The 40411-nt window shown below is 67.3% G+C and carries 32 protein-coding genes and 1 pseudogene (1 of these 33 running past the window's edge); 16 read left to right on the plus strand and 17 right to left on the minus strand.

Going from position 1 to position 40411, the window contains the following annotated elements; translation table 11 throughout:
• Both J7I85_RS10645 and J7I85_RS10650 read left to right on the plus strand, forming a co-directional pair.
• On the plus strand, positions 1-401 hold the 3' end of the coding sequence (locus J7I85_RS10645; RefSeq protein ID WP_214851516.1) for a helix-turn-helix transcriptional regulator. 1240 nt of this gene lie to the left of the window's left edge; only the last 401 of its 1641 coding nucleotides appear in the window; its start codon lies off the left edge, out of view; its stop codon occupies positions 399-401.
• 143 nt (positions 402-544) lie between these two features.
• Positions 545-1645, plus strand: coding sequence for a class I SAM-dependent methyltransferase (locus J7I85_RS10650; RefSeq protein WP_214851518.1), 1101 nt, complete (start codon positions 545-547; stop codon positions 1643-1645).
• Here J7I85_RS10650 and J7I85_RS10655 read toward each other — a convergent pair.
• From J7I85_RS10655 to J7I85_RS10665, 3 genes are all read right to left on the minus strand, one after another.
• On the minus strand, positions 1614-2045 hold the full coding sequence (locus J7I85_RS10655) for a VOC family protein (protein WP_214851520.1): 432 nt from the start codon (positions 2043-2045) through the stop codon (positions 1614-1616). The two genes, J7I85_RS10650 and J7I85_RS10655, sit on opposite strands and share 32 nt — an antisense overlap.
• Positions 2046-2152: 107 nt before the next feature.
• On the minus strand, positions 2153-2827 hold the full coding sequence (locus tag J7I85_RS10660; protein ID WP_214851521.1) for a response regulator: 675 nt from the start codon (positions 2825-2827) through the stop codon (positions 2153-2155).
• The gene (locus J7I85_RS10665) at positions 2824-4764 is read right to left on the minus strand and encodes an ATP-binding protein (protein WP_214851532.1); all 1941 of its coding nucleotides are present in this window, start codon (positions 4762-4764) and stop codon (positions 2824-2826) included. The genes J7I85_RS10660 and J7I85_RS10665 overlap by 4 nt, the downstream gene beginning before the upstream one ends.
• Positions 4765-4986: 222 nt before the next feature.
• On the opposite strand from J7I85_RS10665, the gene J7I85_RS10670 reads away from it, so the two are divergent.
• Both J7I85_RS10670 and J7I85_RS10675 read left to right on the plus strand, forming a co-directional pair.
• Entirely contained in the window at positions 4987-6963 is a 1977-nt protein-coding gene (locus tag J7I85_RS10670; protein WP_214851534.1) for an amino acid transporter, read from the plus strand.
• Between the two features lie 82 nt (positions 6964-7045).
• Positions 7046-7666, plus strand: a complete 621-nt coding sequence (locus J7I85_RS10675) for an L-threonylcarbamoyladenylate synthase (protein ID WP_214851547.1) — start codon at positions 7046-7048, stop codon at positions 7664-7666.
• Between the two features lie 44 nt (positions 7667-7710).
• On the opposite strand, the gene ligD is transcribed toward J7I85_RS10675, so the two are convergent.
• Entirely contained in the window at positions 7711-8733 is a 1023-nt protein-coding gene (gene ligD, locus J7I85_RS10680) for a non-homologous end-joining DNA ligase (RefSeq protein ID WP_214851549.1), read from the minus strand.
• Positions 8734-8945: 212 nt separating this feature from the next.
• Here ligD and J7I85_RS10685 point away from each other — a divergent pair, with 212 nt between their 5' ends.
• On the plus strand, positions 8946-10919 hold the full coding sequence (locus J7I85_RS10685; protein ID WP_214851552.1) for an alpha-amylase family protein: 1974 nt from the start codon (positions 8946-8948) through the stop codon (positions 10917-10919).
• Between the two features lie 10 nt (positions 10920-10929).
• Here the strand turns inward: J7I85_RS10685 and J7I85_RS10690 are convergent, their stop codons facing one another.
• The gene (locus tag J7I85_RS10690) at positions 10930-11085 is read right to left on the minus strand and encodes a hypothetical protein (protein WP_214851554.1); all 156 of its coding nucleotides are present in this window, start codon (positions 11083-11085) and stop codon (positions 10930-10932) included.
• A complete protein-coding gene (locus J7I85_RS10695; protein WP_214851556.1) occupies positions 11082-11237 on the minus strand; it encodes a hypothetical protein in 156 nt (51 codons plus the stop codon). Before J7I85_RS10695 ends, J7I85_RS10690 begins: the two co-directional genes overlap by 4 nt.
• 175 nt (positions 11238-11412) lie before the next feature.
• On the opposite strand from J7I85_RS10695, the gene J7I85_RS10700 reads away from it, so the two are divergent.
• Complete coding sequence (locus J7I85_RS10700) at positions 11413-12099, plus strand: alpha/beta family hydrolase (RefSeq protein WP_214851565.1); 687 nt, start codon at positions 11413-11415, stop codon at positions 12097-12099.
• Between the two features lie 5 nt (positions 12100-12104).
• Here the strand turns inward: J7I85_RS10700 and J7I85_RS10705 are convergent, their stop codons facing one another.
• On the minus strand, positions 12105-14285 hold the full coding sequence (locus J7I85_RS10705; RefSeq protein ID WP_214851572.1) for an elongation factor G-like protein EF-G2: 2181 nt from the start codon (positions 14283-14285) through the stop codon (positions 12105-12107).
• A 241-nt stretch (positions 14286-14526) separates the two neighbouring features.
• Here J7I85_RS10705 and J7I85_RS10710 point away from each other — a divergent pair, with 241 nt between their 5' ends.
• A complete protein-coding gene (locus J7I85_RS10710) occupies positions 14527-16656 on the plus strand; it encodes a glycogen debranching N-terminal domain-containing protein (RefSeq protein WP_214851574.1) in 2130 nt (709 codons plus the stop codon).
• Positions 16657-16744: 88 nt separating this feature from the next.
• Positions 16745-17776, plus strand: coding sequence for a glycosyltransferase family 4 protein (locus J7I85_RS10715; protein ID WP_214851576.1), 1032 nt, complete (start codon positions 16745-16747; stop codon positions 17774-17776).
• 34 nt (positions 17777-17810) lie between these two features.
• Here the strand turns inward: J7I85_RS10715 and hrpB are convergent, their stop codons facing one another.
• A complete protein-coding gene (gene hrpB / locus J7I85_RS10720; RefSeq protein ID WP_214851578.1) occupies positions 17811-20540 on the minus strand; it encodes an ATP-dependent helicase HrpB in 2730 nt (909 codons plus the stop codon).
• A gap of 52 nt (positions 20541-20592) precedes the next feature.
• Positions 20593-22343 (minus strand): annotated as a pseudogene (locus J7I85_RS10725) (DUF222 domain-containing protein).
• 166 nt (positions 22344-22509) lie between these two features.
• Between J7I85_RS10725 and J7I85_RS10730 the strand changes: the two are divergent.
• A complete protein-coding gene (locus tag J7I85_RS10730; RefSeq protein ID WP_214851580.1) occupies positions 22510-23133 on the plus strand; it encodes a hypothetical protein in 624 nt (207 codons plus the stop codon).
• 65 nt (positions 23134-23198) lie between these two features.
• On the opposite strand, the gene ggt is transcribed toward J7I85_RS10730, so the two are convergent.
• Both ggt and J7I85_RS10740 read right to left on the minus strand, forming a co-directional pair.
• Positions 23199-25025 carry a gamma-glutamyltransferase gene (gene ggt / locus J7I85_RS10735; RefSeq protein WP_214851588.1) on the minus strand — a complete coding sequence of 609 codons (1827 nt, stop codon included), beginning with the start codon at positions 25023-25025 and terminating at the stop codon, positions 23199-23201.
• Positions 25026-25143: 118 nt separating this feature from the next.
• Positions 25144-26385, minus strand: a complete 1242-nt coding sequence (locus tag J7I85_RS10740) for an MFS transporter (protein ID WP_214851642.1) — start codon at positions 26383-26385, stop codon at positions 25144-25146.
• A 196-nt stretch (positions 26386-26581) separates the two neighbouring features.
• On the opposite strand from J7I85_RS10740, the gene J7I85_RS10745 reads away from it, so the two are divergent.
• Entirely contained in the window at positions 26582-28738 is a 2157-nt protein-coding gene (locus J7I85_RS10745) for a glycogen debranching N-terminal domain-containing protein (RefSeq protein ID WP_214851590.1), read from the plus strand.
• A 68-nt stretch (positions 28739-28806) separates the two neighbouring features.
• On the opposite strand, the gene J7I85_RS10750 is transcribed toward J7I85_RS10745, so the two are convergent.
• Positions 28807-29745 (minus strand): 5'-3' exonuclease, encoded by a 939-nt coding sequence (locus tag J7I85_RS10750; RefSeq protein WP_214851592.1) that lies wholly within the window; start codon positions 29743-29745, stop codon positions 28807-28809.
• Between the two features lie 67 nt (positions 29746-29812).
• Here J7I85_RS10750 and J7I85_RS10755 point away from each other — a divergent pair, with 67 nt between their 5' ends.
• Positions 29813-30400, plus strand: a complete 588-nt coding sequence (locus tag J7I85_RS10755) for an HhH-GPD-type base excision DNA repair protein (protein ID WP_214851644.1) — start codon at positions 29813-29815, stop codon at positions 30398-30400.
• A gap of 41 nt (positions 30401-30441) precedes the next feature.
• Here J7I85_RS10755 and J7I85_RS10760 read toward each other — a convergent pair whose 3' ends face one another.
• The 4 genes from J7I85_RS10760 to J7I85_RS10775 all read right to left on the minus strand — a co-directional run bounded on the left by J7I85_RS10760 (position 30442) and on the right by J7I85_RS10775 (position 34247).
• Positions 30442-30906 (minus strand): phage tail protein, encoded by a 465-nt coding sequence (locus J7I85_RS10760; protein WP_214851595.1) that lies wholly within the window; start codon positions 30904-30906, stop codon positions 30442-30444.
• Between the two features lie 84 nt (positions 30907-30990).
• Positions 30991-32337, minus strand: a complete 1347-nt coding sequence (locus tag J7I85_RS10765; RefSeq protein ID WP_214851596.1) for a glutamine synthetase family protein — start codon at positions 32335-32337, stop codon at positions 30991-30993.
• A gap of 38 nt (positions 32338-32375) precedes the next feature.
• Complete coding sequence (locus J7I85_RS10770) at positions 32376-33512, minus strand: amidohydrolase family protein (protein WP_214851604.1); 1137 nt, start codon at positions 33510-33512, stop codon at positions 32376-32378.
• Positions 33513-33662: 150 nt separating this feature from the next.
• Positions 33663-34247 carry a TetR/AcrR family transcriptional regulator gene (locus tag J7I85_RS10775; RefSeq protein ID WP_251024207.1) on the minus strand — a complete coding sequence of 195 codons (585 nt, stop codon included), beginning with the start codon at positions 34245-34247 and terminating at the stop codon, positions 33663-33665.
• A gap of 117 nt (positions 34248-34364) precedes the next feature.
• On the opposite strand from J7I85_RS10775, the gene J7I85_RS10780 reads away from it, so the two are divergent.
• Both J7I85_RS10780 and J7I85_RS10785 read left to right on the plus strand, forming a co-directional pair.
• Positions 34365-34718, plus strand: a complete 354-nt coding sequence (locus tag J7I85_RS10780; RefSeq protein WP_214851607.1) for a cupin domain-containing protein — start codon at positions 34365-34367, stop codon at positions 34716-34718.
• Positions 34719-34753: 35 nt separating this feature from the next.
• Positions 34754-36058: an NAD(P)/FAD-dependent oxidoreductase gene (locus tag J7I85_RS10785; RefSeq protein WP_214851609.1), complete on the plus strand. Its 1305-nt coding sequence runs from the start codon at positions 34754-34756 to the stop codon at positions 36056-36058.
• 12 nt (positions 36059-36070) lie between these two features.
• Here J7I85_RS10785 and J7I85_RS10790 read toward each other — a convergent pair whose 3' ends face one another.
• Positions 36071-36679: a TetR/AcrR family transcriptional regulator gene (locus J7I85_RS10790; protein WP_214851611.1), complete on the minus strand. Its 609-nt coding sequence runs from the start codon at positions 36677-36679 to the stop codon at positions 36071-36073.
• 215 nt (positions 36680-36894) lie between these two features.
• Here J7I85_RS10790 and J7I85_RS10795 point away from each other — a divergent pair, with 215 nt between their 5' ends.
• The 3 genes from J7I85_RS10795 to J7I85_RS10805 form a co-directional block, all read left to right on the plus strand.
• A complete protein-coding gene (locus J7I85_RS10795; protein WP_214851613.1) occupies positions 36895-38331 on the plus strand; it encodes an APC family permease in 1437 nt (478 codons plus the stop codon).
• 58 nt (positions 38332-38389) lie between these two features.
• Complete coding sequence (locus J7I85_RS10800) at positions 38390-39190, plus strand: MoaF C-terminal domain-containing protein (RefSeq protein WP_214851615.1); 801 nt, start codon at positions 38390-38392, stop codon at positions 39188-39190.
• A gap of 30 nt (positions 39191-39220) precedes the next feature.
• On the plus strand, positions 39221-40411 hold a 1191-nt coding region (locus J7I85_RS10805; protein WP_214851623.1), incomplete at its 3' end, for an aldehyde dehydrogenase family protein.

Below are 40411 nucleotides of genomic sequence, written 5' to 3' on the forward strand. Positions count from 1 at the left end.
GCCGGATCTACCGCGACCAGCGGGCCCGCTACAGCACGGCTGTCATCCATGAACTGGAATCGTCCTGCCGGAGGTCACTAGGCAATCCGGAAGCAGCCGAGGCGGACCTGGCCACAGCGGCGGCCATCTACCGGCAGCTTGGCGCTGAGCCCGACCTCCAGCGGATCCAGGCTTACCTGCAACGGAATCATGAGTCTGCGCCGGGCGGGCTCACCGCCCGCGAGGCCGAAATCCTGGCGCTGGTCAGCGGCGGCGCGAGCAACCGCCAGGTGGCCGATGCCCTGGTCATCAGCGAAAAAACCGTGGGCCGCCACCTGGCCAACATCTTCGGCAAGATCGGCGTCTCCTCGCGCACCGGCGCCGCGGCGTGGGCGCATGAGCACGGCCGCCCCGGATCCTAAGCGGCGCATACATCATCTGCCCCATCCCCGCGCGGAAAAGATGTATCGTCCGCCCGACGCGGGGCGGTCCTCCGCGGGCCTACCTTCGGAAGTAGCGGTCCGCAGTCCCCAAAAAGGTCCGCACTTACCGAAAGGCACAAACAATGAGCACCTTCCAAAGCCAGGCAGTCGCCGCCCCCGAGGCAGCCGTCGAGGCTGCTGCCGGGAGGCTGGTGGGGATCCTCAACGACAGTTCCGCGGCCATCCTGGCCAGCATCGGCTACCAGACCGGCCTCTTCGAGGCGATGGCGGACCTGCCGGCCGCCACCAGCGAGCAGATCGCCGACGCCGCGGGGCTCAATGAACGCTACGTCCGCGAATGGCTGGGCGGGATGGCCACCGCCAGGTTCGTCGACTACAACCCCGCGGCACGGACCTACCTGCTGCGCCCCGACATCGCCCCGTCCGTCACCGGCCCCGGGGTGGACAACCTGGCCCGAACGCTGATGTACATCACGCTGATGGGAGAAGTGGCGGGCAAGATCGCCGGCAAGTTCCGGACCGGTGGCGGCCTGGACTACGCCGACTACCCGGGCTTCGTGGAGATCCAGGCAGCGGACAGCGGCTCCGTGCACGACGCGTCCCTCATCGACGCCATCCTTCCGCTCTGCGGACGCGTGGACGCGCTGCGGACGGGCATCGACGTCGCAGATATCGGCTGCGGCGCCGGGCACGCGGTGAACCTGATGGCAGCAGCTTTCCCGGCCAGCAGGTTCACCGGTTATGACTTCCTCGAGGAAGCCCTGACCGCCGGCCGGGCCGAGGCTGAACGCCTTGGCCTCACCAACGTGCGTTTCGTCCAGCGCGACGCCGCCGGCCTGGACATCGACGAAGAGTTGGACCTGATCACCGTCTTCGATGCCATCCACGACCAGGCACACCCGGCCACCGTCCTGCGGAACATTCACCAGGCCCTGCGGCCCGGCGGAACGTTCCTGATGGTGGACATGAAGGCGTCCAGCAAACTCGAGGAAAACCTCAACCTGCCATGGGCGACGTTCCTCTACGCCATCTCCACCACGCACTGCATGTCGGTGTCGCTCGCCCAGGACGGCGATGCACTGGGCACGGTGTGGGGTGTCCAGCTGGCCGAGTCCATGGTGCGGGAGGCCGGCTTCGAACAGGTTGACGTCAAGGAATTGGACGAGGATCCCTTCAATGCGTACTTCGTCGCTAGGAAGCAGGAGCTGCCGCGGCCCCGTTGACGTTCACCAGCCATGCGATGCCGAACTTGTCGGTGCACATGCCGAAGATGTCGCCCCACGGAGCCTTCTCCATCGGGACGGTGACGGTGCCGCCGTCGCCGGACAGCTTGTCGTAGTAGCCGCGCAGTTCGGCCTCGTCGTCCCCGCTGAGCGACACGGAAATGTTGTTGCCCGGCGAGTAGTCCATGGAGTTGGGGGTGTCGGCCCCCATGAGCACAAGCCCCTTCTCGGCGGTCAGCATCCCGTGCATGATCTTGTCAGCCTCGGCCGGGTCTTCGCTCGCGTGGAACTCCCCGAAGGTGCTGAGCGCCAGGTCGCCGCCGAACACTGACTGGTAAAAGGTCATGGCGTCGCGGGCGTTGTCACGGAAGCTGATGTACGGGTTGAGCAGGGTGGACACGGTCGGTTCTCCTTCGGCTATGCGTGTGGCGCCTTATGTGCGCGACGCCCGGCACTACACATGTTGCCCGAATCCGGCTCCCCTTCATAGGGGTTCGGCGGCGGCGGTCAGGGCCGGAAGCGGTAACCGATGCCGGCCTCGGTCAGCAGATGGCGCGGGTTGCCTGTGTCCGCCTCCAGCTTGCGCCGGAGCTGGGCCATGTACACCCGCAGGTAGTTGGCTTCCTTCTCATAGGCTGGCCCCCAGACGGTGGCCAGGATCTGTTGCTGGGTGATGAGCTTCCCCGGGTTCCGCACCAGCAGTTCAAGGATGCTCCACTCCGTGGGAGTGAGCCGGACAGGCTCACCATTCCGGGTGACCATCCGCCGCCCCAGGTCAACACTGAACTCCGCGGTGTCCACGGTGGACGGCTCGGCGGTTTCCGGCGCGCGGCGCAGGAGCGCGCGAAGCCGGGCCAGGAGTTCCTCCAGCCCGAAGGGCTTGGTGATGTAATCGTCCGCGCCGGCGTCGAGGGCGTCCACTTTGTCCGATGAACCGTGCCGGGCCGAGAGCACCAGAACCGGGGCGGAGCTCCAGCGGCGGAGTTCCCTGAGGACCGCCGCACCGTCCATGTCCGGCAGTCCCAGGTCCAGGACAACAAGCCCGGGCGGATTGCGCGAGGCAGCAATCAGCGCGGCCTCGCCGTCCGCGGCCGTCTCCACGGCGTAGCCGTGCGCCTGCAACGTGATCCGCAGCGCCTTCAGCAGATGCTGGTCATCATCCACAACGAGGACGCCCGTCACTGGGCAGTCTCCTGTGGAGATACGGCAGGTGAAACGCCAGGAGCGACGGCGGATGCCCCGCCGTCGGCAATGGTTGTGTCATGTCCCGTTGACAGGGGAAGCCGGATGACCATGGTGAGCCCCCCGCCGGGCGTCTCCTCTGCCGCCAGGCTGCCGCCCATGGCCGAGACGAACCCCCTTGCGACCGCCAGTCCAAGGCCCACGCCGCTCGACTGGGACACATCGTCCAGTCGCTGGAACGGCCGGAACATCGCGGGCACGTTCCGGCCCGGCACACCGCGTCCGTGGTCGATGATCCTCAGTTCACCTGCCGGGTGCCCGTTAAGGACGGTGCCGCTGAGCCCGCCCGTCGCCGCCGTCACTTTTACGTCAGAGGCCGGGGCGTACTTGACCGCGTTTTCCGCGATATTGGCGATGACGCGCTCCAGCAGGACTGCGTCGGCGTCGACGGCGGGAAGGTTCGGCGGCAGTTCCACTCGCACACTCCCCGCCGGAAGGCCACGCAGCGCGGGAGGCACAACATCGAGCCACCGAACGGGCTTCAGCAGGGGACGGACTGAGTCGGCGGTGATCCTGGACATGTCGAGGAGGTTGCCCACCAGGGCGTCCAGCCGGTCCGAGCATTCGTCGATGGTTTCCAACAGCTCCTGTTTCTCCTCGGGGGGATACGTGACGGCGGTCTGCAGGAGGCCGCCGACGGCGAGCTTGATTCCGGCGAGCGGCGTGCGGAGGTCGTGGGAGACGGCACGCAGGATGGCGGTGCGCATGGTGTTTCCCTCGGCAAGCCGCAGCACCTCGAGGCGGCTGGCGGCCAGCTGCTGGCGCTCCAGCTGGGCCAGCACGTGCGCGGCGAAGGCGCCCAGCAGGCTGCTGTCGGCAGCCGGCACGGTCCTGCCGAACAGCACCAGCCAGGTGCCGTCGTCGACCGGTTCCACGGTGTGCCCGGCGAATTCCGTGCCTTCCCGTTCATGCTCCGTCAGCTCGCCCGCACTCGCGAGCAGCCGCGCGCCGGGATCGGCGCCGGATGCGGGTTCGAAGGCGGACCCGCTGAAGAGAGCCGCGCCGCGTACCCCGAAGACGTCCAGCGCCTGTGCCAGCAGGCTGCCCACCGTATCTTCCGCGCGGGTGGCGCCGCGGGCCAGCTCACCGAGCGTGGCCGCCTCGGCGCGCGCGCGGGCGGCCTCCTTGGAACGGCGTGCGGACCTGTCCACGACGCCGGCCACGGCCACCGAGACGCCGACGAAAACGCCGAGGGAAAGCAGGTCCTGCGGATCGCCGATGGCCAGCTCACCCACCGGCGGCGTCGAGAAGTAGTTGACCAGCTGGCTGCTCCAGAGTGCACCGGCGACGGCAGGCCAGAGCCCGCCCACGAGCGCCACGGCCACGGCCCCGGCCAGCTGGACCAGGACGGCGGTGGCCACGCTGTGCTCGATGACGGCGAGCGCCAGCTGCATCAGGATGGGGACGGCGGCCGCCAGTACGAAGCCGACGGCGACGCGCACGCGGCCAAGGTCCCGCTGCCGACGCCGGCCCGTGCCGCGCCCGGCCAGGGGATGCGGCACCACCTGCACGTCAAGGTCGCCGGCACGGCGGATGATCCGCGTCTCTGTGCCGCCCGACAGGAGCCTGGTCAGAGGGTGCGCGCGCGACTGGCCGATGACCAGCCTGGTTGCGCCCACATGGGACGCGAACCCCAGGAGTGCTTCGACGGGGTCATGGGCGGCGACGGTGTGGTAGCTTCCGCCCAGCTCCACCACCAGACGGCGCTGCGATTCCAGGGCGCTGGTGGATTCGCGCGACGCGCCCTCCGCGGAACGGATGTGCACGGCGAGCAGCTCACCGCCACCGGCGCCGTCCAGGACTTTGACGGCACGGCGGATCAGGATCTCCCCCTCAAGGCCTCCCGACAAGCCAATGACGATCCGTTCCCCTGCCATGACGCCATTCTTCCACCAGTCCGCCGGCCCGGGCGGCACGCGCGGTGGGGTGCCTCAGACCGGCGTTAAGGATCCGTCAAGATTCCGCTGCGGGCGGTTCCGGCGCTCCGGCGCGGTGCTACGTTCGGCTGTGCCCGCACGAAAATGCCGCGGCGGCAGTAACTGGCCGCGGCGGCAGTCACATAGCGCGGTCGCGGGGCACCAGCACAGATGGAAGGCACCATGACAACCATGAGCCGCCCGCCGGCGGACCCCTCGGAGCTGCGCCACACCCGCAGGCAGCGGCTGCACAGCTGGCTGCTGCTCGGCCTTCAGGACAGCAAGGGTTCCCATCAAGGGCCGGGCGGGCGGACCCTGGCGCACGAGCGGAAGCATGCGTGGTGGCAGGTCATGTGTTTGACCGGCGTGGACTACTTCTCCACCCTGGGCTACCAGCCCGCCATCGCCGCGCTCGCGGCCGGCGTCATTTCCCCGCTGGCCACGCTGGTCCTCGTGGCCGTCACGCTGTTCGGGGCGCTGCCGGTGTACCGCCGGGTGGCAGGCGAAAGCTCCCACGGGGAGGGCTCCATCGCCATGCTGGAGCGGCTGCTCCCCCGCTGGGGCGGCAAGCTGTTCGTCCTGGTGCTGCTCGGCTTCGCGGCAACGGACTTTATGATTACCATGACCCTCTCCGCCGCGGACGCCACGGCACACCTCATCCAGAACCCGTTTGCCCCGGCGTGGCTGCAGGGGCAGGAGGTGACGGTGACCCTCGTTCTCCTGGCCTTGCTTGCTGCCGTCTTCCTGCGCGGATTCAAGGAGGCGATCGGGATCGCCGTCGTCCTGGTGGCGGTCTATCTGGCGCTGAACGTCGTGGTGGTGGCGAGGGCCGCCGCCGAAACGCTGGGGCACCCAACCGCCGTCGGCGACTGGTGGCAGGCGCTGGGGACATCTCACGGAAACCCTGCGCTCGCCGTCGCCATAGCCCTGCTGGTGTTCCCCAAATTGGCGCTGGGCCTGTCCGGCTTCGAAACAGGCGTGGCCGTCATGCCGCAGGTCCGCGGCCGGGACACGGACACGGAGGAGAACCCGGCGGGCCGCGTCGAAGGGACCCGCCGCATGCTGACCACCGCCGCGCTGATCATGAGCGCGTTCCTCATTGCCAGCAGCCTCACCACGGTGATCCTCATCCCGGCAGCCGAATTCGAGCCTGGCGGCCAGGCCAACGGCCGCGCCCTTGCCTTCCTGGCCCATGAATACCTGGGAAACGGGTTCGGCACCGTCTACGACCTCAGCACCATCGCCATCCTGTGGTTCGCCGGGGCGTCGGCGATGGCCGGGCTGCTGAACCTGGTGCCGAGGTACCTTCCCCGGTACGGGATGGCACCGGAGTGGGCCAAGGCCGTCCGGCCGCTGGTGCTGGTCTTTGCCTGCATTGCCTTCCTGGTCACCATTCTTTTTAGGGCCGACGTCGACGCCCAGGGCGGTGCGTACGCCACCGGCGTGCTGGTGCTGATGACCTCCGCCGCGGTCGCCGTCGCACTGTCCGCCCGGCGTCACCGGCAGCGGAAACGCACCGCGGGCTTTGGGCTGATCGCCTTCGTGTTCATCTACACGATGGTCGCAAACATTGTTGAGCGGCCCGAGGGCATCCGCATTGCCGCGTTCTTCATCACCGGCATCATCGTCATTTCGCTGCTGTCCAGGATCGGGCGGTCCTTCGAGCTGCACGCCACCCACGTCCGCCTCGACCGGACGGCCCTGGAATTCGTCGCCGAGGACGAGAGCGGCCCCATCGGCATCATTGCGCACGAACCGCGCAGGCTGACCGCGGAGGCGTACCGGCAAAAACTGACATCCGCCATCGAGGTCAGCCACCTGCCGGTCCATTACGAGGCGCTGTTCCTGGAGGTGATCGTGGACGACTCGTCCGACTTCGAGACCGAACTGCAGGTACACGGCGTGGTGCGGCACGGGTACCGGGTGCTGGAGGTGCACGGGCCCGTGGTGCCGAACACCATCGCCTCCGTGCTCCTGCACATCCGGGACGTCACCGGGCTCATGCCGCACATCTATTTCCGCTGGACCGAGGGCAATCCGGTGGTGAACCTGTTGCGCTTCCTGTTCCTCGGCGAGGGCGAGATCGCCCCGGTCACCCGGGAGGTGCTGCGGGAAGCCGAGCCGGATGTCACCAAGCGTCCGTGGGTGCATGTGGGGTGAGCACTTCCCCGGACCCCGGTGAACATGCGCGGCGCGTTGCGTGTTGCGTGCGCGGACGGACGCCGGGCCGTAGGCTCAGCGCATGGCGAAATTCTTTGATGTCCACCCCGAGGATCCCCAGCCCCGCGCGATCTCGCAGATCGTGCAGCTCCTGCGATCGGGCGGGCTGATCGCCTACCCCACGGACTCCTGCTACGCCCTCGGCGCCCAGCTGGGGAACAAGGAGGCGTTGGACCGCATCCGTTCCATCCGCCAACTGGACAGCAAGCACCATTTCACGCTGGTGTGCCAGGACTTCGCGCAGCTGGGGCAGTTCGTGAACATCGGCAACGACGTGTTCCGCAGCATCAAGTCCGTCACTCCGGGCAGCTACACCTTCATCCTGCCGGCCACCAAGGAGGTCCCGCGCCGGCTGTTGCACCCCAAGAAGAAGACCGTGGGTGTGCGCATCCCGCGGCACAACTTCGTGCAGGCGCTGCTGGCCGAACTCGGCGAGCCGCTGCTGTCCAGCACGCTGCTGCTGCCGGACGAGGAGGACCCGCTGACCCAGGGCTGGGAAATCAAGGAACGGCTTGACCATGTGGTGGACGCCGTGGTCGAGGCCGGCGACTGCGGCTCCGAGCCGACCACCGTCGTCGACTTCTCCGGCGGCACCGCTGAGGTGGTGCGCCGCGGCACGGGCGACCCTTCCAGGTTTGAGTAGGGGCGGGTTGGCGTAGCCGCGTGGCCCCGGGCGGGCGGCGCGGGCTACTCCGGCTTCTTCGCCCTGCTGGGCTGGACGCGGGGTGGTTCGCCCGGCATCTTGGGGTAGTCCGGCGGGAACGGCAGCTCACCCAGCCCGTCCTTGACGTCGCGCTCCCACCACTCCAGCAGCGTGTCGATGGTCCCCGGCTTCGCATGCATGTCAGCCCACGGGTCCCCCACCGTTTTCAGCCTGTCCGGGACGGTGAGGATGGTGAAGTCCTTGGGCCTGACGTCCGCCAGCTCGTCCCAGGTGATGGGGCAGGACACGGAAGCGTGCGGGAGGGCCCGCGGGCTGTACGCGCCGGCGATGGTGCGGTCGCGGTTGGCCTGGTTGAAGTCAACGAAGATGCGCTCGCCGCGTTCCTCCTTCCACCAGTTCGTGGTGACCTTGTCCGGCATGCGCCGCTCGACCTCCCTGGCGGCAGCGATTACAGCGTGGCGGACGTCCAGGAACTCGCGGGTCGGCTCAATGGGAGCATAGACGTGCAGCCCACGGTTGCCAGAGGTTTTCAGGAAGGCGTCGAGGCCCGCCTCGCCGAGTACCTTCCGCAGTTCCAGGGCGGCGGGGATGGCATCGTCGTAGTCGGTACCCGGCTGGGGATCCAGATCGATGCGCAGCTGGTCGGGATTGTCCGAGTTGTCGGCACGCGACGGCCAGGGGTGAAAAACCACGGTGTTCATCTGTGCGGCCCAGACAGCGGCGGCCGGCTCGTCCAGGACCAGCATGGGATGCGAGCGCGCGCTGGGAAAGGTGACCTTGACCGTGCGGATGAAGTCCGGCGTACCCTTCGGGGGGTTCTTGGAGAAGAACTGCTCGCCGTCCACGGTGTCTGAAAACCGCTGCAGTGCCACCGGCCGGTCGCCGTTCGCCCGGATGAAGGCCTCCCCCACGTCCACGAAGTAGCGCGCCAGGTCCAGCTTGGTCAGTCCCAGTTCGGGCCACAGCACCCGGCTTGGACTGGAGACGCGCATTTCCCGGGGGCCGTCGGGCCCGTCGACACTGATGGTGGTCTGTTCACTGGCCATGGGGACAACCTACCCCGCGCGGCCCGCGGCGTCAGCAGTCCGCCCGCCGCGATTCCTGCCACGATCGAAGGCGGTCGTATCCCTCAGGCGAGTCCCGCCGTCGGGCACTGAGAAACATCTGCCCGCTCTCTGGGCACCGGCGGGGCCATCTGTAAGGATGAAACACACCGGGCGCCGCCAGGCGCAGAGCATCCTCGAAGGAGACCCGTTCCATGGTTGAATCCCCGAGTCTGGACCAGGCTGCCGAGGAGTCCGGTGAGTCCCAGCCTTCAGGGGCATCCCAGTCAGGCAACCGCCGCCTGCTCAGCAGGGTGGCCGCGCAGGCTGGCCTGGAGCCGGGCAGCCGGGACTGGACCGCGCTGGAGCAGCGCTTCGAGCGCCACTTCCCCGATCTGTCGAGGCTGTTCCGTTCGCTGTACGGATCACGGCCTGACATTGAGGAACAGCTGACTGCCCTGGCGCTGGAGATCGCGCGTTCCTGGCAGGAGCGGCCCGCCGACCTGAAAAAGCTGGACGCCGGCCGCGGAGGCCATACCGAATGGTTCCAGTCCAACCGCATGCTCGGCGGCGTCTGCTACGTGGACCGGTATGCGGCAGACCTGGAGGGGGTCCGCGCCCGCATCCCCTATTTCAAGGAACTCGGCCTCACCTACCTGCACCTGATGCCGCTGTTCCTGGCCCCTGAGCCCCTGTCCGACGGCGGCTATGCCGTGTCCAGCTACCGCGAGGTCAACCCGAAGCTCGGCACCATGGACCAGCTGCGCGCGCTCGCCGCCGAGCTGCGGGCCAACGGCATCAGCCTGGTGGTCGACTTCATCTTCAACCACACCTCCAACGAGCACGAGTGGGCGCAGCGGGCCGCCGCGGGCGATCCGCGCTACAGCGACTACTACTGGATCTTCCCGGACCGCGGCATGCCGGACGCGTTCGAACAGAACGCGCGCGAAATCTTCCCGGAGGACCACCCCGGCTCCTTCGTGCAACTGCCGGACGGCCGGTGGGTCTGGGCCACCTTCCACACGTTCCAGTGGGACCTGAACTACTCCAACCCCGAAGTGTTCCGGGCCATGGCCGGAGAAATGCTGTTCCTGGCCAACCTCGGAGTGGACATCCTGCGAATGGACGCGGTGGCCTTCATCTGGAAGCAGCTGGGGACACCGTGCGAGAGCCTGCCCGAGGCGCACACCCTACTGCAGGCCTTCAACGCCGTCTGCCGGCTGGCGGCGCCGTCGCTGCTGTTCAAGTCCGAGGCGATCGTGCACCCGGATGAGGTGGCCCTATACATCGATCCGGCCGAATGCCAGCTCTCCTACAACCCGCTGCAGATGGCGCTGACCTGGGAAGCCCTGGCCACGCGCAACGTATCGCTGCTGGCCCAGGCCCTTGAGCGGCGGCACAAGATCGCGCCGGGAACCTCCTGGGTGAACTACGTGCGGAGCCACGACGACATCGGCTGGACGTTTGCCGACGAGGACGCCGCCGAGTTCGGCATCAACGGGTTCGAACACCGCCGGTTCCTGAACTCGTTCTACGTCAACCGGTTCCCGGGCAGCTTCGCCCACGGCGTGCCGTTCCAGGACAACCCGCGGACAGGCGACTGCCGCATCTCCGGTACCACGGCGTCGTTGTGCGGCCTGGAGGACGGTTCGGCTGAGGCCATCCGCCGCGTCCTGCTGGCCCACTCGGTAGCCTTCAGCACCGGCGGCATCCCGCTGCTCTACCTGGGCGACGAGGTGGGGCAGCTCAATGACTACGAGTACTCCCGGGAGGACGGCCACGAGGCGGACAGCCGGTGGGTGCACCGGCCGCAGTTCCCCGCCGAACGCTACGCGAGGCGCCTGGACCCGGCGACGCCAGAAGGTGCAGTTTTTGCGGGGCTGCGGCGGCTGGCGGAGGTCCGCGCGGCGACCCCAGAACTGGCCGGCACCCGCCTGGTGCCGTTCACCACGAACAACGCAGCAGTGCTCGGGTATCAGCGGCCCGGCGAGGGAACGGTGGTGCTGGCCCTGGCCAACTTCAGTGACGGGCCGCAGGTGGTGTCAGGGGACACGCTGTCCGGGTTCGCGGCAGAAGCTTTGGACCTGTTTTCCGAGGAGTCGGTAAGGATCGACGAGGGGCTGGTGCTGCGGCCGCAGGATTACGCCTGGCTCAGGGTGGTCCCGGCGGGCCGGGCAACCGTCGGCTAGGTCAAAACAGCTAGGCATCCACTTTGTTGCGCGCCTTCCTGAGCTTTCCTGCGACGAACAGACTGGCCAGAACGGCGCACCCGGCTAACTCCATCAGGTTGACGACCCAGACGGCGATCCCGTCGAGGCCTGCGGCGTCGTTGGAGGTTGAGGCCAGGACCGTCATCGCGCCGCCTGGTGTGCCTGTGAGCTCCCGCCGGCTTCGTCCAGGCTGAAGGCCGCCGTGCCGCAGAACGCCACCACGACCATCGCAACAAGGGCTGCGCCGAGCCTCCCGCTGCCGATGGTCAGGGCTGCAATCGGTCTGTAGACCATCATGGTGGTTCCTCCTGCGGGTGATGGGCTGTGTCCGGTGAATCCGGCTTCTGCATTAACTGTCCGGCCCGGAGCTGGCTGGAGACTTTCACCTGTCTGTGCCCGGGCTGTGCATTACGACGCCGGCATCCCGGCTTTGCGTCCGAACCCGTCAGCCCGGATCAGGCATGATGGACTCATGCCCACCGCTGACTCGCCCATCACCATTGCCGTCGGCGACGGCCACGTCTCCGGCGCCTACGCGCGGCCGGCCAACCCGTTCGCAACGCTGGTGCTGGCCCACGGCGCCGGCGCGGGCATGGAGCATCCGTTCATGCGCGGGTTCACGGGCGCATTGAACGACGACGGCGTGGCCACCTTGCGCTTCAACTTCCCCTACCGCGAGGCGGGCCGGAAGTTCCCCGACCGGCCGCCGGCAGCGATTGCCACCTGGCGGGCGGCGATGGCCGAAGCGGCGGCCCGGTCGGAGTCCGCCGGGGAAGCCGAGCCGGTGTGGGCGGCCGGAAAGTCGTTCGGCGGCAGGATGGCCTCCATGGCGGTGGCCGAAGGCATGCAGGCCGCCGGCCTTATCTACCTCGGCTACCCGCTGCACCCGCCGGGCAAGCCGGAGAAGCTCCGCGACGAGCACCTCTACAGGCTGGAAACCCCCATGCTTTTCCTCCAGGGAACACGTGACACTTTCGCCACCCGGGAGCTGCTGGAGGGAGTGGTCTCACGGATTGGACCAACCGCCACGCTGCACTGGTGCGAGGGCGGCGACCACTCGTTCGCGGTTGCCGGCAACAAGCGCACCGCCGAAGATATCGGTGCCTCGCTGGCGGCGCCGGTCGCAGCATTTCTGCGCGCCAACAGCCCCGCCGGCTAGGGATTTCAGGCGTGCGCCGCCGCCGGCGCCACGTTGCCCGGGATGGGTTCGTGCCGCAGGTAGCTGCGGCGGAACCGGCCCGTGCCGGCGGTCAGCGCCCGCAGCTGGACCGCATACCGGAGGAGCTCCCCGTCCGGGACCTCGGCGGTGACTTCCGTGGCGTCCCCGCCGGACGACGTCGTGCCCGTGAGCCGGCCACGGCGTGACGAGAGGTCGCTCATGACGGCGCCCACGTACTCATCCGGGATGCTGATGGTGACGGAGGATACCGGCTCCAGTAGCTGGATGCGGCCGGCGGCTGCGGCCTCACGCAGGGCCAGCGCGCCGGCGGACTGGAAGGCGGCGTCCGAGGAGTCAACGCTGTGGGCCTTGCCGCCCACGAGGGTCACCCGGATATCCACCACCGGGAAGCCGGCCGAGACACCCTTCTGCATCTGTGCCCGCACACCCTTCTCCACCGAGCCAATGAACTGGTTCGGCACCACCCCGCCCACGGTCTTGTCCACGAACTCGAAGCCGGCCCCGCGTTCGAGCGCCTCCACCTCGATGTCGCAGATGGCGTACTGGCCGTGGCCGCCGGACTGCTTGACGTAGCGCCCGTGCCCGGCGGCGGGCGCGGCGAAGGTCTCCCGCAGCGGTGTCACCACGGGCACGGTCTGCAGCTTCACGCCCTGGTCCCGCAGCCGGTCCAGGACCACCTCGCCGTGGGCCTCACCCATGCACCACAGGATCAGTTGGTGGGTTTCAGAGTTGCGTTCCACCCGGAGCGTCGGGTCGCCGGCGGCCACCTTGCCCAGACTCTTGGCGAGGGCGTCCTCGTCGCTGCGGGTGGCGGCCTCGACGGCCACCGGCATGAGCGGTTCCGGCATGTCCCAGGCGGTGATCAGCAGCGGGGCGTCCTTCGCGGACACGGTATCGCCGGTCTCGGCGCTGCCCAGTTTGGTGATGGCGCAGATGTCGCCGGCCACGCTGTACGGCACGGGCCGCAGGCTTGCCCCCATTGGGGAGTAGAGGTGGGTGAGGCGCTCGTCGCTGTCGTGGTCCTCATGGCCGCGTTCGGCCAGGCCGCGGCCACTGACATGCACGGCCGAGTCCTCGCGCAGCGTGCCGGAAAAGACGCGCACCAGGCAGACCCGCCCCAGGAACGGGTCCATGGTGGTGCGCACCACCTCACCGGCCAGCGGCCCGGCGGGATCGCAGGACAGCGGCCCCGCCGGTTCCCCTGCAAGGTCCGTCACATCCGGCACGGCGCCCTCCAACGGTGTCGGGAACGCCCGGGTCAGCATGTCCAGCAGCTCGGCGACCCCCAGACCCGTTTCTGCCGAGGCAGCCAGGACGGGAAAGAACGATCCGCGCGAGACTGCGGTCTCGAGGTCGCCCACCAGGACGTCGACGTCGATATCCTCACCGCCGAGGTAGCGGTCCATGAGTGACTCGTCCTCGCTCTCGGAGATGATGCCCTCGATCAGCGTGCCGCGCTCGGATTCCACCGCTGCGAGCTCATCCGCAGTGGCCTCCCGGACCGCGGGCGCCGGGGACTCGCCGTCGTACTCCGAGATCTGCCCGGACAGCAGCCCCAGCAGTCCCGCGGCGCCGCCGTCCCCGGGGACCGGCAGGTAGGCGGGCACCACCGACTGGCCAAAGGCGCGCTGGCAGGCGGCCAGGACGGCGTCGAAATTCGCACGCGGGTGGTCCAGCCGGCTGATCACCACCGCCCGGGGCGTGTCCAGCTGGGCGCACTCCGCCCACAGTGCGGTGGTGGCGGAGTCGACGCCGTCCACGGCCGACACCACGAACAGCGCCGCGTCCGCAGCGCGCAGCCCCGCCCGCAGCTCGCCGGTGAAGTCGCCGTAGCCGGGTGTGTCCAGCAGGTTCACCTTGACGCCGTCGTAAATCAGCGGTGCCACCGAAAGTACCACGGAGCGCTGCTGGTGGATCTCGGACGGTTCCGCATCGCTGACCGTGTTGCCGTCAACGATGGAACCCATCCGCGGGATGGTCCCGGCGGCGGCGAGCAGGGCCTCAAGCAGCATGGTTTTGCCGGCCCCGGAGTGTCCAACAAGCGCGACGTTGCGGATGCCCTCCGGCTTGTCCACCGGCGCTCCGGCCGACGCGTCCGCCCGCCGGAGATCGGAACTGCCGCGGCCCGGGCCCTTGCCGCGGCCATTAGTGCCCTTTACCGACATGACCATCTCCCGGCGTGCTAGTCGTGAGCCGCCAAGCGGCCTTAGTAAGAAGATTCGACACCTAAAGCTGCTGATCAGCAAGGGGTCCCGGCCCCTCAACGCCAGTCCGGCGGCGCGGCTCTCCGGAGCCGGCACCGGCGGTAGGTAATAACCGTTGCGGCGTCATGCCGGTAGGGGGACGATGGATAACGTGGCCGCACGGCCGGCCCATGCCATCCGACTAGTCGCCAGGGAGCGGTCGATGAGTGCGTGGAATGAAGATATCGGTGCAGGATCGTCCGGACTGACGGCGGTGACCGTTGTGGAAGGTTCCTCCTTCTGCATCTCCGCCGAGAGCGGGGACGTGTTTCCCGGCCAGCCGCAGGGCGCTTTCTACCAGGACACCCGGATTCTGTCGCGCTGGCAGCTGACGGTCGACGGCGTTCCGCTGGAACCGCTGTCCGGCCAGACCCGGGAACCCTACCGGGCGGTGTTCGTCGGCAGGCCCCGCGGCGCCAACGGGGCGGTGGAGAGCCCGCTGGTGGTGGAGCACAGCCGCCAGGTCGGGCCCGGTCTGCGTGACGACATCAGAGTCCACAACTACTCGGAACAACCGCGGACCTGCCGGATCCAAATCAGGGTGGACGCGGACCTGAGCGACCTGTTCGATGTCAAGGGCGGAAAGGTGGTGCCGTCCTCCGAGCACAGCCGACAGGTCCGGGCCGACGCCCTCCAGATTGACGCCATGCGCAACGGAATCCACCGCGGCGTGGTCATCAGCGCCCACGGTGCCACCGTCACCGAGGATGCCCTGGCGTTCGATGCCGAACTGGCCCCCCGCGGTTCATGGACCGCCAGCGTCTTCACCACCCCGCTGGTTGACGGCACCGGACCGGAGCAGCCCTTCACGCACGAGGCTGCTCCGCACGTGGGCGCGCAGCGGTACGCCGAGTGGGAGGAACATGTCCCCCGGCTCACGGTGACGGATAAAAATGTGGAGAAGGTCCTCACCCGGAGCCAGGAGGACCTGGGCGCATTGCGCATCTTCGACCCGGACCACCCGGAGCGGGCAGCAGTGGCCGCAGGCGCCCCGTGGTTCATGGCCCTCTTCGGCAGGGACTCCATCCTGTCCTCCTACATGGCGCTGCCCGTGGATCCAAAGCTGGCGGTGGGGACCCTCCAGACCCTGGCCTCGCTGCAGGGCGAGAAGGTTGACCCGGACACCGAGGAGGAACCCGGGAGGATCCTGCACGAGGTGCGGCTGGGCGTCACCGCCGGACTGGCGCTCGGCGGTAGTCAGGCGTACTACGGCACCGCGGATGCTACACCCCTGTTCGTGACGCTGCTGGCGGAGCTGGGGCGCTGGGGGCTGGCGGGCGACCTCCTGGATTCGCTCCTGCCGCATGCGGACCGGGCCCTGGAATGGGTGGAGCACTACGGGGACCGCGACGGCGACGGCTTCGTGGAGTACCAGCGCGCCAACGAGCACGGCCTGCTGAACCAGGGCTGGAAGGACTCCTGGGACGGCATCAACTTCGCCGACGGCAGGATGGCGGAGGCCCCCATCGCGCTGTGTGAGGTGCAGGGCTACGTCTACAGCGCCTACCTCGGGCGCGCGCTGCTGGCCCAGCAACTGGGTGACGAGGAGACCGCGGCCACATGGAACCGCCGGGCCGCCGATATCAAGGTTGAGTTCAACGAGAAGTTCTGGCTCCCCGAGCAGGAATACTTCGCAGTGGCACTGGATAAGGACAAACGCCCGGTGGATGCCTGCACCTCCAACATGGGCCATTGCCTCTGGGTGGGCATCGTCGACGCCGACAAGGCGCCCCTGGTGGCCAAGCGGCTCATGTCCCCGGAGATGTTCACGGGCTGGGGAATCCGTACGCTCGCCTCGGACATGGGCGCCTACAACCCCGTCAGCTACCACAACGGTTCGGTCTGGCCCCACGACACAGCGCTGGTGGCCGCCGGACTGATGCGGTACGGGTTCGTCGAGGAGGCCACGCAAATCGCCAAGGGCCTGTTCGACGCGGCCGAACAGTTCGACGGGCGGCTTCCGGAACTCTTCTGCGGTTTCTCCCGGGACGATTTCCCGGACCCCGTCCCCTTCCCCACGTCGTGCTCGCCGCAGGCCTGGGCATCGGCGGCGCCGGTGCACCTGATGCGTACCCTCCTGCGTTTTGATCCCCTCCTTCCCCGGGAGGAGGTCTGCCTGGCGCCAGTGCTACCGGCGGAGTTCGGCAGCTTCCGCGCCGACAACGTGCAGATGGATCATTCCCGGATCACCTTGAGCGCCACCGGCAGCGAGGGGTCAATTGACGGCCTGCCGCTAGGCGTGACAGTTCTGCACGAACCGCGGCCGCCGCTGGAGCGGCTGATGGCACCTTAAGGAACACGGCACCGTACTCCGGTGCGCCCACAACTGAATGGTCTCAGTAGTTAGACGGTCACAGTACATCCGGACAAGGGAGCTGCGGATGCGTATCGGTTTGATTGCGGGGCCTTGGTATCCGATTCCCCCGGCTGGGTACGGAGGCATCGAACTGGTGGTCGACGCCCTGGCCAGAGGCTTCACGCGGGCGGGCCATGAGGTGTTGCTTGCCGCCGCCGCGGACAGCACCTGCCCGGTGGATCGGCTCCCCGGGATGCGTTCCTCCGAACCCGACCTCGTTGGATTCACCTCCTCGGAACTCAGCCACGTCATCAGCGCGTATGCCGGGATGGACGGCATGGTGGATCTGGTCCATGACCACACCCTTGCCGGCCCGCTCTACCGCGGCCGTCCCGAGGGGCTGCCGGTGGTGACCACAATCCACAGCGACCTGAGTCCCTCCTTCGCCGCCGTCTATGGCGCAGCAGCCCGGGACACAACCCTGATCGCCATCTCCAAGAGCCAGGTCAGCAGCGCGCTGGCAGACCGGGTCGCGGCCATCATCCCCCATGGCATGGAGGTGGCCGCCGTTCCGGTGGGGCACGGGCAGGGCGGCTACGCGTGTTTCCTTGGCCGGATGTGCCCCGACAAAGGCGTCGTCGAGGCCATCAGGGTGGCCCAACTCGCCGGAATTCCGCTCCGGATCGCCGCGAAGATGCGGGAACCGGCCGAAGTGCAGTACTACCACGACGTGGTGGAGCCGCTGGAGGGCCCGGACGTGGAGTTCCTGGGCGAGGTGGGCGGCGCGGAGAAATACAAACTGCTCGGGGAAGCCATCGCCCTGCTCAATCCCATCCAGTGGATGGAACCGTTCGGGCTGGTGATGATCGAGGCGATGGCCACCGGCACACCGGTCGTGGCCACACCGATGGGCTCGGCGCCCGAGATTGTTGACGACGGCGTCAGTGGCTACCTGGCTGAGGCTCCGGAGGACCTGGCCCGCCTCGTGGTGCGCGCGGCGGACCTGGACCGCAGGACGGTCCGGACCCAGGCCGAAGAGCGTTTCAGCACCGAGCGCATGGTGGACGACCATCTGGCCCTCTACGCACGGCTGACCGGTGTGACCTCCGCCCGGTAAGCACTCCCGCGCGGTCGTCACTTCCGAAAGGTAGTCACTTCCGGGACTTGGTCCGTGCCGTCGCCGTCGCGGTCCAGGGGTCCTCGGGCCAGGGGTGCTTCGGATAGCGGCCCCGCATCTCGGCGCGGACCTGTGCGTAGGGCCCCGACCAGAAGGAGGCGAGGTCGTCTGTCACGGCCAGCGGCCGCCGGGCCGGCGACAGCAGATGGAATTGCACCGCCACCCGTCCGCCGGCGAGCCGCGGCGTCCGGTCCCAGCCGAAGCATTCCTGGAGCTTGACGGCGACTACCGGCCTGCCGCCGTCGTCCCCGGCCGCAGGATAGTCAATCCGGACGCGGGAGCCGCTGGGCACCTCCAGGAACTCCGGGGCGAGCTCGCCGAGCCGGGCGGCGTCGGGCCACGGCAGCAGCCGCCGCAGAGGATCCGTCAGGTCAATGCCGGAGGTAGCGGCACCACCGGCCAGCGCTTCCAGCTCCGGACCGAGCCAGTCGCCGAGTCGGGACAGTAAGGCCTGCTCGGACATGTCCGGCCAGGGTTCGCCCAGTTCGCGGTGCAGCAGGGCGAGACGGCGGCGCAGTCCGTCGGCCGCCGTCGACCATCCGATGGCTCCCAGCCCCTGTTCCTCCAGCGCCCGGGCTACGGCGGCGCGCGCCTCCCCCGCGGAAGCCCGCACGGGCGTGGAGGAGAGCGAGATGGCGCCCAGCCGCCGCTCCCGGCGGGCCGTCACCCGGCCCTGGCTGAACGTTGCCTCGACCGAATCGAGCAGCAGGTGCGCTGCTGCGGCCTCGGCTGTGTCTGTTGTCAGCGGTGCGGCAGAGCGGATCACCGCCCCGGTCCCGGCGGCGTCCCGCCCGTCCGCCCGCGCAACCTCGGCCACCGCCAGCCATTCGTGCCCCGCAAGGGGGCTGCCGGCGGGAAGGCCGGCCCGGGTGCCGGAGGTCAGCAGGTAACGCTCCGGCCCGTCCCCGGGGACCCGGCGGGCTACCCGGTCCGGGAACGCCAGGGCCACGACCAGACCGATCTGTTCGGCGGTTCCCGCCGGCACGGCGACGGAGGGAAGCCCGACGCCGGTCGGTGCCTGGCGTGCCATGGTGTCCAGCCGACGCGCCTCCTCGGCCCAGCGTTTGGAGGCGGGGTCCGTGCCGGAGCGAAGCGCCGACACCAGCCGGGGCAGGTCCGCTCCATTTGCGCGCTGGTCCCCTGCGACGGCGGCCACCACCTCAGCGGCGGTTCCGTAACCTTTAGTTCCGGAACCAGCGCGGCCGGCCGAACCTCCGCCCAGCAGCGCCGACCCGACCAGGAGGGCACGTCCCAGGCGCGGATCGGCCGGGATGCGGGCAAGGGCTTTGCCCAGCTCAGTGGCCAGCCCGTCGTCCGCCACGGCGCCAAGCTCGCGCAGCACCTCGGCGGCGTCACCCATCGCCCCCTGCGGCGGGGCGTCCGGAAGTGCCAGCCCACGGCCGCCCGGTGAACCCCAGCACGCGAGGATCAGGGCGGCACCCGTCAGGTCCGACACGGCGATCTCAGGCGTCTGGTGCGCGGGCGCAGCGCCGAGGGTCTTCTGGTCATAGCAGCGGACCACCTTCCCCGGCCCCTGCCGCGCTGCACGTCCGGCGCGCTGCTGGGCCGAGGCCCGGGAGCAGGAGACGGTGACCAGGCCGGTCATGCCGCGGCCGGCGTCACGGCGCGGTTCCCGCGACAGGCCGGCGTCGACCACCAGCCGGACGCCGGGCACCGTCAGCGACGACTCGGCGAGTCCCGTGGACACGATGATCCGGGCGGGATCCCCCGGCTGGCGCCCGGACACGGCACGGTCCTGGGCGGCGGGGCTGACTTGGCCGTGCAGTTCCAGGATTTCGACGCCGGGACCCACCCGGCTGCGGAGCCGGCCAGCCACATACGACACCTCCCAGGCGCCCGGCAGGAACACCAGGGCGTCGGTGCCGGCGTCCGAGGCAAGGGCTTCCGCGTAGCTCCCCGCGGCGGTGCCCGCCACATGGTCCAGGAAAGCGCGCGTCACGCCTCGGCTGTCCAGCCGCGCCACCGGGGCGGGGGCCCATGCCGTTTCCAGCGGGTGCAGCGCGGAGGGGCAGTCGACAATGGGAGCCGGCCCGCCGCCGTCGGCCTCTTCGATTCGCTCTCCGCCGGGATCCGCGCCGAGCAAGGCCGCGAACCGTGGCGCGTCGAGGGTGGCGGACATGGCGACGAGCATGAGGTCGCCGCGCAGCTGGCGCACCTCGGCGAGCAGGCCCAGCAGCAGATCGGTGTCCAGGCCGCGTTCGTGCACCTCATCGAGGATCACGGCGGCAGTGCCGTCCAGGCCAGGGTCAGCCAGCAGGCGGCGCAGCAGGATGCCGGGGGTCACGAACTCGATCAGGGTGCCGGGACCAGCCTGCCGTTCGCCGCGGACGGTGTACCCCACCCTGTCCCCCAGCTTCGTCCCGTCAAGGGCTGCCAGCCGCCGCGCGGCCGAGCGGGCGGCGACCCGGCGCGGCTGGGTCACCACGATGCGAGCGAGCCCATCCCCGGCGGCTGCCTGTGCCAGGAGGTTGGCAACCAGCGGTGGCACCAGTGTCGTTTTGCCGGTACCGGGCGGGGCCTGGACCACCGCGGCTCCGCCGGCGCCCTGCCTTCCCAGTACACCGGCCAGCTCCCCCAGCGACTCCGCAAAGACCAGGCCGGAACCGATGGCCTGCAGGTCGAACGGGGCGGAAGGTGCCAGGGCGTCCTGTGGGGCATCTTGCGGGAGGGGTGCGGAAGTCACTCCTCCATTGTGCCGGTGGCAGCGGCGCGACCTGACACGGGCACGTGGCTTCCTAGGCTGCCGTGGATGACGACCAGTAAGGCCATGGATCAACTGGCAGTGGTGGTTCAGACCCGTCGGGTGCCTTCGGGCTCTCAACGCCATCAAGATAGTCGGGAGGTTCTGAAGGTTCAGGGCACGGGTAACGGCCCAGGCCTGAGTAGTCGTTGAAGGCGTCGAACGTATCGGGTTCGTCTGGCCGCTCCGCTGGTTCAGACCAGGTCGGTGGCATGGCCCAGTCCGAGGGCTCTGGCCAATCCTGGCCGGGTGTTGGTTCGGGCCAGTTCTGGCCGGGTGGCAATTCCTGCCAATCCGGCAGTTCCGGCCAGTCCGCGACGTGTGGTGGTTCCGGCCAGCTGGGTGGTTCCCAGTCCTGGTACTCGGCCGGGTAGGACCTTCCCGAGGGTGAGACCCAACCAGGCGGCCTGTCCCGGGTGGCACCGACCGGTCTCCATGCCGTGGCGTGTTTCAGCCGGTGGTGTTTCGGGCAGGGCTGGCCAAGATTGCTGACGCCGGTGCCGCCGCCGCCGTCGGACCAGGCCAGGACGTGATCGGCGTCGTTGTCCAGGGAGTAGTTGTTGCAGCTCGGGAACGTGCAGCGCGCGTCGCGCAGCCGCAGCACTGGCGCATCGGCTTCGTCAGCCGGTAGCTGGTCCGTCCGATCTCCAGCGGCGCCCCGTCCCGCGGGTCGGTCAACACCCGCAGGAACGACGTCCCGCCGTCGGCGACGAGCCGGCGGGCCATGGACGGCGGAATCGGCCCATAACCATCCAGCGTCGCCGGTTCCTCCGTCAGGCCAAGCAGCGAAAACACCGGAACCGTGACCAGGACCTGCGCCGTCGGGGACCGCACACCACCAGCTGACACCTCATCGGCCGGGACGGATCCTGCGGCCGGGCCCTCAGCCCCGCTATCAACCCCGGAGTCCGCCGTGAGCAGCCATGTGGCGGCGGCATCGACCCGCAGCTGGGTCAGGGTCCGCGATTCTGTCGGGCCCTGCATGGCGCGGGCGGCGGCGGTGGTGCGGTCCCAGATCCCGGCAGCCTGATCCGCCGGCAGATACGCCGACAGCCAGGCCATGCCGTCCCGGTCCGGGACGTATTCCAGCCGCCGGTCCTTCGCACTCTTGCGGTGCCGGGTTTCGATGCTGAGCGGGTGGTGCCGTTCCCGCCAATAGCGGGCCTTGGCCCGGAACCTGGACGGTGTCAGCTCCCCGGCCGGGCAACCCCCCGCAGCCCCTGGCGCGTCCGGGTCCAGGAAATGCGCCTCAAACGCCGACACAGCCGCGGGATCCAGCCCATCGGTCTCATCGCACATGATGCGCCCGTGCTGCCAGGAGATTGTTCCTGACCCGAGCGCGGCCAGCGTCAACGGCAAATCCGTGCTCAGCCTGGCGGATTCCTCCAGAAAACGTGCCGCCGACCCTTCACTCGCGGTCAGCGCGCCCGCCACCTCCGCGGTCACGGACATCTGCAGGACGGATTGTTCCTGCACGGACGCGTCAGGCGGCGCCATCGCCTCCTCCGCCGCTGCGAAACCGGCCGCCAGGTGCACCTTCACGGCCGCAACCCGCGCTTCCATCCCTGACACCTCAGCCAGCCCGGCAAGGAAGGCCTCCGCCCGCTCCTGCAGGGGATCCGACTGATCCGGCAGCGGATCCACGCCCGCCGGGCCCGGATCAGCCGTCCTGCGCAGCTCGGCAGCCAGCGCCGCGGCAGAGGCACCAATAGCCTCCAACGCCTCCACAGCAGCTGTGCTTTCCATACCCACAGCATGACAGCGGGGTATGACAAAAACGCCGCACCACAGAATGACCTCCACGGCCTGATGGTCACAGACCCGACGAAATCCTGGGGCACCCTATGAAGCGCATAATGGCATCATCCACAGGCGAAAAATCACGACGGCGGCCAATGACAAGGAGGTCCGGATGCTGAGGCTTCCCCGCATCACGGTTGAGGTTCCGGTGCTCGCCGTCGGAGCCAAACCCGCGGACTACGAACAGCTCGCCGCGTACACGGACGGGCTGCGCAGGCCGCAGGGCCTGCACATGACCCTGCTCCACATCGGCATGCTGGAGGACTTCGCCGCCGACGTTGCTGAATGGACGAAGGGAACCACCGATTCTGCAGCGGCCGCCGTTGCAACTGTCGACTGGCTGCGCGCGCTGCCCGTGCTGGAGGGCTTCTCCGGTACGGCCGAGCGACTGGTTCTGCTGGGCGGCGGCAGGGTGTCCGGACTCGAGGTGGACGTGCCCCAGGGCGTGCGGGACTTTCAGGTCTCCCTCGTCCATGCCCTCCACGAGCTGCTGGATGACCTGCTGGTGGACAACCCCGATGACTTCATCCTCAGCTCCCGCGCACTCGGCTACCGGTATCCGAAGTGGCGCCCCCACGTTGCCGTGGGCAAGCCAAAGCCACAGGGGCATTCAGGGGAACGCCGTTCACGGGAAGGAGGCGGCTCCTGGGAAATCCGTCCGCTCACGGTGGAGTTCGGACCGTCGCAGATCCGGAACTGGCAGTTACTGCCGGGCTCTGGCGACAGCCTCGCTTAGCGGCTCGCCTTACGTAATGGCTCGCTTTAGGCAGGGGCTGGCTTTCCCACGAACGACGGCGGGTCTCACCTCGCGGGTTTGACCACCATGGCGGAGCCTCCCCCGCGCCTGGCCGGCTCGGCCGCGGCGACCAGGCGGCCGCCGGACTTGAACTCGATGGCCGTGGCTGCGCCGATCTCCGCTGCCGAAGTGAACGCGTCACCGGACGGGGTGAACTCGTGTCCGAACGGCTTCAGCTGGTTTCCATACGCGGTGATGAATGCGGGCTCGGCCGTCACCTTGGCCGAGTTCCGCTGCGCCGCCCGCGGAGCCGCGATGGCGTCGGAGATGCTCATCCCCAGGTCCACCCTGTTCAGAATCGTCTGCAGGACGGTGGTGATGATCGTCGAGCCGCCGGGCGAGCCGAGGGCGAGGAACGGGTCGCCGTCCTCGAGGATGATCGTCGGGGACATCGAGGACCGAGGCCGCTTGCCGGGCTCAATCCGGTTCGGGTCCTTCGGGTCGTACACGGTGGAGAAGTCGGTCAATTCGTTGTTCAGCAGGAACCCGCGGCCGGGAACCACGATGCCTGACCCGCCGGTCTGCTCGATGGTGAGGGTGTACTCGACGACGTTGCCCCACTTGTCAGCGACGGTCAGGTTGGTGGTGGAGATGTTCTCGGTGTCCTTCTCGCTGGCCGGGGCCGCCACGGCGGCCGGGCACGCGCCGTCGTAATTCGCCACGTCACCAGGGGCCACCGGCTTCACGGCCGCCCGCTTCGGGTTGATTTCGCAGGAGCGTTCCTTGCCGAACAGCGGGTCCGTCAGGGCATTGGTGGGTACGTCGACAAAGGCCGGATCGCCCACATACTTGCCGCGGTCCGCAAAGGCGAGAGCGCTGGCTTCGAGGTAATAGTGCAGCGCGGTGGGCCTGGACATCCCGGAAAGGTCGAACGGCTCAAGGATGTTCAGCGCCTCGCCCACGGTAGTACCGCCGCTGCTCGACGGGGCCATGCCGTAGACGTCAAGGCCACGGTATTCGACGTGGGTGGGCGACTGGTTCAGGGCGCGGTACTTGGCGAGGTCCGCAGTCGTCAGGTGGCCGGCCGGGACGGGCAGCCTGGTTGTCTTGGTCTTGGGCGGCGCCTGCACAGTCGCCGCTATCTCCTTCGCGAGCGCGCCGTGGTAGAAGCCGCGTGTTCCCTTGTCCGCGAGCAGCCGGTAGGTTGCCGCGAGGTCCCGGTTCCTGAAGATACTGCCGACGGCGGGCGCGTCACCGCCGGGGAGGAAGAGCTTGCTGGTGGAGGTGAACGCCTGAAAGCGGAGCTTGTTGTCGAGTGTCTGCTGGCGGAAGGTGGCGTCCACCACGAACCCGCGGTCCGCGACGTTGATGGCCGGCTCGAGGACGTCGTCCAGGTCCTTGGTTCCCCACCGGTCCAGTGCGCGCTCCCACGTGGCCGGCGTGCCGGGCACGCCCACCGAAACGCCGCTGGTGACGAGCTCGGGGGTGAAGTTGTAGGGTTTGCCGGTCTTGGGATCGATGAAGGCATCGTGCGGCATGGCCGCGGGGGCCGTCTCGCGGCCGTCGATGGTGCTGACCCGGCCGGTGTGTGCGCTGTAGAAGAGGAAGTAGCCCCCGCCGCCGACTCCGGCGCTGTAGGGCTCTGTCACGCCGAGGGTGGCCGCAGCGGCCACCGCTGCGTCTGCAGCGTTGCCTCCCCTGCGGAGGATGTCGATGGCCGCGGCGGATGCCTCCGGGTCCACGGTGCTCACCGCGCCGCCATATCCGGTGGCGGTCGCAGTCTTTTCGGTCACCCGCTCATCAGCAAACGCGGGGCTGGCGACGGCCCCCGCCGTCACGCTCACTGCCAGGGCCGTGGTGACGGCTGCTACTCGGCTTCTTAGGTGTGGCATGGTCGCTCCCGGGACGGTGTACTGCGGGTTGACGGTACTGTCACGCTACTCCGCCGGGCAAGGACACTCAACGGCGAAAACATTCACCGGCCATCGGCGGTAACGGCCGCCGTGCGCATCAACGGCCGTGGGCTTCATCAGCCGCGGCGCGCTGCCGGCGGCTGGCATACAGGAACGGCACCGCCGCCAGCTGGATCACGCCGCTGAACGCCAGCGACGCCGAATAGCCGTATACGTCGGCGGCCCGCCCCAGCAGCGGCTGCACCACCACGCCGCCGCTCGAGCCCGTGAGGGAGGCGAAGCTGAGCACCGTTGCCCGTTGCCTGGAGTCGATCATGTCATTGAGGTAGGCCTGCCCCACCGGGGTCCCGACCTCGGCCACCAGCGCCCAGGCGGCCAGCAGCACCAGGGCCACCCAGAACTCACGGGTGAAGCCGAGCGCCACCAGGATCAGTGCGCTCCCGGCCCCGCTGAGAATCAGCACCGTGGTGCGTTTGCGCACCAGACGGCGGAAGCGCGGCGCCAGCCAGCCGCCGAGGACCTCGGCCCCTGCCACGATGGCTGCGGCCAAACCTGCGATAGCGTACGCGCTGCGGTCGCCGAACAGCTCAAGCAGGTACGGCTGCAGGGCGTAGAAGACATAGATCCCGACGCCGGCCGTGAACGGCGCGGACAGCATCACGTAGCGCACGGGCGGATTTTTCAGGCCGTTCTCGATGGAGGCTGAAAGGACGGCGCGGGTTGCCTGGAGGGGATGCGCGGAGCGTTCGGGGGTGAAGCCGACATCGTGCATGAGCCACAGGGCCACGGCGAACATGCCCAGCAGCACGCCTACTCGCAGCAGGAACGGCACACCGAGGTCGGTGGCCTGGGCAATGACGCCACCTGCCACCGACCCGATGAGCATGGCGGTGCCGGACACCATCTGGCCGCGCCCGAGTACCGTCTCCAGCGCACCGTCGTAGCCGGAAAAGTGCAGCGCGTCCACGAGCCAGGCCTCGACGGCGCCGGAGAAGAAGGTGAAGCCCAAACCGAGCAGCACGGACACCACTGCCCACGACCAGAACGGGGCGGAAAGCTGCCACAGCAGGTAGTAGAGGAGCGTCGAGACGGCCAAGGTGGCGGTGCCGAGCAGGAAGGAAACCCGGCGCCCCCAGCCGTCGGCCACCACGCCGGTGGGCACCTCGAACAGCACCATGCCGGCGGTGAAGAAGGCGTTCGCGGCAAAGGCCTCGAGGTTGCTGAGCCCGGCATCGAGCAGGAACAGCGTGTTGATGCCCCAGATGAACGAGGCCGCAAGGGTATTGCCCAGTGTCAGCGTCAGGTAGATGCGCTGCACTTTGCGGGCCGCCGGATTCATAGCCTCACTGTCCGTCCCGGCGCGAAGTTGGGGCACGAGCCCATTCTCGTCGTCTTGACCGGCGCCCGCCAGAGACCCTTTTATCGGCAGGCGTTCGAGCGTAGCGTCGTGCCCAACGGAGGATGGCGGCGACCAATAGTGCGGCTCCGGTCCGCACAGCGCCGGCCTCCCTCCTGAGCCGTTGAAGGAGGCGGGAATGGCTGCTGGCTGGAATGCTGACACAGCTGCCGGTCCGGTGGGGTCGGGCACGGTCACGCTGGTGGAAGGTTCGTCCTTCTGCATTTCCTCGGCGAACGGGGATATCCACCCGGAGCACCCGCACGGGGTCTTCCATGAGGACACCCGCATCCTGTCCCGCTGGAACCTGTCTGTGAACGGCCTGCCCCTGGAGGCGCTGACGGCGGAGACCAAGGAGCCTTACCGGGCGCTGTTTATTGGCCGCGTTCCCCGCTCTGACGGGTACGCTGACAGTCCCCTGATCGTGGAGCGCTTACGCGAGGTGGGCGCCGGCATCCGCGAGGAGATCACCATCCGGAACTACTCCTCGAAGGAGACCGAGTGCATCGTTTCGCTCAGTGTTGAATCGGATTTCGCTGATCTATTTGAAGTGAAGGAGGCACGCGTCCAGCGGCGCTGGGAGGAATCCCGCCAGCCCGAGGGCGGCTCGCTGGTGATCCGGGCCAGCTGGCAGGATCTTGTGAAGAGCGTCGTGGTCAACGCAAGCGGCGCCGAGGTCACGGCCGATTCCCTCACGTTCCAGACGGTGGTCCCGCCGCGCGGTGCATGGAGCTCTCGGGTGAGCGTCGCGCCTGCCGCCAGCGGCGGCGGGGTCCCGCCGTCGTCGTTGATCCGTCCGGCGGCCGGCGAGGTATCCCCGAGCGACCGCCGCCGGCAGGAATGGGTGGCGAAGATTCCCAAGCTGCACATGGCGAACCGTTCCATAGAGCGGACCCTACGGCGCAGCTACGACGACCTGGGCGCCCTCCGCATCGAGGATCCCGCACATCCGGAGCGCATCGTGGTGGCAGCCGGTGCCCCGTGGTTCATGACGCTGTTCGGCCGGGACTCGCTGTGGGCCTCGGAAATGGCACTGCCGGTGGATCCGTCCCTGGCGCTGGGCACCCTGCAGACGCTGGCCGACCGGCAGGGCAAAGTCGTGGATCCGATGAGCGAGGAGGAACCGGGGAAGATCCTGCATGAGGTCAGGCTCGGTATCTCCAGCGGGCTGGCGTTGGGCGGCAAATCCGCCTATTACGGCAGCGTCGATGCCACGCCGCAGTTCGTGATGGCGCTCGGTTCGGTGAGCCGCTGGGGCTTCGCGAAGGACACGATTGCAGCGCTGCTGCCCCATGCCGACCGCGCTCTGGACTGGGTAAGGAATTACGGCGACAAGGACGGCGACGGGTTCGTCGAGTACGAGCGCCTCAACGACCAGGGCCTCATCAACCAGGGCTGGAAGGACTCCTGGGACGGCATCAACTTCGAGGACGGGACGCTGGCCGAGCCTCCCATCGCGCTCTGCGAAGTCCAGGCGCTGGTCTACTCGGCGCTCCTGTCCAGGGCGTGGATGGCGTACGACGCCGGCGACGCGCCTCTGGCCGCCCGGCTCACCGAAGAGGCGGCGCAGCTGAAGAAGAAGTTCAACGAACAGTTCTGGCTGCCGGACCGCGGCTATTACGCCGTCGCGCTGGACCGCAACAAGCGGCCGGTGGACGCGTGCACTTCCAACATGGGGCAGTGCCTGTGGCACGGCATCGTGGATGAGGACAAGCTGCCGCTGGTAGCCGAGCGGCTGATGTCCCCTGAGATGTTCAGCGGCTGGGGCGTCCGGACCTTGGCCACCGACATGGGTGCCTACAATCCTGCCAGCTACCACAACGGCTCGGTCTGGCCGCACGACAATGCCATCATCGCGGCCGGCCTGTTGCGCTACGGCTTCGTGGAGGAAGCGCAGCGGATCGCTACGGCCCTGCTGGAAGCGGCCGAATACACCGACGGACGCCTGCCGGAGCTGTTCTGCGGCTTCAGCCGGGACCAGGTCACGGAACCGGTGCCGTATCCGACGGCGTGCTCCCCGCAGGCATGGGCGGCCACCACGCCGATCATGCTGGTGACCAGCCTGATGCGGTACGACGCGCATGTGTCCCGGGGCGGCATGTGGATGGACCCCGTGCTACCCGAATCCTACGGCGACCTCCACATCACCAACGCACCCATGGGCGGTGGCCGGATCACCATCGACATCGCGGGTTCCGAGCCCTCCGTGCAGGGGCTGCCGGAAGGACTGACCTTCCACCGCGAACACCGGCCGTGGCTGACGGAGCTGCTAGCTGAAGCCGGGCTGGGAAAGTAAGGTTCCGGCATCGTTCTCTCGGTCCTGTCCGGATTCAGGGGCGGCGGTCCAGCGGCGCTAGGGCCGGTCTACGGGCGGCGGTCCAGCGCCTGCAGCAGCCGTTGAACGGAGCCGCCCAGGTTCCACTCGGTGGCGAGCCGCTCGAGCTCTTCCCGCGCCTCGCCCCTGACAGCATGCAGTTCCGCCCCCGCCTCCTCAAGGGACGGCAGCTCCAGATTGCGCACCACGTTGACGACGGCGGGGGCCACCTTGAGATAGTCCACGGCCGCGGCGAGCTTGGAGCGGACCGAGGCGGACACCCCGCCTCCGGGATCCGCCGCCGCTGCTACCAGCCCGTCGAGTGTGCCGTGCTCCAGGAGGAGCGCCGCGGCGGTCTTCTCGCCGATGCCTGCGACGCCCGGCAGCCCGTCCGAGGCGTCGCCGCGCAGGGTCGCGTAGTCGGCATACTGCTCGGGGAGCACACGGTACTTCCCGACCACGACGGCGTCGGTCATGACTTCGAGGTTCCTCATGCCCCGGGCGGTGTAGATCACGCGCACCTGCCGGGAGTCGTCGACCACCTGGAAGAGGTCCCGGTCCCCCGTTACCACGTCGACCGGAAGGTCGGCGTGGCTGGCGTAGGTGCCCACGACGTCGTCGGCCTCGTGCTCCGTAGCGCCCACGACGGCGATGCCGGCGAGGTCCAGCACGTGGCGGATCAGCGGGATCTGCGCCTCCAGCGCGTCCGGCACCACCTCCACGTCCGGGACGGCCTGCCTCACCTCGGCGACGCGGTGGGACTTGTAGGTCGGGATGAGGTCCACCCGCCACTGCGGACGCCAGTCGTCATCCCAGCAGGCCACCAGATGCGTGGCGCCGTAGTCCGTGGTGAGCCGCGCGATCATGTCGAGCAGGCCGCGGACGGCGTTCACCGGGGTGCCGTCGGCCTTGCGGATGGTGTCGGGCAGGCCGTAGAAGGCGCGGAAGTACAGGGAGGCGGTGTCCAGCAGCATCAGGCGGTTGACCATGACTGATCCTGACACGGATTCACCGCGCAGTGCCCGTGACACGGACCGGAGGTGGGAGGATGAGCCAATGGAACTGCACATCACCGGCGACGACGCCGCCGACAAACTGCTCAGCGATGACGCTTTCGCGCTGCTCACCGGCATGCTGCTTGACCAGCAGGTGACCATGGAGTCGGCGTTCGCCGGACCCGAAAAGATCCGCATGCGCATCGGGTCCATCAGTCCTGCCGCCGTGGCCGAACATGATCCGGCAGGCTTCGTCGAGGTCTTCAAGGAGCGTCCGGCCGTCCACCGCTTCCCCGGCTCCATGGCCGGCCGCGTCCAGGCGCTCGCCGAGGCCGTGCAGGGCGAGTGGAACGGCGACGCGACCGCTATCTGGACCCGGGACGAACCCGACGGAAAGGAAGTTCTCCGCAGGCTGAAGGCACTGCCGGGATTCGGCGAGCAGAAGGCCAAGATCTTCCTGGCGCTGCTCGGCAAGCAGTGCGGACTCGAGGCGCCGGGCTGGCGCGAGGCCGCCGGCCACTACGGCCAGGAGGGTTCATACCTCTCAGTCGCGGACATCGTGGACCCGGAGTCGCTGACTAAGGTGCGTGCCAGCAAGCAGGCAGCCAAGGCTGCCGCGAAGGCAGCGAAGGCGCCCGCCGCCGAGTAGCGCTTGCGTACGACGGCGGCCGTTCGCCTTCAGCGGTTGGCTCAGTACTCGCCCTTGATCACGAAATAAGAGCCGCGGATCTCGCCGGCCAGCTTCGACTTTTGGCGCGCGAACTTGAAGCTTGATGCGAGTTCCTCCGGAACTTCCATGCCTTGTGAGAGCTTGAACCCCACTGCTCGCTTCGATCCGTCCTCGATGCCGTACATCACGTTGATCGACAGGCCGGATTCGTAGAACACATACGCCATCCGGAAACCGTCCACCTCAAAGGAAGTCACCTCAAGCGGTCGGGACGAGATGGCAATGCTGCGCTCCTCTGAGAGGATGCGGTTCACCCAGTCGAGCGTTTCCGGCGCCTCGCTGGCGGGCCTGACGGTGAAAACGTGATCGTACTTGTTCTTGTAATAACGCGCCTCGTTGGCACGCAGTCCTGCCAGCGGTTCCGCCACTGGGGACGATTCCACGCCAACGGTGGACACGTTCTGGAAGTCTACGGTGTATGGCATGCGCCCTCCTGATCATGATTCATCACTTTCCCTACCCTAATGTCCGGCGCCGCGGCCAGCTTCTCGATTCCTGATCGATTGGAGTCAGTACCGCCAGCGGAGGGCCGCAATCACAGCCTCGCGGTCAAGCTTGGCAAACCGATCTGCTTCACCCCGCCGCACAGCCACATAGGCGTCCAGCAATTCATGGCCCAATGCAGAGCGGAGGAAACTGCTGCCGTCCAGATCGTCCAGGGCCGTGAACATGTCAGGCGCAAATGTCCGGATATCCAGTCGCTCCCTCTCCGCCTCGCTTAAGGTCCCGGGATCGACGGTGACCTCGGCAGGCAGTTTCAGCCGTCCCCTGAAGCCCTCCATCGCGGCGGCAAGAATGGCTGCTACGGCAAGGTACTGGTTGGCGGATCCATCGCAGCATTTCACTTCGACGTTCGATTGCTCGTCCTCGTAGCCCTTCAGGCCCGGCACGAAGCGGACGGCGGCCTCGCGGTTGCCCGTGCCCCAGCAAATAAAACTGCCCGCCCATTGTTCTGGTTGAAGCCGGGCCAGGCTTAAGGCGCTTCCTCCCAGCAATGCTGCGCTTTCAGCCAGCCTGCCGAGCACGCCTGCGATCATGCTCTCGCCTTCCGGGCTCATTTGCGTAGCGGCTGCAGCGTCGTAGAAGACGTTGCCATCCCCGTTCCTCGCGGAGAAATGGATGTGGCATCCGTTGGTCGCGGTGTTCGAATCCGCTATTGGCGAGTAAGAAACGTGCAATCCATGCCGGCGGGAAACCCGGGCGACGATGAACCGGGCGAGAAGGTAATCATCCACGGCCTGAACCGGGCTCCTCGGGGCCAGGGCGATTTCCACCTGGCCTTGGCCATACTCGGGGTGAATCTGTTCAACCGGAACACCGGCCTCCACAAGTGCCGTGAGCACGTCCAGATGCCATGCCTCCAGCTGAAGGAATGCGGCCGCAGAATAGCCCGGACCAGCGTGTGCGAGAACGGGCGCGCCCTGGGTACCGCTGAACACCGTGAACTCCAGCTCGAAGCCCACCGAAACCTCCAGCCCGGCCGCTGACCACTCGGCAGCCTCACGTTTGAGTGCCGTGCGCTGGCAGGTTGGAAACGGAGCACCGCGCATGTCCACCAGGTCGGCCGGCGCCCACGCCAGGCCGCTTGCCTTGTCAATGACGGCAACTGCTGCCCGGTCCGGCATTCCGCGCAGGTCTCCGACTATGGGGTCGATCTCGGATGACCGGGTGACATGGTCGTCGGCGGCCAGGAGGACTCCGACGCTTACTGAGACGCCGCAGCCATTGTGGAAGGCACCCTCGACCTTGGGCCCCGGCAGCACTTTGACCCTCGAAACGCCTGCGTTGTCCAGGCTGGAAATGACAAGAGCCCTGACTTGCTGGAGATCCATGTCTGCCTTTGGATTTGAAGTCACGGCTTTCCTTTCGTTGTTCAGCCGGTCGGCACTGAGCTCTAGGTGTTGTTCAAGTTATAGACGCGCCTGGCGTTTTTCGAGGCGACCATCGCGGCAATTCGTTCGGCGTCGTTCGGGGTTGCCCAGCCCGAGGCGACCCAGTCATCCATCACGGCTGCGAATGCAGTTCGCCAGATAGCGGCGCTGACGGCGTAGTGCTCGCCGAGGCCGTACGCATCCGATGAGTAGAGCACCTTGCTGAACGGTGCAATCTCCACCGCCTGGCGGATCGCTGTGCCGGCGCTCGGGCCCAGGTAATGCGAAACCAGACCCACGTCCAGATAGACGTGCGGGAAGACCTGGGCGAGGATCCCGGCTTCCCTGATGAAGGGATAGCAGTGCAGGAGCATGAAGTCGACGCCCCGTGATCTGGTGGCGTGAAAGAGCGGATTGAGCCGGGATGGATCAGCGCGGAACAGCTCGATGTCTCCGTCGCCGTATCCCGTGTGGAGCTGAATGGGAAGGCCTGCGTCGATCCCCGACCAAAGCCCGAACCTCAGCAGGACCGGGTCACTGACTCTGAATATCCCGGTTCTCTCCGCAGTACGGAACCATTCGTCAGCGGCTTTGAGCACTTCACGCCCGGATGGCCGTTCTGCGGGAATGTCGAAACCATGACGGTAGGCGATGATGGATTTCAGCCCCACAGCCTCGCGGCTTCTGGCGGCAAGCGTCGCCGGGAGTTTCGCAACAAAGCCGGCTGCTGTGGACTCGGAAGCAAGGTCCTCGGCCACTCTCTCGATACGGACGATCTCGCGGGTATGGGCTTCAGCACGCGCCGCCATGGCGGCGGGTCCCAGCAGGCGCGTATCCGGTATGCCCGTGTCAAGAAGATAGTCGGAAGTCCCCGTGCTGCGAAGCAGCAGCCGGTTAGCTTCTGCGGCGCCGATGCTCCTGCGCCGCGCGAGGTATTCATCAAGCGGCGCAAGAGGCTCGAGTCCGAGGATCGGGGCGCAGAAACGCCGCACCGCCAGCCCGAAGGGCGAATCGAGGCTGTCCGTGCCTGCAGGTCCCGGCCAGTCGGACTCGGTGGCCAGGCTCCTGAACTCGTCGTCGCTCAGCTCGGTCTCGACGACTCCATGACTATGGTGATCAATCAGGGGAAGGTCAACACTGCGGCTGTTTGCGTCAGTCATGATCCCCGCCAACTGTTCGTATTTGGCTCATTGTCCCGTTGAGGCCGTCCTTGTACTGGTGTCTTCGCCAGGGCGGCCCGGCCCCTGCAGGACGCCGTCGAGGCTGACGTGGTTCACGAGCAGAACGCGCATGCGGGACTGCCTCCGATTTCAGCTGGCGTTGACCGCCAGGGTGTTTACCCGCCCACCCAAAGCGACCCAGAGGTAGCGGATGGCTGCCTCGACGCCTTTGGGATTCACTCCGGCCAGGAGCTGCAGGACCAGGCCGTCCAGCGCTGCGAACGCGGCCTGGGCAGCACCCTCCTGCCCGCCAAAGCCGATCCGCTGGATGCCGTGGGAAAGCGCCGCAATGTAGCTGTCGTAGAGGTGCCGCACCGGCCCCGCCAGTTCGGGGTGCCGCCGCGATTCCAGGATCATTTCGTACTGGAAAATCTGGATATCGGGGTTGTCTTCAATCAACGACAGGATGCTCTGGCAGAACTCCTCCTCGGTCGCAGGCAGCGCCTCCAGCTGTGACAGGCCGATCGACTGCTGCACGGACCATTCGAGTGCGGCTTCGATGAGGGCATCCCGCTTGCCGAAGTGATGGACCACCAAAGTGTTGTTTACGCCAGCGTGCTCGGCAACAGCACGGAATGTCAGGCCCCGCAATCCCTTGCGCGCCACCACGTGCACGGTTGCGGCAAGCAAAGCTTCGCGCCCTGTGCCGTAACCATTTTGTTTCTGCCCGCTCATGTCACCGATTCTAGCCGCTGGCCGCACGGTATTGACTTCAAACCTCAGCAAATGCTTAGCTGTGATGCAACACACAACTAAGCAACTGCTGAGTTATTCATCCCCAAGGAGGAACCAATGTCCACTTCCACGAGCGCCGTCGAATTCACCATCCACGATGCCTTGGATCCGCAGAAGTATGAGCCCTTCGTTCTGGGCCAGGTCCAGTGGGTGCGCCGTCCCGGAGATGGGGACCGCCCCGCCTTGTCAGCCGGCTTCTGGCACGTCACCACTGAAGAGGCCCCCGAGCCATTTGACCTGCTGATCGAAGCGGACGAAACCATCCAGATCATCGAGGGCCACCTGCACATCGAGGTTGAGGGCGGCGAAAGCTTCGATCTGAAGCCAGGATCCGCAGCCTCATTCAACAAAGGAGCCCAAACTCGGTGGACCGTCGTCGAAGACACCACGGAGTTCTTTGTCTACTCCTGACCGTCGCCAACGACTTGAAAGCAGAAGGCTCCATCATGACTAACACCATCCCCCAGACCCGGCAGGCCGACGTCGTCATCGTCGGAGCCGGCTTCGCCGGCCTTACTGCGGCCCGTGAACTGCGCCAGGCCGGCCTGTCCGTAATTGTTCTCGAAGCCAGGGACCGGATCGGCGGCCGCACCTGGCTGGATCACCGGCTTGGCCGCCCCCTGGAAATGGGCGGCACCTGGGTCCATTGGACCCAGCCGTATGTATGGGCGGAAATGAAGCGCTACGGGATCGGCGCCGTTCAGAGCCCTGTCCCCCGGACTGCCTATTGGTGGGCAGGCGGTGCACGGCACGAGGGCACCCCGGAACAGCTGCTGAATGAAATCGATGCACCCAACCGAAAGCTGGTCGAACAATCGCGCCAGTACTTCCCGCAGCCCTTCGCTCCGTTCACCAACCCCGACATCAAGGGCATCGATCATGTTTCCCTGCCCAAGAAAATCGCCGAACTGCAGATCACGGATTACTCCCGCGACGTCCTGGAATCCTTCTGGGCCCTGAACTTCAACGGCCCGGTCGACGACGCCGCTTTCACCCAGGCCCTGCGGTGGGTCGCGCTGACCAACGGCGACTGGCTGGTCAACTTCGAGGCCTGCGCCACCTTCAAGATCCAGGGCGGCACCGGCCAACTGATCAACGGCATCGCCGCCGGAACAGATGTCCGCCTGGGAACGACCGTTGCGGCCGTCAACTACAGCGGCGGGAACGTCACCGTTCTCACCAGTGACGGCGAATTCCAGGCAGCGCACGTGATCTGCACCCTGCCCCTCGGCGCCATGGGGACCATCGCGTTCGAACCTCCGCTTCCCGGGGCAAGCCGGAAGAGCATCGCCGAAGGGCAGGTCTCCAGGGGCATCAAGGTCTGGGTCACAGTCAGGGGTGACGTGCAGCCGTTCGTTGCCCTTGGCGCCGCTGAATGGCCGCTGAACTTCGCCCAGGCTGAGTATGACCAGGACGGAAACACCATCCTGGTTGCCTTCGGACCCGACTCCACGCGCCTTGACGCCACCGACCTCCAGCAGGTCCAGGCCGCCGTTGACCTGCTGGTGCCGGACCTTGAAGTCCTGGACGTCGCCAGCCACGACTGGACCGGCGATGCGCTTTCAGGGGAAACCTGGCCCATGCACCGTCCGGGCTTCCTGACGGAGACCCTTCCCGGTTTCCAGCAGCCCCATGGCTGCCTCCTGTTCGCAGGTTCCGACTATGCAAACGGCTGGGGCGGCTTCATCGACGGCGCCATCGAATCCGGGCTGGAAGTAGCCCGGAGCATTGCAAACGAGCACAGCGCCTGATTTTCCTGGGCGTTACTTCCCTGCCGGGGAAAGGCCGGCGGCGTTCGCGTCGCCGGCTGCGCCCGAACGTTCAAGGAGCCTGCCGACCTGGACGACGGCGGATCGGATCTTCGCCGGATTTCCGAAGGTGAGGAACTGGAGCATTAGTCCGTCAAGCGCGGCGAAAACTGCCCTGGAAAGTTCGTCGTCCGTATCGAGGGAACGCTGGCGGAGAGCAGTTTCGACGGTGGAGATGTAGTTGTCATACAGGCGGTCCAGCAGGGCTTTGAGCTCCGGCTTTCGCCGCGCCTCGAGAAGCATCTCGAACTGGAAAAGCTGCAGTTCCGGCTCAGCGGACACCGAGGCCAGGAGAGCATCGGCGAACTGCTCGTCGAAATCCGCCACGCGGGCAAGCCCGGTTTCATCGATGGACCGCTGTACGGCCCATTCGAGAGTGGCGGCAAGCAACCCTTCGATCGAACCGAAATGGTGCGTGATTAGCGTGTGGTTCACGCCGGCGCGTGCGGCAACAGACCGATAAGTGACTCCCCGCAGGCCCTTCTCGGCAACAACATCAATAACCGCTGCCAGCAGGGCATCGCGGCCGTCCCCGTAGGGCAAACGTTGGGAATCCAGGCTCATAAGCCGATCCTATCCCCGTCCGCCCGCCGTTTTGAGACCCTTGACACCAAGAACTAAACACTTGTAGAGTTTCGCTTCGTGATGCGGCTCACTTTCCGCTCGTCACATTCGCTTCCTCCGGAAAACGCGCACGAGGGGGTGCGCCTTGACCCGGTACCCACACTTACTCATAAGGCATGACTCATGAGTCCTTGCCCCGGCGAAAGAGCCACATCATGAATCAACAAACTGGACAGATGCCCGCTCAGGGCACCGTCACCAGCCCTGCCCGTCTGCGGCCGAATAAGCTGGGCGTCGTCGCAGTGGCCTTCTTTGCGATCGCTGCCGCTGCGCCCATGGCGGCCGTTGTGGGCGCGAGCCCTGTCCTGTTCGCGGCCAGCGGACCCGGAACCCCCGTTATCTACGTCATCGCGGCCCTTCTGGTGGCCCTGTTTTCCGTGGGGTATCTGCGGATGAGCCACAGCATCACCAACGCGGGGGGATTTGTCGCCTACATCGCCAAGGGACTGGGAACGAAGTGGGCCACCGGCGGGGCAGGCATCGCGATCCTGACCTATGTCAGCCTCCAAGTGGGGCTCTGGTCCCAGTTCGGAGTCTTCGCCCAGCAACTCGTCGAAAGCCTGACAGGACTTGGGCTGCCGCCATACTTCTGGATCGTCGTCGTGCTGTCGCTGGCCACCGCCCTGACCATGAAGGGCGTGGATGCGAGCCTGAAGGTTCTGGGCGTGCTGATCCTGGGCGAAACCCTCGTCGTTGCCGCTCTTGTCGTTTCCCTGATTGCCCAAAAGGGGTTCGGGATCTTCACCTTCGACGGGTTCACTGGGGCCAACATCCTAGGACCCGGACTCGGCATCTCACTGCTGTTCGCCTTTGCCTGCTTCACAAGCTTTGAAGCGACAGTCGTCTTTGCGGAGGAAGCCGTGAACCCGCGCAAGACGATTCCGCGCGCCGCCTACCTCGTCATCGCCTTCGTCGGCTTCTTCTACATGATTTCCACCTGGGCAATCAGCGGAGCGATCGGCATCGACCGGGTCCAGTCCGAAGCCGCAGGCAACCCCGCCGGCATGATCTTCGACCTCGCCCAGAGCAGCGCCGGCTCCTGGCTCAGTCTCTCCATGCAAATCCTCGTCGTGACCAGCTTCATTGCCATGATGCTGGGCTTGGCCAACATGTTCGCCCGGTACCTCTTTGCCCTGGGACGCGCCGGGACGCTGCCCGCAAAGCTGGCATCAGTCTCAAAGAGCGGCGCCCCGAGGTTCGCCGGGCTGGTCAACGGCCTCGTGGTCCTGGCCATCATCAGCGCCTTCCTGATCTCAGGGGCCGACCCCATCACCACCGTCTTCGCCTGGTTCGTGGCCCTCGGGACCGCCGGCTTCATCAGCATCCTCCTCCTGACGTCCGCGGCGATCATCGTCTTCTTCGCCAGAGCCAAAATCCGCGACAACCCCTGGGTGACCGTCATCGCACCTGTCCTGTCCTTCATTTCGTTCATCGCCATCGGCTACCTGACCCTCGACAACTACGATGCCCTGCTCGGCGGCGCCGGCGGTGTTGCACGCTGGCTCCTCCTCGGAATCCCCTTCGTCCTCGTCGCAGGAATAGCCCGGGGAGCCCAGAAACCGTCAATCGACTACGCCTCCGAGATCGTCTGACGCCATACCCAAAGAACCAATCAGTTCAGCAAAAACCGTTCTCAACCAAAGGAAAACCATGACCGCGACCGACATCCAGGACTACGTTCCCGAAAACGAATGGCCCTCCGTGGCCACCATGCTCGACGGATTCGGAGACCAAACCCTGCCCGCCTCCGCGGCCCTGAGCGGCACCGCACTGCACCTCGCCCAGGGCAATGGCCCTGCAATTGCGTACAGCTTTCATGACGCGCAGTCCCTGACTTGGACCTCTGCCGACGGCGAAGAGGACCAGGGTGCAGCCAGGTATAAGGCGATCGAAGCGCGACCCGGGATCTTCATCGTCGACTTCGTCAAGGGCGAAGACCGCCGCGCTGAAAATGTCACCATCATCCTCGACAGAAACACCGGCGCCGTTACAACCGCCGTCAGCTCCTTCATCGCCGAAGGAGACAAGATCCGCAGCCACACCACGTTCAGCCAGGGAAACGTGGAAGGGTCTGCGGCCAGTCATTCCCGCTCCAGCGGGCTGGTCGGCAAGCGCATCTACTACCGCTACAGCGACGTCGAAACCTACGAACACATCTACCTCAACGCCGGCACCTTCACCTGGCACTGCCTCCGCGGCGGCGAGGCCGGACTCGCCGACACAGACCGCTGCCTGACCTTCGACGTCGGCGACGACCTCTACCTTTTCTTCTGGACCGAAAAGGTCATGACTGTTGAGGCGGTGCTGCTCATTGACCTGCGCGAGCAACGCTCCATCGGGCGGATGTTCGGCTGGGACGAACCCGCAGCCGAACCGGTCATCCTGCCTTTCAACTCCCGTCTCAGCGTCCTGAACATGACCGAATACCCGCAGGACAACCGCAAGCACTAGCCGAACAAAACCACTCGACGAGGAGTACCGATGGAAACCTACGATTCACTGCTTGCCAGCATTACCGCCACGCCCGGCCAAGACAGCCGGACCATTTTCGACCCCGCCACCGGCGGCGTCGTCGGCGAGGCGCCGGTCCACACCGTTGAGGACCTCGAAACCGCCGTCGCTGCGGCCGTCGCAGCCCAGCCCGCGTGGGCTGCGCTGGGCCACGACGCCCGGTCCGCCGCGCTGCTCAAGGCAGCCGACGCCGTCGAACGCTCCGCCGAGGAACTCGCCCAGCTGCTCTCCCGCGAGCAGGGCAAACCCCTCAACGGCCCCAACGCCCGCTTCGAGGTCGGCGCCTGCGCCGCCTGGCTCCGCGCCACCGCCGCCACCGAGCTCAAACCCGAAGTGGTCGTCGACGACGGCGAAACCTACGCCGAACTGCACTACAAGCCCATCGGCGTCGTCGGCGCCATCGGCCCCTGGAACTGGCCCATGATGATCACCATCTGGCAGATCGCCCCCGCCCTGCGGATGGGCAACACCGCCGTCGTCAAACCCTCAAAAATGACCCCGCTCTCCGTTCTGGCCCTGATCAAGGTCCTCAACGAAGAACTCCCCGACGGCGTCCTGTCCGTCATCTCCGGCGACCGCGAAGTCGGCGCCCGCCTCGCCGAACACCCCGCCGTCGGGAAGGTCATGTTCACCGGCTCCACCGCCGCCGGCAAGGCAATCATCAAATCCTCCGCCGACACCGTCAAACGCCTCACCCTCGAACTCGGCGGCAACGACGCCGGCATCGTCCTGCCCGACGCCGACCCCAAAGCCATCGCCGAAGGCCTGTTCTGGGGCGCCTTCCTGAACACCGGCCAGACCTGCGCCGCCCTCAAGCGCCTCTACGTCCACGACGACATCTACGACGCCGTCTGTTCCGAGCTCGCGGCCGTGGCCGCCGCGATGCCGATGGGCAACGGCCTGGACGAGAACAACGTCCTGGGCCCGCTGCAAAACAAGGCCCAGTACGACATCGTCGCCAACCTCGTCGAAGCCGCCCGCGACTCCGGCGCCCGGATCCTGCTCGGCGGAAACCCCGACGCCGACCAGCCCGGCTACTTCTACCCGACCACCCTCGTCGCAGACATCGACAACGACAACCCGCTCGTCGCCGAGGAACAGTTCGGCCCGGCCCTGCCCATCATCCGCTACAGCACCATCGATGAAGCCATCGGATACGCC

It is taken from the genome of Arthrobacter sp. ISL-65 (assembly GCF_018613795.1).
Classification (GTDB): domain Bacteria; phylum Actinomycetota; class Actinomycetes; order Actinomycetales; family Micrococcaceae; genus Arthrobacter.

Bases quoted from the DNA above. Each gene is read 5' to 3' on its own strand.
- J7I85_RS10650 (WP_214851518.1), top strand. From the start codon at position 545: ATGAGCACCTTCCAAAGCCAGGCAGTCGCCGCCCCCGAGGCAGCCGTC.
- J7I85_RS10665 (WP_214851532.1), bottom strand. From the start codon at position 4,764: ATGGCAGGGGAACGGATCGTCATTGGCTTGTCGGGAGGCCTTGAGGGG.
- J7I85_RS10670 (WP_214851534.1), top strand. From the start codon at position 4,987: ATGACAACCATGAGCCGCCCGCCGGCGGACCCCTCGGAGCTGCGCCAC.
- J7I85_RS10675 (WP_214851547.1), top strand. From the start codon at position 7,046: ATGGCGAAATTCTTTGATGTCCACCCCGAGGATCCCCAGCCCCGCGCG.
- ligD (WP_214851549.1), bottom strand. From the start codon at position 8,733: ATGGCCAGTGAACAGACCACCATCAGTGTCGACGGGCCCGACGGCCCC.
- J7I85_RS10685 (WP_214851552.1), top strand. From the start codon at position 8,946: ATGGTTGAATCCCCGAGTCTGGACCAGGCTGCCGAGGAGTCCGGTGAG.
- J7I85_RS10690 (WP_214851554.1), bottom strand. From the start codon at position 11,085: ATGACGGTCCTGGCCTCAACCTCCAACGACGCCGCAGGCCTCGACGGG.
- J7I85_RS10695 (WP_214851556.1), bottom strand. From the start codon at position 11,237: ATGATGGTCTACAGACCGATTGCAGCCCTGACCATCGGCAGCGGGAGG.
- J7I85_RS10700 (WP_214851565.1), top strand. From the start codon at position 11,413: ATGCCCACCGCTGACTCGCCCATCACCATTGCCGTCGGCGACGGCCAC.
- J7I85_RS10705 (WP_214851572.1), bottom strand. From the start codon at position 14,285: ATGTCGGTAAAGGGCACTAATGGCCGCGGCAAGGGCCCGGGCCGCGGC.
- J7I85_RS10710 (WP_214851574.1), top strand. From the start codon at position 14,527: ATGAGTGCGTGGAATGAAGATATCGGTGCAGGATCGTCCGGACTGACG.
- J7I85_RS10715 (WP_214851576.1), top strand. From the start codon at position 16,745: ATGCGTATCGGTTTGATTGCGGGGCCTTGGTATCCGATTCCCCCGGCT.
- J7I85_RS10730 (WP_214851580.1), top strand. From the start codon at position 22,510: ATGCTGAGGCTTCCCCGCATCACGGTTGAGGTTCCGGTGCTCGCCGTC.
- ggt (WP_214851588.1), bottom strand. From the start codon at position 25,025: ATGCCACACCTAAGAAGCCGAGTAGCAGCCGTCACCACGGCCCTGGCA.
- J7I85_RS10740 (WP_214851642.1), bottom strand. From the start codon at position 26,385: ATGAATCCGGCGGCCCGCAAAGTGCAGCGCATCTACCTGACGCTGACA.
- J7I85_RS10745 (WP_214851590.1), top strand. From the start codon at position 26,582: ATGGCTGCTGGCTGGAATGCTGACACAGCTGCCGGTCCGGTGGGGTCG.
- J7I85_RS10750 (WP_214851592.1), bottom strand. From the start codon at position 29,745: ATGGTCAACCGCCTGATGCTGCTGGACACCGCCTCCCTGTACTTCCGC.
- J7I85_RS10755 (WP_214851644.1), top strand. From the start codon at position 29,813: ATGGAACTGCACATCACCGGCGACGACGCCGCCGACAAACTGCTCAGC.
- J7I85_RS10760 (WP_214851595.1), bottom strand. From the start codon at position 30,906: ATGCCATACACCGTAGACTTCCAGAACGTGTCCACCGTTGGCGTGGAA.
- J7I85_RS10770 (WP_214851604.1), bottom strand. From the start codon at position 33,512: ATGACTGACGCAAACAGCCGCAGTGTTGACCTTCCCCTGATTGATCAC.
- J7I85_RS10775 (WP_251024207.1), bottom strand. From the start codon at position 34,247: ATGAGCGGGCAGAAACAAAATGGTTACGGCACAGGGCGCGAAGCTTTG.
- J7I85_RS10780 (WP_214851607.1), top strand. From the start codon at position 34,365: ATGTCCACTTCCACGAGCGCCGTCGAATTCACCATCCACGATGCCTTG.
- J7I85_RS10785 (WP_214851609.1), top strand. From the start codon at position 34,754: ATGACTAACACCATCCCCCAGACCCGGCAGGCCGACGTCGTCATCGTC.
- J7I85_RS10790 (WP_214851611.1), bottom strand. From the start codon at position 36,679: ATGAGCCTGGATTCCCAACGTTTGCCCTACGGGGACGGCCGCGATGCC.
- J7I85_RS10795 (WP_214851613.1), top strand. From the start codon at position 36,895: ATGAATCAACAAACTGGACAGATGCCCGCTCAGGGCACCGTCACCAGC.
- J7I85_RS10800 (WP_214851615.1), top strand. From the start codon at position 38,390: ATGACCGCGACCGACATCCAGGACTACGTTCCCGAAAACGAATGGCCC.